The sequence below is a fragment of the Agrobacterium sp. LEGMi-208b genome, assembly GCF_059511785.1.
The window spans coordinates 1,621,394-1,677,097 of sequence record NZ_CM183445.1 but is presented as its reverse complement, the minus strand read 5'-3'; the positions used below and the strand labels follow the sequence as shown (position 1 = coordinate 1,677,097).

General features: G+C 59.4%; 55 protein-coding genes and 1 riboswitch (2 of these 56 only partly in view). Of the genes, 12 read left to right on the top strand and 43 right to left on the bottom strand.

The features are described 5' to 3' along the window. The 7 genes from AC5YUO_RS08295 to rplU form a co-directional block, all read right to left on the bottom strand. Positions 1 to 726: the 5' portion of a glutamate-5-semialdehyde dehydrogenase gene (locus AC5YUO_RS08295; protein WP_496152963.1), read on the bottom strand. 561 nt of this gene lie to the left of the window's left edge; only the first 726 of its 1,287 coding nucleotides appear in the window; its start codon is at positions 724 to 726; its stop codon lies off the left edge, out of view. Continuing rightward, the gene (gene proB / locus AC5YUO_RS08290; protein WP_496152962.1) at positions 719 to 1,888 is read right to left on the bottom strand and encodes a glutamate 5-kinase; all 1,170 of its coding nucleotides are present in this window, start codon (positions 1,886 to 1,888) and stop codon (positions 719 to 721) included. The genes AC5YUO_RS08295 and proB overlap by 8 nt, the downstream gene beginning before the upstream one ends. Next, the gene (obgE, locus tag AC5YUO_RS08285) at positions 1,885 to 2,955 is read right to left on the bottom strand and encodes a GTPase ObgE (RefSeq protein ID WP_035265258.1); all 1,071 of its coding nucleotides are present in this window, start codon (positions 2,953 to 2,955) and stop codon (positions 1,885 to 1,887) included. Before obgE ends, proB begins: the two co-directional genes overlap by 4 nt. Before the next feature lie 219 nt (positions 2,956 to 3,174). After that, entirely contained in the window at positions 3,175 to 3,765 is a 591-nt protein-coding gene (locus AC5YUO_RS08280) for a GNAT family N-acetyltransferase (protein ID WP_496152961.1), read from the bottom strand. After that, positions 3,762 to 4,394 (bottom strand): GNAT family N-acetyltransferase, encoded by a 633-nt coding sequence (locus AC5YUO_RS08275; protein WP_003505256.1) that lies wholly within the window; start codon positions 4,392 to 4,394, stop codon positions 3,762 to 3,764. Before AC5YUO_RS08275 ends, AC5YUO_RS08280 begins: the two co-directional genes overlap by 4 nt. A 128-nt stretch (positions 4,395 to 4,522) precedes the next feature. After that, on the bottom strand, positions 4,523 to 4,792 hold the full coding sequence (rpmA, locus tag AC5YUO_RS08270) for a 50S ribosomal protein L27 (RefSeq protein ID WP_003492686.1): 270 nt from the start codon (positions 4,790 to 4,792) through the stop codon (positions 4,523 to 4,525). A gap of 40 nt (positions 4,793 to 4,832) precedes the next feature. Beyond that, the gene (gene rplU, locus AC5YUO_RS08265; RefSeq protein WP_003492690.1) at positions 4,833 to 5,147 is read right to left on the bottom strand and encodes a 50S ribosomal protein L21; all 315 of its coding nucleotides are present in this window, start codon (positions 5,145 to 5,147) and stop codon (positions 4,833 to 4,835) included. A gap of 332 nt (positions 5,148 to 5,479) precedes the next feature. Between rplU and AC5YUO_RS08260 the strand changes: the two genes are divergently transcribed. Next, on the top strand, positions 5,480 to 5,920 hold the full coding sequence (locus tag AC5YUO_RS08260) for a metallopeptidase family protein (protein ID WP_003520258.1): 441 nt from the start codon (positions 5,480 to 5,482) through the stop codon (positions 5,918 to 5,920). Between the two features lie 19 nt (positions 5,921 to 5,939). On the opposite strand, the gene AC5YUO_RS08255 is transcribed toward AC5YUO_RS08260, so the two are convergent. Both AC5YUO_RS08255 and AC5YUO_RS08250 read right to left on the bottom strand, forming a co-directional pair. Then, the gene (locus AC5YUO_RS08255) at positions 5,940 to 6,146 is read right to left on the bottom strand and encodes a DUF1737 domain-containing protein (RefSeq protein WP_003492695.1); all 207 of its coding nucleotides are present in this window, start codon (positions 6,144 to 6,146) and stop codon (positions 5,940 to 5,942) included. Beyond that, entirely contained in the window at positions 6,143 to 7,054 is a 912-nt protein-coding gene (locus AC5YUO_RS08250; RefSeq protein WP_496154829.1) for an HpcH/HpaI aldolase/citrate lyase family protein, read from the bottom strand. The genes AC5YUO_RS08255 and AC5YUO_RS08250 overlap by 4 nt, the downstream gene beginning before the upstream one ends. A gap of 110 nt (positions 7,055 to 7,164) precedes the next feature. Between AC5YUO_RS08250 and AC5YUO_RS08245 the strand changes: the two genes are divergently transcribed. The 3 genes from AC5YUO_RS08245 to leuB all read left to right on the top strand — a co-directional run bounded on the left by AC5YUO_RS08245 (position 7,165) and on the right by leuB (position 9,499). Next, positions 7,165 to 7,395 (top strand): hypothetical protein, encoded by a 231-nt coding sequence (locus tag AC5YUO_RS08245; RefSeq protein ID WP_020809819.1) that lies wholly within the window; start codon positions 7,165 to 7,167, stop codon positions 7,393 to 7,395. 165 nt (positions 7,396 to 7,560) lie between these two features. Continuing rightward, complete coding sequence (leuD, locus tag AC5YUO_RS08240; protein ID WP_065114390.1) at positions 7,561 to 8,166, top strand: 3-isopropylmalate dehydratase small subunit; 606 nt, start codon at positions 7,561 to 7,563, stop codon at positions 8,164 to 8,166. Positions 8,167 to 8,386: 220 nt separating this feature from the next. Beyond that, on the top strand, positions 8,387 to 9,499 hold the full coding sequence (leuB, locus tag AC5YUO_RS08235) for a 3-isopropylmalate dehydrogenase (protein ID WP_496152960.1): 1,113 nt from the start codon (positions 8,387 to 8,389) through the stop codon (positions 9,497 to 9,499). Here the strand turns inward: leuB and AC5YUO_RS08230 are convergent. From AC5YUO_RS08230 to cobA, 3 genes are all read right to left on the bottom strand, one after another. Next, the gene (locus tag AC5YUO_RS08230) at positions 9,480 to 10,727 is read right to left on the bottom strand and encodes a cytochrome-c peroxidase (RefSeq protein WP_496152959.1); all 1,248 of its coding nucleotides are present in this window, start codon (positions 10,725 to 10,727) and stop codon (positions 9,480 to 9,482) included. The genes leuB and AC5YUO_RS08230 overlap by 20 nt on opposite strands. Before the next feature lie 221 nt (positions 10,728 to 10,948). Continuing rightward, complete coding sequence (locus AC5YUO_RS08225; protein WP_496152958.1) at positions 10,949 to 12,265, bottom strand: cobyrinic acid a,c-diamide synthase CobB; 1,317 nt, start codon at positions 12,263 to 12,265, stop codon at positions 10,949 to 10,951. Beyond that, positions 12,262 to 13,050: a uroporphyrinogen-III C-methyltransferase gene (cobA, locus tag AC5YUO_RS08220; protein WP_496152957.1), complete on the bottom strand. Its 789-nt coding sequence runs from the start codon at positions 13,048 to 13,050 to the stop codon at positions 12,262 to 12,264. The genes AC5YUO_RS08225 and cobA overlap by 4 nt, the downstream gene beginning before the upstream one ends. A gap of 57 nt (positions 13,051 to 13,107) precedes the next feature. On the opposite strand from cobA, the gene AC5YUO_RS08215 reads away from it, so the two are divergent. Beyond that, positions 13,108 to 14,238: a cobalt-precorrin-5B (C(1))-methyltransferase gene (locus tag AC5YUO_RS08215; protein WP_496152956.1), complete on the top strand. Its 1,131-nt coding sequence runs from the start codon at positions 13,108 to 13,110 to the stop codon at positions 14,236 to 14,238. Here AC5YUO_RS08215 and cobM read toward each other — a convergent pair. The 3 genes from cobM to cbiE are packed head-to-tail and all read right to left on the bottom strand — an operon-like array spanning position 14,193 to position 16,653. After that, positions 14,193 to 14,966 (bottom strand): precorrin-4 C(11)-methyltransferase, encoded by a 774-nt coding sequence (cobM, locus tag AC5YUO_RS08210; protein WP_496152955.1) that lies wholly within the window; start codon positions 14,964 to 14,966, stop codon positions 14,193 to 14,195. The two genes, AC5YUO_RS08215 and cobM, sit on opposite strands and share 46 nt — an antisense overlap. Beyond that, complete coding sequence (locus tag AC5YUO_RS08205; RefSeq protein WP_496152954.1) at positions 14,963 to 15,382, bottom strand: cobalamin biosynthesis protein; 420 nt, start codon at positions 15,380 to 15,382, stop codon at positions 14,963 to 14,965. The genes cobM and AC5YUO_RS08205 overlap by 4 nt, the downstream gene beginning before the upstream one ends. Further along, positions 15,376 to 16,653, bottom strand: a complete 1,278-nt coding sequence (cbiE, locus tag AC5YUO_RS08200; RefSeq protein WP_496152953.1) for a precorrin-6y C5,15-methyltransferase (decarboxylating) subunit CbiE — start codon at positions 16,651 to 16,653, stop codon at positions 15,376 to 15,378. The genes AC5YUO_RS08205 and cbiE overlap by 7 nt, the downstream gene beginning before the upstream one ends. On the opposite strand from cbiE, the gene AC5YUO_RS08195 reads away from it, so the two are divergent. Then, positions 16,652 to 17,434: a cobalt-precorrin-6A reductase gene (locus tag AC5YUO_RS08195; protein WP_496152952.1), complete on the top strand. Its 783-nt coding sequence runs from the start codon at positions 16,652 to 16,654 to the stop codon at positions 17,432 to 17,434. The genes cbiE and AC5YUO_RS08195 overlap by 2 nt on opposite strands. Here the strand turns inward: AC5YUO_RS08195 and AC5YUO_RS08190 are convergent. The 7 genes from AC5YUO_RS08190 to AC5YUO_RS08160 are packed head-to-tail and all read right to left on the bottom strand — an operon-like array spanning position 17,401 to position 25,719. Continuing rightward, the gene (locus tag AC5YUO_RS08190; protein ID WP_496152951.1) at positions 17,401 to 18,162 is read right to left on the bottom strand and encodes a precorrin-3B C(17)-methyltransferase; all 762 of its coding nucleotides are present in this window, start codon (positions 18,160 to 18,162) and stop codon (positions 17,401 to 17,403) included. The two genes, AC5YUO_RS08195 and AC5YUO_RS08190, sit on opposite strands and share 34 nt — an antisense overlap. Further along, on the bottom strand, positions 18,159 to 18,926 hold the full coding sequence (locus AC5YUO_RS08185; RefSeq protein WP_496152950.1) for a precorrin-2 C(20)-methyltransferase: 768 nt from the start codon (positions 18,924 to 18,926) through the stop codon (positions 18,159 to 18,161). Before AC5YUO_RS08185 ends, AC5YUO_RS08190 begins: the two co-directional genes overlap by 4 nt. After that, positions 18,923 to 19,555: a precorrin-8X methylmutase gene (locus tag AC5YUO_RS08180; protein WP_496152949.1), complete on the bottom strand. Its 633-nt coding sequence runs from the start codon at positions 19,553 to 19,555 to the stop codon at positions 18,923 to 18,925. The genes AC5YUO_RS08185 and AC5YUO_RS08180 overlap by 4 nt, the downstream gene beginning before the upstream one ends. After that, positions 19,552 to 20,907, bottom strand: coding sequence for a precorrin-3B synthase (gene cobG, locus AC5YUO_RS08175; RefSeq protein WP_496152948.1), 1,356 nt, complete (start codon positions 20,905 to 20,907; stop codon positions 19,552 to 19,554). Before cobG ends, AC5YUO_RS08180 begins: the two co-directional genes overlap by 4 nt. Beyond that, positions 20,907 to 24,257, bottom strand: a complete 3,351-nt coding sequence (gene cobN, locus AC5YUO_RS08170) for a cobaltochelatase subunit CobN (RefSeq protein ID WP_496152947.1) — start codon at positions 24,255 to 24,257, stop codon at positions 20,907 to 20,909. The genes cobG and cobN overlap by 1 nt, the downstream gene beginning before the upstream one ends. Positions 24,258 to 24,259: 2 nt before the next feature. Next, positions 24,260 to 25,297, bottom strand: coding sequence for a cobalamin biosynthesis protein CobW (cobW, locus tag AC5YUO_RS08165; RefSeq protein WP_496152946.1), 1,038 nt, complete (start codon positions 25,295 to 25,297; stop codon positions 24,260 to 24,262). After that, complete coding sequence (locus AC5YUO_RS08160) at positions 25,294 to 25,719, bottom strand: DUF1636 family protein (protein WP_496152945.1); 426 nt, start codon at positions 25,717 to 25,719, stop codon at positions 25,294 to 25,296. The genes cobW and AC5YUO_RS08160 overlap by 4 nt, the downstream gene beginning before the upstream one ends. 120 nt (positions 25,720 to 25,839) lie before the next feature. After that, positions 25,840 to 26,054: riboswitch (cobalamin riboswitch) on the bottom strand. Positions 26,055 to 26,189: 135 nt separating this feature from the next. Here AC5YUO_RS08160 and cobO point away from each other — a divergent pair. Next, positions 26,190 to 26,807, top strand: a complete 618-nt coding sequence (gene cobO, locus AC5YUO_RS08155; RefSeq protein WP_496152944.1) for a cob(I)yrinic acid a,c-diamide adenosyltransferase — start codon at positions 26,190 to 26,192, stop codon at positions 26,805 to 26,807. 1 nt (position 26,808) lies between these two features. Then, on the top strand, positions 26,809 to 28,266 hold the full coding sequence (locus AC5YUO_RS08150) for a cobyric acid synthase (RefSeq protein ID WP_496152943.1): 1,458 nt from the start codon (positions 26,809 to 26,811) through the stop codon (positions 28,264 to 28,266). On the opposite strand, the gene cbiB is transcribed toward AC5YUO_RS08150, so the two are convergent. Continuing rightward, a complete protein-coding gene (gene cbiB, locus AC5YUO_RS08145) occupies positions 28,253 to 29,218 on the bottom strand; it encodes an adenosylcobinamide-phosphate synthase CbiB (protein WP_496152942.1) in 966 nt (321 codons plus the stop codon). The two genes, AC5YUO_RS08150 and cbiB, sit on opposite strands and share 14 nt — an antisense overlap. Between cbiB and cobD the strand changes: the two genes are divergently transcribed. Further along, a complete protein-coding gene (gene cobD, locus AC5YUO_RS08140; RefSeq protein WP_496152941.1) occupies positions 29,217 to 30,263 on the top strand; it encodes a threonine-phosphate decarboxylase CobD in 1,047 nt (348 codons plus the stop codon). The two genes, cbiB and cobD, sit on opposite strands and share 2 nt — an antisense overlap. Here cobD and AC5YUO_RS08135 read toward each other — a convergent pair. From AC5YUO_RS08135 to AC5YUO_RS08095, 9 genes are all read right to left on the bottom strand, one after another. Continuing rightward, positions 30,245 to 31,522 (bottom strand): L-fuconate dehydratase, encoded by a 1,278-nt coding sequence (locus AC5YUO_RS08135; protein WP_496152940.1) that lies wholly within the window; start codon positions 31,520 to 31,522, stop codon positions 30,245 to 30,247. The genes cobD and AC5YUO_RS08135 overlap by 19 nt on opposite strands. A gap of 36 nt (positions 31,523 to 31,558) precedes the next feature. Then, complete coding sequence (locus tag AC5YUO_RS08130; RefSeq protein ID WP_496152939.1) at positions 31,559 to 31,888, bottom strand: L-rhamnose mutarotase; 330 nt, start codon at positions 31,886 to 31,888, stop codon at positions 31,559 to 31,561. Positions 31,889 to 31,899: 11 nt separating this feature from the next. Further along, on the bottom strand, positions 31,900 to 33,033 hold the full coding sequence (locus AC5YUO_RS08125) for a mannitol dehydrogenase family protein (protein WP_496152938.1): 1,134 nt from the start codon (positions 33,031 to 33,033) through the stop codon (positions 31,900 to 31,902). After that, positions 33,030 to 34,040 (bottom strand): zinc-binding alcohol dehydrogenase family protein, encoded by a 1,011-nt coding sequence (locus AC5YUO_RS08120; RefSeq protein ID WP_496152937.1) that lies wholly within the window; start codon positions 34,038 to 34,040, stop codon positions 33,030 to 33,032. The genes AC5YUO_RS08125 and AC5YUO_RS08120 overlap by 4 nt, the downstream gene beginning before the upstream one ends. A gap of 3 nt (positions 34,041 to 34,043) precedes the next feature. Then, positions 34,044 to 34,865, bottom strand: coding sequence for an amidohydrolase family protein (locus AC5YUO_RS08115; RefSeq protein ID WP_496152936.1), 822 nt, complete (start codon positions 34,863 to 34,865; stop codon positions 34,044 to 34,046). A 4-nt stretch (positions 34,866 to 34,869) separates the two neighbouring features. Continuing rightward, entirely contained in the window at positions 34,870 to 35,883 is a 1,014-nt protein-coding gene (locus AC5YUO_RS08110) for an aldo/keto reductase (RefSeq protein ID WP_496152935.1), read from the bottom strand. 65 nt (positions 35,884 to 35,948) lie between these two features. Further along, a complete protein-coding gene (locus AC5YUO_RS08105) occupies positions 35,949 to 36,890 on the bottom strand; it encodes an ABC transporter substrate-binding protein (RefSeq protein WP_404502016.1) in 942 nt (313 codons plus the stop codon). A 75-nt stretch (positions 36,891 to 36,965) separates the two neighbouring features. Beyond that, complete coding sequence (locus AC5YUO_RS08100) at positions 36,966 to 37,988, bottom strand: ABC transporter permease (protein WP_065114417.1); 1,023 nt, start codon at positions 37,986 to 37,988, stop codon at positions 36,966 to 36,968. Between the two features lie 8 nt (positions 37,989 to 37,996). Continuing rightward, a complete protein-coding gene (locus AC5YUO_RS08095; RefSeq protein WP_496152934.1) occupies positions 37,997 to 39,562 on the bottom strand; it encodes a sugar ABC transporter ATP-binding protein in 1,566 nt (521 codons plus the stop codon). Between the two features lie 255 nt (positions 39,563 to 39,817). On the opposite strand from AC5YUO_RS08095, the gene AC5YUO_RS08090 reads away from it, so the two are divergent. After that, positions 39,818 to 40,510: a FadR/GntR family transcriptional regulator gene (locus AC5YUO_RS08090; RefSeq protein WP_400817364.1), complete on the top strand. Its 693-nt coding sequence runs from the start codon at positions 39,818 to 39,820 to the stop codon at positions 40,508 to 40,510. Positions 40,511 to 40,554: 44 nt separating this feature from the next. Next, entirely contained in the window at positions 40,555 to 42,087 is a 1,533-nt protein-coding gene (locus AC5YUO_RS08085) for a UxaA family hydrolase (protein ID WP_400817362.1), read from the top strand. Positions 42,088 to 42,176: 89 nt separating this feature from the next. On the opposite strand, the gene purH is transcribed toward AC5YUO_RS08085, so the two are convergent. The 4 genes from purH to htpX form a co-directional block, all read right to left on the bottom strand. Further along, positions 42,177 to 43,793: a bifunctional phosphoribosylaminoimidazolecarboxamide formyltransferase/IMP cyclohydrolase gene (gene purH / locus AC5YUO_RS08080; protein WP_496152933.1), complete on the bottom strand. Its 1,617-nt coding sequence runs from the start codon at positions 43,791 to 43,793 to the stop codon at positions 42,177 to 42,179. Positions 43,794 to 43,942: 149 nt separating this feature from the next. Further along, entirely contained in the window at positions 43,943 to 45,610 is a 1,668-nt protein-coding gene (locus AC5YUO_RS08075; RefSeq protein ID WP_496154828.1) for a heparinase II/III family protein, read from the bottom strand. Between the two features lie 125 nt (positions 45,611 to 45,735). Next, positions 45,736 to 47,121 carry an RsmB/NOP family class I SAM-dependent RNA methyltransferase gene (locus AC5YUO_RS08070; protein ID WP_496152932.1) on the bottom strand — a complete coding sequence of 462 codons (1,386 nt, stop codon included), beginning with the start codon at positions 47,119 to 47,121 and terminating at the stop codon, positions 45,736 to 45,738. Further along, positions 47,118 to 48,083, bottom strand: a complete 966-nt coding sequence (gene htpX / locus AC5YUO_RS08065) for a zinc metalloprotease HtpX (protein WP_496152931.1) — start codon at positions 48,081 to 48,083, stop codon at positions 47,118 to 47,120. Before htpX ends, AC5YUO_RS08070 begins: the two co-directional genes overlap by 4 nt. Positions 48,084 to 48,199: 116 nt before the next feature. Here htpX and AC5YUO_RS08060 point away from each other — a divergent pair, with 116 nt between their 5' ends. Next, entirely contained in the window at positions 48,200 to 48,409 is a 210-nt protein-coding gene (locus AC5YUO_RS08060) for a DUF1674 domain-containing protein (protein ID WP_496152930.1), read from the top strand. Between the two features lie 61 nt (positions 48,410 to 48,470). Here AC5YUO_RS08060 and AC5YUO_RS08055 read toward each other — a convergent pair whose 3' ends face one another. The 7 genes from AC5YUO_RS08055 to hemJ form a co-directional block, all read right to left on the bottom strand. Then, positions 48,471 to 49,352: a ParB/RepB/Spo0J family partition protein gene (locus AC5YUO_RS08055; RefSeq protein ID WP_496152929.1), complete on the bottom strand. Its 882-nt coding sequence runs from the start codon at positions 49,350 to 49,352 to the stop codon at positions 48,471 to 48,473. Positions 49,353 to 49,382: 30 nt separating this feature from the next. Beyond that, positions 49,383 to 50,177, bottom strand: a complete 795-nt coding sequence (locus AC5YUO_RS08050; protein ID WP_496152928.1) for a ParA family protein — start codon at positions 50,175 to 50,177, stop codon at positions 49,383 to 49,385. Positions 50,178 to 50,196: 19 nt separating this feature from the next. Continuing rightward, positions 50,197 to 50,814 carry a 16S rRNA (guanine(527)-N(7))-methyltransferase RsmG gene (gene rsmG / locus AC5YUO_RS08045; protein WP_496152927.1) on the bottom strand — a complete coding sequence of 206 codons (618 nt, stop codon included), beginning with the start codon at positions 50,812 to 50,814 and terminating at the stop codon, positions 50,197 to 50,199. An 11-nt stretch (positions 50,815 to 50,825) separates the two neighbouring features. After that, positions 50,826 to 52,709 carry a tRNA uridine-5-carboxymethylaminomethyl(34) synthesis enzyme MnmG gene (mnmG, locus tag AC5YUO_RS08040; RefSeq protein ID WP_496152926.1) on the bottom strand — a complete coding sequence of 628 codons (1,884 nt, stop codon included), beginning with the start codon at positions 52,707 to 52,709 and terminating at the stop codon, positions 50,826 to 50,828. Positions 52,710 to 52,773: 64 nt separating this feature from the next. Next, on the bottom strand, positions 52,774 to 54,099 hold the full coding sequence (gene mnmE / locus AC5YUO_RS08035) for a tRNA uridine-5-carboxymethylaminomethyl(34) synthesis GTPase MnmE (RefSeq protein ID WP_496152925.1): 1,326 nt from the start codon (positions 54,097 to 54,099) through the stop codon (positions 52,774 to 52,776). A gap of 88 nt (positions 54,100 to 54,187) precedes the next feature. Continuing rightward, positions 54,188 to 55,453 carry a transcription termination factor Rho gene (gene rho / locus AC5YUO_RS08030; RefSeq protein WP_004444236.1) on the bottom strand — a complete coding sequence of 422 codons (1,266 nt, stop codon included), beginning with the start codon at positions 55,451 to 55,453 and terminating at the stop codon, positions 54,188 to 54,190. Positions 55,454 to 55,639: 186 nt separating this feature from the next. Then, positions 55,640 to 55,704, bottom strand: the final stretch of a protein-coding gene (gene hemJ, locus AC5YUO_RS08025; RefSeq protein WP_496152924.1) for a protoporphyrinogen oxidase HemJ. It continues 481 nt past the right edge of the window; the window shows 65 of its 546 coding nt (coding positions 482-546); its start codon lies beyond the right edge, outside the window — the gene reads right to left on this strand; it ends in the stop codon at positions 55,640 to 55,642.

Here is a 55,704-nt window from a genome sequence, read left to right as displayed (position 1 = left end):
GATATGGCAGATGCCCTCGAGATGCGCGAAGACCGGCACGCGGGCTTCCGACTGCACCCGCGCCACCAGGCTCTTGCCGCCGCGCGGCACGATCACGTCAACCGTGCCGTTCAAACCGCTGAGAAGCGCACCGACGGCGGCACGATCGGTCACCGGCACGAGTTGAATGGCATGCTCAGGGAGCCCGGCAATCTTCAGGCCTTCCACGAGGCAGGCATGGATAGCACGCGATGAATGTTGCGAATCCGAGCCGCCGCGCAGGATCACGGCATTGCCTGCCTTGAGGCACAAAGCGCCGGCATCCGCCGTCACATTCGGGCGGCTTTCGTAGATCACACCGATAACGCCGAGCGGCGTGCGCACGCGCTCGATTTTCAGCCCATTCGGGCGATCCCAAGCGGCGATGACTTCACCGACCGGATCGGGCAGCGCGGCAACCGAGCGGATGCCTTCGGCAATGCCGGCGATGCGCGCATCGTTGAGCGTCAGCCTGTCCACAAACGAAGCGGCAAGGCCGGCGCTTTCCGCAGCGGCCAGATCCTTGCGGTTGGCGGCGAGGATCGCATCCTTCGAGGCTTCGATGGCGGAGGCCATGGCAAGCAGCGCGCGGTTCTTCTGGTCTGTGCCCGCAATGGACAACGGTCGCGAAGCAGCTTTCGCCTGAGCGCCGATGGTCAACATCAGCGCGTCAATATCATGGCTCTGCTTCACGGCCTGTTCAGGCATGGACCTCATCCTTCTTTGCATTCTTAACTTTGACGGCAGCGCCCGTCATCACCAGATCGTCACGATGGATCATCGCCGCCCGCCCGACATAACCGAGGATCGCCTCGATCTCGTTCGACTTGTGACCGATGATAAGACGCGCTTCCTCCGCATCGTAACCCGCAAGGCCACGAGCGACTTCACGGCCTTCGGCGCCGATAATGGCGATCGCATCACCGCGTCCGAAATTGCCTTTCACCTGCCGCACGCCTGCGGGAAGCAGGCTTTTTCCGGCATAAAGCGCCTTTTCGGCCCCTGCATCCACATGGATTTCGCCGGCCGGCTGCAATTGCCCGGCAATCCAGGTCTTGCGCGCCGTCACCGGCGTTCCCGATGGGGCGAACCATGAGGAGCGCGCGCCGTTTTCAATAGCCTTCAAGGGATTAAGCGTCTTGCCGGAGGCGATGATCATGCCGCAGCCGGCAGCGGTCGCGATCTTGCCCGCGTCGATCTTGGTACGCATGCCGCCGCGAGAAAGCTCGGATGCCGCACCGCCTGCCATGGCCTCGATTTCGGGCGTAATATCGGCGATCGTCTCAAGGAATTTCGCGTCGGGATCGAGATGCGGCGGAGCTGTGTAAAGCCCGTCAATATCCGAAAGCAGCACCAGAAGATCGGCACCCGTCATGGTCGCCACACGTGCCGCCAGACGGTCATTGTCGCCATAGCGAATTTCGGTGGTCGCCACGGTATCATTTTCATTGATGATCGGGATAGCGCCGATCTTCAGCAGCTGGTTGATGGTGGCGCGCGCATTGAGATAACGGCGGCGCTCTTCGGTATCGGAGAGCGTCAGCAGAATCTGGCCGGCGACGATCTCATGCCGTGACAGGCTTTCCGACCATGCCCGCGCCAGCGCGATCTGGCCGACAGCCGCCGCCGCCTGGCTTTCCTCCAGCTTCAATGCACCGGAAGGCAAGCCGAGCACGGTGCGGCCAAGCGCGATGGCGCCCGAAGAGACGACTTGTACATCCGCGCCGTTTTTCTTGAGCGCGGCGATATCCTCGCAGATGGCGTCGAGCCAGTCTTTCTTGAGGCCGGTCTTCCGGTCCACCAGAAGCGCCGATCCGATCTTGATGACGATCCGGTGGTGGCTCGCCAGCGGCTTGCGCATCAGGCTCATAGACGGTCGTCCTCTTCCTCGGCCTCGCTGTCCTCATGCGGCATGGACCGGTCGGGCAGGGCGGTTTCACCGCCATTGCTCGCCGAGACGATGACATCGCGAAGGGCGCGCAGCGCTTCCGTCATACCGATATGCGCGGCAGCGGATAGCAGGAGCGGAGGACGGCCGCAGGCCTTTTCCAACTCCTTCGCCTTCTTTTTCAATTCTTTTTCATCCAGCACGTCGATCTGCGACAGCGCCACGATTTCCGGCTTGTCGGTCAAGCCGCCGCCATAGGCATCCAGTTCGGCTTTAACCGTCTTGTAGGCCTTGCCGACCTTTTCTTCCTGCGCGGAAACGAGGTGCAGCAGCACGCGGGTCCGCTCCACATGGCCGAGGAAACGGTCACCGATGCCCACGCCCTCATGCGCACCTTCGATCAGGCCGGGAATATCGGCCAGCACGAATTCACGGCCGTCAATGGTCGCAACGCCGAGGTTCGGATGCAGGGTGGTGAAGGGATAATTGGCGATCTTCGGCCGCGCGCGGGTCACCGTCGCAAGAAAGGTGGATTTGCCGGCATTGGGCAGACCAACGAGACCGGCATCGGCGATCAGTTTCAGGCGAAGCCAAACCGTCTTTTCCTCACCCGCAAGGCCCGGATTAGCGTGGGTGGGCGCCTGATTGGTGGACGACTTGAAATAGGCATTGCCGAAACCGCCATTGCCGCCGGCGGCGAGACGAAAGCGCTGGCCTTCCTTGGTGAGGTCGACGATCAGCGTCTCATTGTCTTCCTCGAAGATTTGCGTGCCGACCGGTACCTTCAGCACCACATCCGAACCCTTGGCACCGGTGCGAGTCTTGCCCATGCCGTGCTGTCCGATCGAGGCCTTGAAATGCTGCTGGAAACGGAAGTCGATAAGCGTGTTGAGACCGTTGACCACTTCGACCCAGACATCGCCGCCGCGTCCGCCATCACCGCCGTCAGGACCGCCGAATTCGATGAATTTTTCGCGCCGGAAGGACACAGCGCCCGCGCCGCCGTCACCGGACTTGATATAGACTTTTGCTTCATCGAGAAATTTCATCGGACTGCCGTTCTGTCGGTTTGCGGACGCAACAATCTTCCTGCTGCGTCGAACAAAAATATCGTCGTTTCGAATACAAGCGCTTCTCCACGAGGTCAAAGACTATCGTGCGGGAAGCCCATGCGCGAGACAAGGCCGGTTTGGGGTAAACCGGCCTTGTTTAGGGCATCGGGCCGAAAAGTGTATAGCGGTTTTCGGAAAACCCAATGCTCCTCAATGTCAGCGATGTGGCGGGATGAAATCCTCAGCCGTGATCACCGTATCGATATGCGCCACCATGGCGGCGCGCGCCGTGGCGTAGATCTGGTGGCAACCGGTTACCTGGAAACCGAGTTTCTCCTGCACCCGTAGCGAAGCGGGATTATCCGCAAACACGCCGGAATGAAGCATCACCCCCGGCATGCGGCGGAAGAACCGTTCCACCACACCGGCCACCGCCTCGGTCATGTAACCCTTGCCCCAGTAGAAGCGGTTCAGCCAGTAGCCGAGATGCCACTCGCCATGCCGCAACTCCACCGAGACGATGCCGATCAGGGTATCGTCACCACTGGTGATGGCGAAATCCCAGTCGGGCAGGGTACCGGAGGTACGCAAGACCAGCCATTCCAGCGCATCCTGCTTGTGGTAGGGTGCGGGAACGCGGGCCAGCATTCTGGTCACGGCGAAATCGCCAAGCGATTCCGCAATGCTGCCGGCATCGGAAAGGCGCTGCGGCCGCAGCACCAGACGCTTTGTCTCGATGACAGGGCAGGGGCCGGGCGGCGCCACTGTCGTGGCAGTTCGCCGTCGGGTCAGTTCGAGCGCACTCATCCCATGTCCCCCCAGCTCTTCAGCGAAACCCAGGTCTTGCGGTCCAGCCTGTACCATTCGACCGGCACCATGCCGCCGAGCGCCAGCGAACCGACCATGCCGGAACCCTGGAACTGGAAACCGCACTTCTGGATGACGCGGCGCGAGGCGATGTTGGTGACCCGGCAACGGGCATCGATCTGGTCGATTTCACGCGTGCGGAAGGCCATGTCGATCAGCGCATGCGCCGCTTCGGTCATGTAGCCGCGGTTCCAGTAGGGTTCCCCCAGCCAGTAACCGATCTCCAGCGTCTTTTCATCTTCCTGGGGTTCGAGCGCGCAGCAGCCTAAAAACTCGCCATTGTCCATGCGGGTAATCGCATAGACGCACTTGCCAATCTCGCCAGCTTTGGAGCGTCGCACAAAATCCGCGGCGTCTTTGGCCGTGTACGGGTGCGGCATACGCGACACCATGGTCGCGATATTGGCATTGTTGGCAAGATGGGCAAGGGCGTCGATGTCTTCTTCGTGAGGCTTGCGCAAAACCAGCCTCTGCGACAGTAAAACGGGGCAATCGCTCCTCGACCGATCGGGCCTCGGCCGCTCTTCGGGTGACCGTGATTGGTCAACCCTCAACAATTCAGCTTGCATGGTTCAGTCCCTCCTTGGGGTAAAAGAAACAGGGGAGATGGTAGTGCCCCATCTCCCCTGTTTCTTGACTGAACTTTGCATTTCAGCCGGGTCGATGGGACACCGGCTGCATATAAACGCTTACCGGCTTATTCTGCGGCTTCCGCTTTCGGGGCCACGGATACGAATACGCGGCCATTGGCCTTCGTGCGGAAGTTCACGTTACCTGCGGTCAGCGCAAAAATCGTGTGGTCCTTGCCGATGCCGACGTTGGCGCCCGGATGCCACTGCGTGCCACGCTGGCGCAGAATAATGTTGCCTGGAATGACGGCTTCGCCGCCGAACTTCTTTACGCCAAGGCGCTTGGATTCAGAATCGCGACCGTTACGCGAGGAACCGCCAGCTTTTTTGTGTGCCATTGGAGTTCTCCTTTAAACCTTGTTTCCCGTGTCGCGCCGATCAGGCAGCAACGATGTCCGTGATGCGGACGACAGTGTGATGCTGACGATGGCCGCGCGAACGCTTGGAGTTCTGACGACGACGCTTCTTGAAGGCGATAACCTTCTTGCCGCGATTGTGCTCGACAACTTCAGCCTTGACGATGGCGCCCTTGACGAAGGGTGCACCGAACTTGGCATCAGCGCCTTCGCCGACCACGAGAACTTCGGTGAATTCTACAGTTGCGCCTGCCTCTGCTTCCAGCTTTTCGATGGTCAGCACGGCGTCGGCCGCTACGCGGTACTGCTTACCGCCGGTCTTGATGACTGCGAACATTTTTTATCCTTTCATGTTCGTTCCGGCTCTGCCCGCCAAAGCAAGCTGGCCGTCTTTTTATCAGTCGGAATTTGGTAGAAACCCGTCGAGACAAAATGTCCCTTTGAATATCTGCCGGTGAAGCCGCCTTTTGAGGGGCGGAATAAACGGAAGGCGCACTACGCCATCAATTTGGGTGCCGATTACGCGAGACGCCCATTTATGTCAAGATGACGACGGCCTGAAAAGTAACTGTAACGCCAAGAATTTCATGCTTTTTCGGCGGGTGAAGCAGACGGGTCTCGAAATTTGCCCCGCAAGTGTTTATATGGGCCTTCCAACAAGGAGCAGAAATGGCCCGCATAGACCAGACCGACGATTGGCGGGACCGCCATGCGCCGACACTTTCCGCCTTCGAGTCGCTTGCGATCGAGGCATATGGCCACCTGCCGGAAGAATTTCGCGCATTGACGAAAGATCTCATCATCGAGATCGCCGATTTTCCAACCGATGACGTGTTCGAGGACATGGCGCTCGAAACACCTTTCGACCTTCTCGGTCTCTTCGAAGGGCGCGGCATCTCCGAACGTTTCACCATGGAAACGGGCGAGATGGTGAACCGCATCACGCTGTATCGCCGTCCCATTCTCGACTATTGGGCCGAGAATGAGGAAACGCTTGGTGATATCATCACCCATGTTCTCATCCATGAAATCGGCCACCATTTCGGCCTCTCGGATGACGACATGGAGCGGATCGAGGAAAGCGCCGACGAGGCCGCCGCCGATCGCTGATCGGGGCGGCTATCACCGCTCATTGCTCGCCGAGCTTCATGTCCGGATGGTATTCCTTGCCTTCCACCACCTTGGTCACGGCCTGCCCGCAATGCATGACGCCGCTTGCGGCATTGAAGGCATAGCTGGGTGAACCCGCAAGTTCCCAGCCCTTGTTCAGCGCTTCGGTGACCCGGTGACAGAATTTGGAGTCGTCCGGACCGGTTATGAAACGATAGACCTTCACGTTTTTTTCGCCTTTCTTTGCGCGATGATATCGGCCATGGCGACCAGCCTTTCGGCCTGGCCCACATGCAGCCGTTCGATCATCCGACCGTTCATGTTGATGACGTTCAATTCCACAGATTCCGGTTTTGCGAAAGCGGCAATGATCTCGCGGGCTTCCGCAACCGCCGCTTCATCCGGGGCGAAATGCCGGTTGGCCGGTTCGATCTGGGCAGGATGGATCAGCATCTTGCCATCAAATCCCATGGCGCGCGCCTGTTCGCATTCAGCTTCAAAAGCCTCGATATCGCGAAAATCATTCGAGACACTGTCGATGACATCAAGCCCATATGCCCGCGCCGCAAGAACCACCTGCATCATCCACGGCACGAGATAGGTGCGGCCGGGAAGGCGCGGAACCCGCGTTTCCTTGCGCAGATCGTTCAGCCCGATGACGAAAGCGGCAAGCCGGGCATTCGGCGTATGGGCCGCATCGGCAATCGAGGCGGCATTCAGGACGCCGAACGGCGTTTCGATCATCGCCCAGATTTTCAGGTGCTCGGGCGCATCAGTTTCTGCCAGAAGATCGGCCAACTCATGAATATCGGAAGGCTGCTCCACCTTCGGCAATAAAACCGCATCCGGCCGGCAGGAAAGCACAAGCTGGAGATCCGCTTTTCCATCCGGTGTCGAAAGCGGATTGATGCGGATGATCGTTTCCCGTCCGTCGAAAGACGGACCTGAGAACAGCTTTTCCAGATTGTCCCGCGCCTTGCCCCTCATATCGGGCGCAACCGAATCCTCGAGATCGAGGATCACGCCATCACAGTCGAGCGTCCCGATTTTTTCGAGTGCCCGGACATTGATCGCCGGAACTGACAGCAAGGAACGACGTGGTCTCACGGAAATATTTTCGGAAAAATTGACGATGCCGCACTTGTGTCAAGCTTTTGTGACATCTGCAAGCCGACAATCCACTGAATCCTCTTGCAAGCCGGAAGAAGAAGGCCCACATTCGTCTGGATAGAAAGGTTTGGATCATGCAAGGCATACGTTCGTTTTTCATCGCCGCATCTGGCATTGCAATTCTGGCGATCGTCGCTCTTTTCACCGCGTCGCTTACGGTGGCTTTCATCGGCGTGCTCGCGGTTCTCAGCGCTGCCCGACTGCTTTCCGCGCGTCTGAAGCCGGCCCCCATTCCGGTCAAGCCGCGTAACCAGCGCGACATGCGCGTCTGGAACGACGGCAAGGGCACGATTATCGATCTCTGAGGTCGTTTAATCCGGTCAGGATGCGACAACGTCCCACGAGGCGTACCGAAGAACGCGGGTTTGCGCTTCTAAAGCGCCGATTTTTGCAGTATTTCCCCGCAGAGAACATCCGGCAGGCTTTCGTCAGTGCCGGATTTTGTTCAAGGGAAACACGGGAAGCGACAGATGGAAAAATTCACCAAGCTGACGGGCGTCGCCGCGCCCATGCCGGTCGTAAATATCGATACCGATATGATCATTCCGAAAGATTATCTGAAGACCATCAAGCGCACCGGTCTCGGCAAAGGTCTTTTCGCCGAATCCCGTTATCTCGAAGACGGTTCGCCCAATCCCGATTTCGTGCTGAACAAGCCCGCCTACCAGAACGCCCAGATTCTCGTTGCCGGTGACAATTTCGGCTGCGGCTCGTCGCGCGAACATGCGCCATGGGCACTGCTCGATTTCGGCATCCGCTGCGTGATCTCCACCAGCTTCGCCGACATCTTTTACAATAACTGTTTCAAGAACGGCATCCTGCCTGTTGTCGTCAGCCCCGAGAATCTCGAAAAGCTGCTGGACGACGCGTCGCGCGGATCGAACGCCGTTCTCTCCATCGATCTGGAGCGCCAGGAAATCAGCGGTCCCGACGGCGGCACGATTACCTTCGAGATCGATGAATTCAAGCGTCATTGCATGCTGAACGGTCTCGACGATATCGGCCTGACGCTGGAACATTCCGGCGCCATCGACACGTTTGAAAAGGCGAACGCCTCGGTCCGTCCCTGGGCCTGACCCCATTTCCGCTCTTCAAAAAGCCGATCCCGTACCAAACCGTACCGGATCGGCTTTTGCTTTGCTTGAAAAGCCCTTGAGGCGGAGATAAGAAGCCCTCGATCCCGTCCGGCTGCGATACGACCAGGCATGTGCAGGACGGAACGAGTTAGACGCCGCGCTCGCCGCCATCGAAAACCCTTCATGATGTTTTCCGGCGCGCCGCCCAAGGAGGGTTCTCATGACAGTCCGTTCGCTTTTCCTGCTGCCCGGTGATGGTATCGGCCCTGAAGCCATGACCGAAGTCCGCAAGCTGATCGATTATATGAACAGCGCGACAGGTGCAGGCTTTACCGTTTCGGAAGGCCTCGTCGGCGGCTCCGCTTATGACGCTCATGGCGTGGCGATTTCCGATGCGGATATGGAAAAGGCGCTGGCCGCCGATGCGATCCTGTTCGGTGCCGTCGGCGGTCCGAAATGGGATGGCGTTCCCTATGAGCATCGGCCGGAAGCCGGTCTGCTGCGCCTGCGCAAGGATCTCGAACTTTTCGCCAATCTGCGCCCGGCCATCTGCTATCCGGCACTTGCCGCCGCTTCTTCGCTGAAGCCGGAACTGGTCGAAGGTCTCGATATCCTCATTGTCCGTGAACTGACGGGTGGCGTTTATTTCGGTGAACCGAAGCAGATCATCGATCTCGGCAACGGCCAGAAGCGCGGCATCGACACACAGATCTACGACACCTTCGAGATCGAGCGCATCGCCAGCGTCGCTTTTGAACTGGCCCGCACCCGCGACAACCGCGTCTGCTCGATGGAAAAGCGCAACGTGATGAAGTCGGGCGTGTTGTGGAATCAGGTTGTCACCGAAACCCATGCCGCCAAGTACAAAGACGTTCAGCTGGAACATATGCTGGCGGATGCCGGCGGCATGCAGCTCGTGCGCAAGCCCAAGCAGTTCGACGTCATCGTGACCGACAACCTCTTCGGCGACATGCTGTCCGACGTGGCCGCCATGCTGACAGGCTCGCTCGGCATGCTGCCGTCTGCCTCGCTCGGTGCACCTGACGCCAAGACCGGCAAGCGCAAGGCCATGTATGAGCCGGTGCACGGTTCGGCCCCTGATATCGCCGGCAAGGGCATTGCCAACCCGATCGCCATGATCGCGTCCTTCGCCATGTGCCTGCGCTACTCGTTCAACATGGTGGATGAAGCCACCAAGCTCGAGGCGGCAATCGCCAACGTATTGGACAAGGGCATCCGCACCGCCGACATCATGGCCGATGGTTGCCGCCAGGTCGGCACGTCTGAGATGGGTGACGCGGTTCTCGCCGAATTCAAGGCGCTTTCGGCGTAACGCTTGAAACGGGCTGGGCAGGTGGCACCGCCGTCTGCCCGTCCTCCTTTGGCAGAAGATGCTCGTAACGCCGGTCGGTCAGCGTCTTCAGAAATGCCACGATGGCATCCACCCGCTTGTCATCCAGCGCCGGCGCGGATGTCAGTTCCGTCATGGCAATATTCTCGGGCACCTCGGGCGCATCCCACGTCTTGCCCGTTTCCGGATTGATCTGACGGCTCGGCTTCTTGCTTTTGTATTTCACATAAAACAGCACCACCGTGCGCAAATCCCTGAATACGCCATTGTGCATGTAGGGACCGGTCACGGCGACATTGCGCAGCGTCGGCACCTTGAACTTGCCGCGCTGGGCGGCATCGCCAGCCACGGCGGGATTCTGCGCCAATCCGAGATCAACCGTACCTGGCTTGGAACCATTCACGGCCCTCACAGCCGTGTTGGCGGGAACACCGATGTTGAAATATTTGTGGTTGGTGAAGAGGCCGTCTTCCAGGCCCTTGGCGCCACGGATTTCATGGCATGTATTGCAATTGGTGAACTGCGTCGAAGAGATCAGAACGCGGCCCAACTCCTCCTGATCCGTCAGCTTTTCTTCGCCGCGCAGGAAGCGGTCATATCTGGAATCGAAGGTGGAAAATTCATCCGAACGCTCGAAGCTCGCAAGCGCCTTGGTCATCGCGGCATAGGCGGTTTCATCGCTCTGGAATACTTCCTTTCCAAACTGCGTGCCGAAGGCTGCAACATAATCCGGGTTCTCTTTGAGCCGTTTGACGACCGAAGCCTTGTCCGGCATGCCCATTTCGAGGGGATTGAGCGGCGGACCGCCAGCCTGATCCTCGAGCAGGGAGGCCCGGCCATCCCAGAATTGCCCGCCGACATACTCTGCCGCCGCATTCCTGCCGAAAGGCGGCGTGAAGCGGGCATAAGCTGCAGTCGGCGCGTTGCGGTCGCCCAGCGAAATCCCATCGTCGCCGAGCGATACGTCCCGCCCGACCTTGTCGCTCTCCCGCGCATCGGAAAAACCGGCGACCTGCATATGGCAAGTGGAACAGGCCATTGTGCGGTTCATCGAAAGATTGGGATCGTCGAACAGCGCTGCACCGAGCTTTTCCAGCGTCGCATAATCTTCACCACCGTGGGCCGCCGTAGCGTCGACGCCGGCGCCAAAAGGGGCCAGCAGAATGGATGCGGCGAGAGCAGCGGAGACAAAAAATCCGGGTTTCATCATCGATAGGCACGCTCGATATAAAATGCGCGGGAAAGGTTCGGGCCGGAAAATATGAAGCGGCTTTCGATCCCGCCGCGCTTCACCGGACATGGATCTTTGGAGACAACTCCGCTCTTCCATGCCCTTTAAAACGATCTATAGCACTTTCCCGTGATACAGGCCTACAAACTTTCGCAGCTTGGTCCACTTTGCCGCAGGCCCACAGAGAAAAACGGAAACGATCAATCGCCTCTGGCTATGGCATGAAAAAAGGTGCCCGAGACAAAACCTCTCCTGCCGCCCGATGGCCCGAGCGGACGACCTTGCCCGTCAGCAATTTGGGCGAAGGGCTCATCGCGGCCGGGATCGGTAACCCGGGCATAATGAAATTCATGGCCGCGCAGAACATCGCCCGCCGCGCCGAGCGGTCCGCTTGCCGCGATCGTCGCCTGCCGGTAGCCGAGATTCATCTTGCGCGTCGCAAAGCTGGTGGCATGCGACAGAAGCCCGGTCATTGCATGGGTCACCCCATCCGCATCTTCCAGCGCCTCGCCAAGCACCATGTAACCACCGCACTCGCCATGAACGGGCTTTGTCGAAGCAAAACTGGCGATGCCAGCCTTGAAATGGGCCGCGTCGGCAAGCTTTCCGGCAAAAAGCTCGGGATACCCGCCGGGCAGCCAGCAAATATCGCAGTTCCCGTCAGGTGCCTCATCCGCGAGCGGTGAGAACGGCACGATCTCGGCACCGGCCGCCTGCCAATGCTTCTTGAGGTGCGGATAAAGGAAAGTGAACGCCGCATCCTCCGCCAGCGCGATGCGCTGGCCGGGCGGTGCAATCGCCGCATTCGTCGAGCCGGAAGACACATCCACTGGCGCGGCGAGTAAAAGCAATGCGTCGAGGTCAATGGATTTTTCCATTGCGTCCGCCAGCCGTTCTATATGCGCATCGATCTCCGGGTGTTCGCTGGCCTGCACCAGCCCCAGATGCCGCTCCGGCAGGATAAGCGACGGATCACGCAACACGCAGCCGGCAACGGGGAGGCCGATTTTTTCGATGGCTTCCGTGCACAAGGTCCGGTGTCTTTCGCTGCCAGCCCGGTTCAGCACAGCTGCCGCCATGGTAACGGCAGGATCGTAATGGGCAAAACCATGGGCGATGGCGGCAGCCGTCTGCGACTGGCCGGATACATCCAGCACCAGCAGCACGGGAATGCCGAACAACCGCGCCAGATCCGCCGCCGAACCGGTCCGATTTTCCGCCACCGGAATACCGTCGAACAGGCCCATGGCGCTTTCGATCAGAACCAATTCCGCATCCTCGGTCTGCTGCAAAAACAGATGCCGCAGCAATTCCGGCCGCATGGCCCAGCTATCGAGATTAAGACCGGATGTGCCGGTGGCAAAGGCATGGAAACCGGGGTCGATATAATCCGGTCCCGTCTTGATGCCGCGCACCTTGATACCGCGTCGGGCAAAGGCCCGCAGCAGACCGATGGTCACGCTGGTCTTGCCGGACCCAGAGCGCGGCGCGCCGATGATGATTGCGCGCGCCGTCATGAGCCGGAAACTCCAAGACGCTCCCGCATCGAAACAATCTCGCCGATGACGATCAAAGCCGGCGCTTCGAAATTTTCCCTGATTGCATCGTCAGCTATGCTTTGCAATGTGCCTATGAAAATCCGCTCCTGCGCCGTCGTTGCCGACATGATGACGGCGACCGGCGTTTTTCCCGAACGCCCGCCTTGCATCAGAAGACCGGCAATCGTGCCGATATTCTTCAGCCCCATATAAACGACAATGGGTTCCTGCGTTTTCGCCAGCGCCAGCCAGTCCAGATCCTCTTCGGTGCCCGCTGCGTGACCGGTGGCGAGTGTCACGGCGCGGCTGATCCCGCGCATGGTGGCGGGAATTCGCGCTGAAGCGAGCGCGGTGAACGACGAGGTCATGCCCGGCAATATGCGAAACGGAACGCCGGCATGGACAAGCGCCTCGGCCTCTTCACCGCCACGCCCGAAAATAAAGGGATCACCGCCCTTCAGCCGCAGCACCTTTTTGCCTTGGCTGGCGAAATCGATCAGCGAAGCGGTAATATCATCCTGTGTCGCAGACGGCTTGCCGCCCCTTTTGCCCGCAAAAACAATCTCTGCCTGCGGAGCGAGAGCAACGACATCATCGCTCACCAGCGCATCACGCACGATGATATCGGCCTGAGACAGCGCGAGCGCCACTTCCAGCGTCAGATAACGCACATCGCCCGGCCCTGCGCCCGCGAGCCAGACATGACCGGCCTCGAAGACCGGACCTTTTGCGGCAATGCTGTTCAAAATCTGCGGTATCGACATTCTCTTGACTGCTTTTTAACGATGACGGAAAAAGCCGTCCCGGCTATAGAAATTCATATGGATACGGATGGAAAGACCCTTCGCCGCGGCTGGACCACGGGTACCTGCGCGGCGGCCGCCACGAAGGCGGCCTGCGCCGCCCTTCTGACCGGCGAGTTTCCTTACCCTGTCGAGGTCGAACTTCCAAGCGGCGCGAGGCCGGCATTTTCCCTCGCCACCGAGGAAAAAGGCGAAAACTTCGCCCGCGCCGGCGTCGTCAAGGATGCCGGAGACGATCCGGACGTTACCCACGGTGCGCTGATCGAAAGCACCATCAGACGGGGTCAACCGGGAAGCGGTATCACCTTCAAGGCCGGAAAGGGCGTTGGCACCATCACCCGGCCGGGCCTGCCCCTGCCGCCGGGAGAACCCGCCATCAATCCCGTACCGCGCAAGATGATCGAAACCGCCATTCGCGAGGTGGCCGGAGAAAGTGCCGATTTCGAAGTCGAGATTTCCGTCCGCGATGGCGAGAAGCTGGCGGAAAAAACCCTGAACGGCAGGCTCGGCATCGTCGGCGGCATTTCCATCCTCGGCACCACCGGCATCGTCATTCCCTTTTCCTGCTCCGCATGGATCCACTCCATCTGGCGTGGCATCGATGTGGCGCGCGCGACCGACTGCACCCATGTGCTGGGCGCCACCGGCAACACCTCTGAAAAAGCCGGGCAGGCGCTTTACGATCTGCCGGAAACCGCGCTGATCGACATGGGCGATTTCATCGGCGGCATGCTGAAATATCTGCGCAGCCACCCCGTCGAGCGGGTGACGATTGCCGGCGGTGTCGCCAAGATGACCAAGCTCGCCCAGGGCATGCTCGATGTGCACTCCAAGAAGGGGCTGGCCGATCTCGATGCGTTGGCGGCATTGGCGACGGAAGCCGGAGGAGATGAAAATCTCGCCATTGCCATCCGTCAGGCCAACATGGTCGCGCACGCCTTTGAGCTGGCCGAACGTGCGGGAATAGACCTCGGTGCGATCGTGGCGGAAAAAGCCTGGGTAACCGCAGCGGCGGCGCTGAAGACGCCCGCCATTGCGCTTGATATTCTGGTGTTCGATCGTCAGGGCGCGCTCAAGGGGCGCACCGCCTCCACGCCGTCGCATCAGCCTTTCGCATCTTCTTTCGGAGACCGGAACCGCCTTACATAGTCGGTGCTATAAAGCGCGCTTTCGCGAAAATCCGTGGATTGAAGTCCACGCCCGACGAAGATCAGGGCCGTCCGCTCTACCGGTTCGGCGGCGAGCTTGTCCTCAATATCGAACAGCGTGCCGCGAATGACCCGCTCATCCGCCCAGGAGGCGCGAACGACGATGGCAACCGGGCAGTCGGAGCCGTAAAGCGGCGTCAGCTCTTCCACCACCTTGCCGATGGCATGAATGGCGAGATGGATGGCAAGCGTCGCACCCGTTGCACCGAAAGCCTTCAGCGTCTCACCGTCAGGCATCTTCGATGCGCGCCCGGAAATACGGGTCAACACAAGGCTCTGCGCCACTTCCGGCACCGTCAGTTCCCGCTGCAAAGTGGCGGCTGCAGCGGCAAAGGAGGGCACGCCGGGCGTAACGGTATAATCGAGACCCAGCCGTTCCAGCCGGCGGATCTGCTCACCCATGGCGCTCCAGACGGAAAGGTCGCCGGAATGCAGTCGCGCCACATCCATGCCGGCCTTTGCTGCGGCCACGAATTCCGCCTCGATCTCATCCAGTGAAAGTGCTGCCGTATCGACGATACGCGCACCCGGCGGGCAATAGTCGATCAGCGCCTTCGGAACCAGCGACCCGGCATAAAGACACACCGGGCAGGCGGCGATAAGATCACGCCCGCGCACCGTAATGAGATCGGCGGCACCCGGACCGGCGCCGATGAAATGAACCGTCATTGTTGTTCTCCATGTTCGATGACGCAGCCGCTATCATGTGGGGCATCGTCAGTCGTTGCGATGGCCACCGTCACATCACCAACCACAAGACGCGGGGCGACCAGCCTTGCATTCTCTCCAGCAGCGGCCAGCGCCGCCGCTTCGCTCACACTTGGCGAGCCGGCATGATCAAGGCTTGCCTGTGAAAATGTCATTGTTTTAGAAGCAGCCGCATCGAGCCGCTCCTGCGGTACGATTTCCAGCGAAAGCGACAGGTTTTTCGCCGCCTCCGCAAGACCGGCTTCCTCAGCTTTGAGCGGTGCGGTCGCCAGAGAGTCTGCCGTCATGCCAAAAGCCTGCTCTGCGGCGCGCACGGCCAAAATAACCGCATCCGAACCGATGCCTTTGCGGCAGCCTATACCAGCCACGGTCACCATGGCTTGGCCCAGCTCCACTGCGTCACCGGCATCGCTGGACGCCAGCCCGACATGGAACCGACAGCAACCACCCGCGACACGTCCAGACGGATCATCGATCCGCCATGCCGCGCATGGGCGGCAAGCAGCACCGCCTCCATTTCCAGTGTTACCGCATTGGCAACCAGCCGCCCGCCCGGTTTCAGCGCGTGCATGGCGCCCTCAAGCACGCCCGCTTCACTGCCGCCACCACCGATGAAGATTGCATCCGGCTGGGGCAAGCCTTCGAAAGCCGCAGGCGCTGCGCCAATCATGACCTCAAGCGCCGGAACACCGAAAGCTTCGGCATTGCGGGCGATACGCTCCGCCCTTTCCGGGTGTTGCTCTATGGCGATGGCACGAAGCGAGGGATGGGACAGCATCCATTCGATACCAATCGAACCCGAACCGGCACCGATATCCCACAGCAACTCGCCCCGCCGTGGGGCAAGCGAAGAAAGTGTCACGGCGCGGAGTTCACGCTTGGTGATCTGCCCGTCATGTTCGAACAGGCTGTCATCCAGTCCCTGTGCAAAAGGCAGGATACGGGCGCCCTCGGCCGCGACGACGTCAATCGCCACCACATTCAACGGATCTATGTCTTCAAAGGCGAAATCAGCCGCCCTGACCTGCCGCCGCCTCTCCCGCTCTCCGCCCAGGGCTTCGAGCAAAACGAATTCCGACTGGCCGAAACCCAAATCGGACAACAACTCCGCGATCAAGGCCGGGGCGTGGGCGTCCGAGGTGAGCGCGATGATCCGCGCACCGGCGTGTAGATACGGCCGCAAGAGATCGATGGAACGCCCGTGCAGCGAAACGCATTCGACCGATTGCAGCGCCCAGCCAAGCCGTGCGGCGGCCAGCGAGAAAGCGGAGGGCGAGGGATAACAAACTGTCTCATCCGCCTCCACATGCCGCAAAAGCGTGACACCGACGCCATAAAAGAACGGATCGCCCGAAGCCAGCACACAAACCTGCCTGCCACGCAACGCCACGACATCGCTCACATCCGTATCGAACGGCACCGGCCAGCGCCGCGCTTCTCCACGAATCGCCGCAGCCGCCAGTTCCAGGTGGCGTTTACCACCGAAAACGATCTCAGCCGCCTCTATCGCCTGGATCGCGTTCCGGCCCAGCCCCTCGAGCCCATCCTCACCAATGCCCACGATGGAAAGCCATCGCTTTTCTTTCTTTTCGGTGGAAGCGCTCTTTTCAGTAGAAGCACTGACCGTTCCGGAATATTCAGACGTCATGACACGCTCCATACTCATCCTTGGCGGCACGGCGGATGCCCGCATTCTGGCCGGCAGGCTGGCGGAAGACTCCGGCTACCGAATTCTGCTCTCCATGGCCGGCCGCACGCTCTCTCCGGTCGAACAGCCGGTGCCCATGCGCAGTGGCGGTTTTGGTGGCGCGGTCGGGCTGGCGGATTTCATTCACACCGGGGGTTTCGATATTCTCGTGGATGCCACCCATCCCTATGCGGCGAAAATTTCCGCCAATGCCGTTGAGGCGGCAGGGCTTGCCAGAGTTCCGCTGGTCACACTTTCCCGTCCTGCCTGGCAGCGTCAACCGGGTGACAGATGGCATGAGGTCGACACCGTCGAACAGGCTGTCACCGCGCTCGGCAGTGAAGGCAGGCGCGTGTTTCTGGCTTTGGGACGGCAGGAACTTCTTCCTTTCGAAGCCGCGCCCCAGCACGACTATCTCATCCGCAGCGTCGACCCGGTGGAGCCGCCACTGCAGCTGCCTCAGACGCGCTACATGACCGCGCGCGGTCCTTTTGCGCTGGATGATGAAATCCGCATGCTGGAAGAAGATCGCATCGAGACATTGGTCTCGAAAAACTCCGGCGGCAGCGCCAGCTATGGCAAGATCGAAGCGGCGAGACGACTCGGCCTGCCGGTCATCATGATCGAGCGGCCGCGACAGCGAAACGATGCGCGCCTGAATGACGTGACGGTACCGGATATTGCAGCTGCGCTCACCGCCATTCGCCATCAGCTCTCTCTTCTTGAAAAACGCGGCGAATAGACCAGCGGTTCTTTGCCGGAACGTTCGATCAGACGGGTTTCAGCCGAACCGACGATGATGCAGGTAGCCATATCCGCCATGTCGCTCGATGCTTCCGAAAGAGGCACGACCCGGATACGTTCATCCGCCCGGCCTGCCGCGCGACCGAAGATCACCGGCACCGAACCGGGCAAATGCACCCGCAACAGATCAAAAGCGGTACCGAGCTGGTGCGGCCGTGCCTTGCTGACGGGATTATAGAAAGCCATCACAAAACCGGCTTCCGCCGCCGCGATCAGCCGTTTTTCAATGATGCCCCAGGGTTTGAGATTATCCGACAGCGAAATGGCGCAGAAATCATGGCCGAGCGGCGCGCCGGCCCTTGCGGCGACCGCCAGCATGGCTGTCACACCCGGTACGACGGAAAAATCAATATCGCGCCATTCGGAGGGGCCGCTTTCGATCGCCTCGCAAACCGCCGCCGCCATGGCGAAAACGCCGGGATCGCCGCCGGACACCACGCAGACCTTGCCGCCCGAAGCCGCAAGCCGCAGAGCCTGCTCGGCGCGGGAAATCTCTTCGCGATTATCGGAAGCATGGCGGCGCTGGTGCGGCCCAAGCGACAGGCGGTCGAGATAGGGAATATAACCGAAGAAATCCTCCGATGCCTCGACGGCGGCAAGCGCCTCCGGCGTCACCTGCGCCGCACTGCCCGGGCCGAGGCCGACAACAACGAGCCTGCCGGTCATGGCTTTTCACCTGCAGAGGGTCTGGTTTTCCAGCCCGGCACCAGAACCAGCGAAAAATAGGGCGCAGGCGATGCATCGCGTTCGATGAGCCGCACCGCATGGCTGTTGGCCATCGTGCCGCGCTCGACATAAAGCGCGTCTTCAAGCTTGCCAGCCCTTTCCAGCGCCCGGCGAATCTTTGGCAGGTTGCGCCCCACCTTCATGATCACCGCGCCGTCAGTTCCGGACAGACGCTCCGTCAAAACGTCTTCGCCAAGCGTACCGGGGAGAACGCTCAAAATATCGTCGCCCTGCACCAGCGGCAGGCCGGCCATGGACCAGCAGCCGGACATGGCCGTGATGCCCGCGACAACCTCCGCCGGATAGGACGGCGCAAGACGCAAATGCAGGTGCATATAGGAACCGTAAAACAGCGGATCGCCTTCCGACAGCACGACAACATTGCGCCCGGCCTCAAGATGCACAGCGATATCCTTCGCCGACTGATCGAAAAAGGCGGCGATGGCATCACGATAATCGTTGCCGTTTTTGTCGCTTTCGACGGTTACCGGATAGACCAACGGCATTTCCAGCGTGCCGGGGCGAATGAAGGCTTCGACGATACCGCGACCATTGCCACTGCCACCCTTCTTGCAGAAGAAGGCGAGCACATCGGCATTTTCAATCGCACGCACGGCTTTCAGCGTCAGAAGCTCGGGATCGCCGGGGCCGGTGCCGACGCCCACGAGTTTACCCTTCGGATGTTCGAAAAGAGCCGCGCTCACAGGCCAGCCCTCGCAACCGCGTTGATGGCGGCAGCCGTCATGGCCGAACCACCCATGCGTCCCTTGACGATGGCATAGGGAATGCGAAGCGAACTTGCCTCCAGCGCGTCTTTCGATTCCGCCGCACCGACAAAGCCGACGGGCATGCCGATGATGGCGGCCGGGCGCGGGGCGCCTTTTTCCAGCATCTCCAGAAGATAGAACAGGGCCGTCGGCGCATTGCCGATGGCGACCAGCGCTCCCTCCAGCCTCTCCGCCCAGAGATCGAGCGCGGCGGCAGAACGGGTATTACCGATCTTTTTCGCAATGTCAGGCGTTCGGGGATCGCGAAGGGTGCAGACCACATCATTATCAGCCGGAAGGCGGGCGCGCGTCACGCCATGGGCAACCATTTCCGCATCACAGAGAACAGGCTTGCCGGCTCGTAGAGCACCACGCGCAGCGGCAACAAAATCCGGCGAAAAGCGGAAATGACTGGCCGCCTCCACCTGCCCGCAGGCGTGGATCATACGAATGGCGATATCCGCCTGCTCTTCGGTAAAGGCGGATAAGTCCGCTTCTTCGCGAATGATGGCGAAGGAGCGCTCATAGATCGCATTGCCGTCGCGAATATAGTCATAGTCGGTCATCGGTCATCCTGTCGAAGCGCCGCACCGATCGCCTGTTTGCCCAGCCGGGCAAAAAGGGTGGCGGCGGTTTCCCCGGGCTTATGTTCTTTTTCGTAAAGACGGGCAAGCCGCGAAAGCGCCGTTCTCTGATGCTGGAAAGGTAAAATGCCGTCCGGCACGTCACCGGCGCGGCCCGAAATCGAAAAGGCCAGGCCGTCGGCGGTCCCGGACAAAGTGAGAAGCGACGGCGCGGGGTGCGCGCAGCCCTTGCCGCAGCCGGAAATATGCAGCGTGAAGGAGCCATCCAGCAACGGGGCGCATTGCTCAGAAGCAAAGGCAGCCAATTCATGGGTGGGAAGAAAAGCCGAAGCGCAGCCCGGCGCACCGGGACAGACGGCGATGCAAGAGCGTGCATCACTATCCGTCGTGATGAAACCGGACGCCCTTGCAGTATCAAGCAATGCCTCGCAGGCAGATGACGATCCGAAAAATAGCAGGCTATGATTTGGTGCTGGCCGCAAGGCCGTGATACCCAGCACACCAGCCCGTTCGCAGAGATCTGACAAATCGCAGGCCCGGATTTGCCCGAAAGCAGGCGCAATACCAAGGGCGAAGCCATCCTTTCCCGTCGTCATCAGCCCCCAAGGGGTCGAAGCCGCCGTGGCGACGTCCATGATCACCCGAACCAGCAGACGGTCGCCGCAAACTGCTTTTATCGTCGCGTGGTCCAGATCGCGGCCGCGAGCAAGCGATCCCTTGCCGGCCAGATGAACGAGCAGCGACAGAACGGCACCCGCCGCCGCGTCCGTCTCAACCAATCCCGCACTCAGCGCCCTGCTTTCCGGCCCACCCACGAGCAGCCGCCAGAAGGTCCGATCGTCCAGAGAGACTGCTTTCAGGCGAATATCGGCCAGCAAATCTCCCATGGAGACACGTCCACCGCCATCGATGACGACAGACATTTTGGCAGCAAGCTTTTCATGGAGAATGAGCCTTTCGGCCTCTTTGCGAATATCCTCGGCGAGAGAACGGCCGTCAGCAATTTCTGCGTCATCCCGACCGGCAAGAGGCGACGTCTCGACTGCCAGCCCCTCACGAAGCGGCAAATCCAGCGCGAGAACATCTTTTTCCAAGACGCAGGCATTTTCCAGCGTCAGGCCGCGAAATTGGAGGCTGCCGCGGGCGGTGATGTCGATCAATCCGTTGCCATGCCGCTCGGCAAGATGGCAAAGCGCCACCATGTCACGCGGGACGATATCAGCCTCGAAAGCGATCCGGGACAAAAAACCGTCTCCGGTACGCATGGGGGCAGACAGGGCCGGGCAAAGGCCGCGGCGGCCAAATGGCTGAACGGGCTCGGCAGCGGCCATCATCACGCCTCCACCCTTTCAGAAAGTGGCAGGATCAACATTTCCAGTTCCGCATCCACCGCATTGCGGCGGCTATGCCACAAGCCGCGACGGCGGGCGGATAAAAACCGTTCGGCCATCACCTGCGCCGCCTTCGGGTTTTCCCGCAGGATGAAATCGCGCACGTCCTCATTACCGAAATAGGCATCGTAAAGCGCCTCGATTAACGAGGGGGACACCGCATGGGTGGTTTCGGCAAAGCCGATCAGCCGATCCACCGTCTCGACGAATTCCGCCGCGCCGCGCGGACCGTGCCGCATCTGCCCGGCGATGAAGCGGGGATTGACGGCGCGCGCGCGCACCACCCGCGTCAGCGCCTGCGTCATCGACCTTGCACGCGGGCGCGCCGGATCTGTCGTATCCAGCGCGACAATATCGGCGACGCCGCCAAGCACAGCCTTCGCGGCGGAAAAACCGCCGATGAAGGCGACATCGGAAGAACCGTCCAGAAGGTCGCGGCCCGGATCGTCGCCGCTATGAACCAGAAGATCGGCGCGCCTGACCTGTTCCACAAAACCGGTATCTTCGAAAATCTCCAGCCCATCCCCACCGCCGAAAGCGTGGCTCGCCGCATCGAGATAGGCCTGGCCCAACTCCTCACGTTCCTCCCATTTACCGCTTGCAAGCTTTTCTTCGATACCGGCGCCATAAGTACCGGGCGCGGAGCCGAAAATGCGCGCCGGAATATACCCGAGCGTGGCGGCCTCTTCCGCCAGAGGGTTGTCGCCCGGCGCTTCCTCCCGCCGCGCAACGGCCTTGGCGGCGGCGTCAAGAAGCGCGATCAGCGCCGGAAACATATCGCGGAACAGGCCGGAAATGCGAAAGGTGACGTCGACACGGGGCCTCCCCAGGCTCGCCGGCGGCAGAACCTCGATGCCGGTGACGCGGCCTGTGGCGGGGTCGTGAATCGGTCTCGCCCCCATCAGATGCAGCGCCTGCGCCACATCCTCACCACCATTGCGCAGGCTGGCGCTGCCCCACAGATCGAAAACCAGATGTTTCGGCCAGTCGCCATGGGACTGCAGATGATGCCGCAGCACCTCTTCGCCCGCCATGCGCCCCAGCTCGAATGCCGTCGGTGTTGGCATGGTGCGCGGATCGGCGGCATAGAGATTGCGGCCGGTGGGCAGCACGTCGAGACGTCCGCGCGCAGGTGCGCCGGAAGGGCCTGGGACGATATGCCGACCATCGAGCGCAGCAACCAAGGCAGTCTTTTCCGCTTCGGCGCTTTCAAGCCGCAGAAGATCGGTCTCGCCCTCGGCACAGCGGCCAAAAACATGCTGACCGTCCTTGATGGCGAAATCCTTGAGGTCGCAGAGAAAGGCGTCAATGCGCGACAGCGCCGCATCGGCATCGTCCTTCGCATCCACGCCCGCCTCAGCCGCAAGCCCGGTCTCCCGCGCCTTTTCAACGATCAGTTTCGCCAGCCGGTCACGGCGGCGGCGATCCAGCCCATCCGCCTGCGCATATTCGTCGACCAGCTGTTCCAGCGCCGACTGCTCCGGCGAAAGCCCGGCATTCACCAGCACCGGCGGAACATGGCCAATGGTCACGGCCGCGATACGCCGCTTGGCGACCGCCGCCTCGCCCGGATTGGAAACGATGAATGGATAGACCACCGGCAGTGGGCCGGTGACGATTTCGGGAAAACAATCGCGGGAAAGTGCCACCGTCTTGCCGGGCAACCACTCCAGCGTTCCATGCGCCCCCACATGCACAATGGCATGCGCATCGGCGACCCGCTGCATCCACGCACCGAAGGCAACCAAAGCATGGCGAGGTGGCAGGGCAGGGTCGTGATAATCCACCCGGCGATCCTCGTTACGGCCCCGGTCCGGCGCGAGCGCCACGAACACTTCGCCGAAACGGGCGGCGCGGAACCGGAACGCACCATCAACGAGTGCGTCGTCATCCGTTGCCACACCCCATGTCGCGTTTACGGATGCGGCGGCAGCCGGCGGCAGGGCGGAAAAATGAGCGTCATAAGCGGGAAGATCAATTGCCGCTCCCTGCTGTTCGATACGCTCGAGCAAAGCCCATGCGGTTTCAGGAATATCCTCGACCGCATAGCCGGCCCCGGCCAGATCGCGCAGCATTTCGAGCACGCTTTGCGGCACATCGAGGCCGACGGCATAACCGGTTCGCCCGGGTGCCGCACCGGGATAATCCGGCATCAGAATGACGATGCGGCGATCTCGAGGAGGGGCATTCCGCAGCCGCAGGAAAGCGGCGATACGATTTGCCACCTGTGCGACGCGGTCAGGCTCTGGCACATTCAGGAGACTGACGCCGCCATCCATTCGCGTCTGTTTGAACGAGATCGCACCGGCGAGAATCCGGCCATCCAGCTCCGGCAGGACGACATGCATGGCAAGATCGGAGGGATTGAGGCCACGGGCATTTTCCGCCCAGCCATCGCGTCGCGTCGTCGCCATCACCACCTGAAACACCGGCACGCCGAGACGGTCGAACAGGGTTGCGCCGGCGTCATCCGTCTGGCTGGCAAAGGCTGTAGCGGTTATGATGGCGTCGGGCTTCAGATCGGGCAGCGCCGTTTCGAGGAACCGAACCGCCTCGCCATCCTTCAGGCCGCTGACAAAAATCGGCAAGGGCGCAAAGCCGCGCTGCGAGAGCGCCTCGAAAAGCGCCTCCACAGGCGCGGCATCCGCCGCCAGAAGCATGGAGCGGTAAAAGAGAATAGGCAGAACCGGCGCATCGGCGGGAAAACCCGCACAGGCTTCCAGCCGATCCACAACGCCCATACCGGGCCGGTAAAAACCGGCTTTCGGTAGCGGTTCGGCTTCGATATCCGGCCATGCCTCGCCCCTTGCAAGAGCGGCAAGACCAAAAGCAAGCCGGTCCATATTTTCCTGCCCGCCCTCGCGGAAGAAGGAGAGGACCGAGCCCAAAATCCGCCTATCGACGGTCGAGGCCGCTTCAAGCTTCTCGTCCCTTTCGCTGCACTCACCCGGCAAAAGCAGAAGCTTGATGCCGTGCTTACGCGCAAGAATGGAAAGCTGATCGACGCCGTACCGCCAGCGTTCCGCACCGCCGAGAATCCGGATAAGGATAACGCTGGCATGTTCCGCCGTCTTTTCGATCCAAAGATCGACCGACATGGGATGCCGAAGCTCGGACAGGTTGGCGGCTGACAGAGAGGGAAGTGCACCCTCTGTTTTCCGCCACGCCTGTTCCAGCCCCGCCAGATCGCTTGCCGAAAAGGACAGCATCACCACATCCGACCGGGGCTGGTTGAGATCAACCGGCTCTATCAGATCGTCCAGAGACGAGGACGTGGTGGCGAGGATGTGCATCGTCAGGCGGCCAGCATCTGTTCGATCTTTTCGCGGTTAAGACCCTTTTCGCCGATGACGACGAGGCGGCTGCGGCGCTCTTCACCCGCCGCCCAGGGCCGGTCGTAATAGTGGTTGACGCGGCTGCCGACAGCCTGCACCTGCAGGCGCATCGGCTTTGCGGAAACCTCGATGAAGCCCTTGATACGCAGGACATTTTCCGCAGCCGCCGTCTCGGCGATACGGGCTGCCAGCGCTTCCGGATCGGTCACGGCCGGCAGGTCGATGACGAAGCTGTCGAAATCATCGTGTTCATGGTCAAGTTCACCATCATGATGGGTGCGGCGGTTTTCGATATCCTCTTCCACCGCAAGGCCGAGACCGATCAGAACGGCGGGGTCGATGGCGCCATTCGAGGCCACAACGATCTTTGCCGCCCTCGGCAGATGTTCGAGAACATGCGCCTTGGCCTTGTCCAGACCGGCATCATCAAGAAGATCGGCCTTGGTCAACACGATAAGATCGGCGCAGGCGACCTGATCCTCGAAAACCTCTTCGACCGGGTCATCGTGATCGAGTGCCTCGTCATTGGCCCGCTGGGCGGCGAGCGCTTCCATGTCATGCGCCACTTGACCTTCGGCAAGGGCGGCGCCGTCCACCACCGCCACGACGGCATCCACCGTCACGCGGCTCTTGATCGCCGGCCACTGGAAGGCCTGCACCAGCGGCTTTGGCAGGGCAAGGCCCGAGGTCTCGATGAGGATATGCTCCACCTTGGGCTGGCGGCTTAGAATCTGTTCGATGGCGGGCTGGAAATCATCCGCCACCGTGCAGCAGATGCAGCCATTGGCCAGTTCGACGATGTTTTCTTCCGGGCAGCTCTCAATGCCGCAGCCTTTGAGAATTTCGCCATCGATACCGATATCGCCGAATTCGTTGACGATGATCGCCAGCCGCTTGCCATCCAGCTTTTCTAGAAGCCCGCGCAGCAGCGTGGTTTTTCCCGCCCCCAGAAAGCCGGTAACAATCGTGCAGGGAACGCGGTCCAGAAGGGTGCTCATGATTTCTCCTCGGTAAAATCGAATGGGGGAATGCGCGCCACCATGCCGCGCTTTAAGGGTTCAGGGCGGCCGCGCCAGGGCATCAGGCCATCGGGGGCGGCAGCCAGCAGCCGCGCGCCGGTCAGCAAATCTTCCGCATCACCGGGGGTCAGCCCGCCGAAAACATAGGACCAGCCGCTGGCACTGCGCAGTACGGCACTAAGCCCGCGCTTGCAATTGGCGAGGCAGTTGACGGAATGAACGGTGATACCCGTTTCCTCCGCCTTTGCGATGACGGCGTTGACAAGATGCGAACCGGGGCGCGGTTCGGCATTGGGATCGGCTTCATCGCGACAGCTCCTGCAAACGAAGACGATCACGCCGGACGCCGTTTCGTCCGGCGTGTTTCCGCCTGCAGATGAAGATGTCGCTGAAATATCCAAACCGTATCGTTTCCCGCGCCTTGCAAAAATATCTCGGGGTGCGGATATCGAAAACGGCATGCGGACAGGCGCAAACCGGATGTTCGATCTAACCGACTGACCGGAGCACCCCGCCCGACAGACGTTTTTCCTGAAACGGCAGGTCTCCTGGCTCGCGGCTTTACACCCTGACACCGCCTTCCCGAACCATCTTAAGGGTCCAGTGGCTTTACGGTGCGGGCTTACCGCTCACAGTTGCGGGGGCAGCCACGGAATGACCCGGTGATCGGGTTGGAACCGTGTTCCCTCTTAGCTTTTCCCGTTGCCGCGAAAAGACCGTCAGTTCGCTACCCTTAGGCTGAACGGGCGGAAGGGTCAATGCCGCGGCCCCGTGGCCGGCGCATTGCCGGGTGCGGCAAATTGGGTATAGTCGCCGCTCCGAACGGCGGGTGGCAGCGGATCCCGCGCCACTGGATGAAAAGGAAAATGCAATGATACGCGACATCAGCGACAGCGAAGCCGAACGCCACCGGCAGAAAATGGTCAACCGCAAGACGGTGCAGGATGCCGAAGTTGCGGCAAAGACCATCGAAAAAGGCCTGCTGATGATCAACACCGGTCCCGGCAAGGGCAAGTCCACGGCCGCTTTCGGCCTTGCCCTGCGCATGCTCGGCACCGGACGGCGGGTCGGCGTCGTGCAATTCATCAAGGGCGCATGGTCAACGGGCGAACAGCAGGCGCTGACTTTGTTCGGCGACAAGGTTGTCTGGCGCACCATGGGCGAGGGTTTCACCTGGGACACGCAGGATCTGAAGCGCGATGTTGCGGCGGCCACAAAGGCCTGGGAAGAAGCCAAGCTCCTGATGGCCGACGAGACTATCGGTCTCCTGATCCTCGACGAGCTGAACATCGCGCTGCGTTACGACTACCTGCCGCTGGAGGAGGTGGTCGAAACGCTTGTCCGCCGCAGGCCCGATCTGCATGTGGTCGTCACCGGCCGCAATGCCAAACAGCCGCTGATCGACGCCGCCGACATGGTGACGGAAATGACCCTCGTGAAGCATCACTTCAAGGCGGGCGTAAAGGCGCAGGCGGGGATAGAATTCTGACATGGCGGCACGGGTGCTGATGTTTCAGGGAACCGGCTCGGATGTCGGCAAGTCGCTGATGGTGGCCGGGCTTGCCCGCGCCTTCGTCAGGCGCGGCCTCTCCGTCATGCCGTTCAAACCGCAGAACATGTCGAATAATGCGGCCGTCACCGCCGATGGCGGGGAGATCGGCCGCGCACAGGCGCTGCAGGCGCGGGCGGCGGGCGTGCCGCTCTCCGTTCACATGAATCCGGTACTGCTGAAGCCGCAAAGCGAGACCGGCGCGCAGGTGGTCGTCCAGGGCAAGATCGCCGGCAATGCCAGGGCAGCTGATTATCAGCACATGAAGGCCGGGCTGATGCCGCGCGTGCTGGAAAGCTTCGACCGCCTGAAACAACAGGCCGATCTGGTTCTGGTGGAAGGGGCGGGCAGCGCATCCGAAATCAACCTGCGTGCCAATGACATCGCCAATATGGGTTTTGCCAGAGCCGCGGACGCGCCCGTCATCTTGATCGGCGATATCGACCGGGGCGGTGTCATCGCCAGCCTCGTCGGCACGAAAGCAGTGCTCGAAAACGATGACGCGGCGATGATCGAAGGTTTCATCGTCAACCGCTTTCGCGGTGATCCGACCCTGTTTTCGGACGGCATGCGGATAATTGCCGAAAAGACCGGCTGGAGCCCGATCGGGCTTCTGCCACATTTTGCCGACGCCGCAAAATTGCCGGCGGAAGATGCTCTCGGGCTTTCCGGCCCGGCTGAGCGAAAACCGGGCGCGAAGATCCGCATCGCCGTGCCGATCCTGCCGCATATTTCCAACTTCGATGATCTCGATCCGCTGGATATGGAACCGGATGTCGAACTGATCCGCGTGCGGCCGGGCGAAACCGTTCCTGCCGATTGCCGGCTGGTCCTGCTTTCCGGCTCGAAATCCACCATCGCCGATCTTGCCGTGCTGAGAAGTGCAGGCCTCGACATCGATATCAAGGCGCATGTGAGACGCGGCGGCTATATCCTGGGTCTCTGCGGCGGATACCAGATGCTTGGAAGAACCATTGCCGATCCTGACGGTATCGAAGGTCCGCCAGCGACGGTCGACGGGCTCGGCCTGCTGGATGTCGACACTATTCTGACGGGTGACAAGCGACTGGTTTCCGTTACAGGGAAAAGTTTCGACGGAATTGATTTATCCGGCTATGAAATGCATGTCGGCGAAACCGCTGCCGGACCCGACAACCTGCCTTTTTCGAAAATTGACGGGCATGAAGACGGCGCCATATCACCTGACGGCCGCATCTTCGGCACCTATATCCATGGCCTTTTTTCAGATGACCACCAACGCGGCGCGTGGCTTGAGCGGCTTGGCGGACACGGCACGGCACTGAACTACGATGCGCAGGTGGACACCGTTCTTGATCGCCTTGCGGCGCACATGGAACAGCACCTCGATCTCAACAGGCTACTTGCTATAGCGCGATAAGGATTGCCGGCAATCCGAACAGGCCGATCAACAGCAGGTCGGCAACCCGCGCCAGCCGCAGCGCCGTGCGAATATCCCCCGCAACCAGCGCCGCCCTTCCGCCTTCGCCCATGAAACGCGCGTCGATCATCTGCCCGCCATAGGAGCGAGGCCCGGCAAGCGCAAAGCCAAGCGCGCCGGCCAGTGCCGCCTCCGGCCAGCCGGCATTGGGGGAACGGTGATGGCGGGCATCGCGACGTATCGCGGCAACCGCCCCGCTGGACGATGCGCCCTTGACGAAAAACGCGGCGACCACGAAAAGACCGCCGCTGAGCCTCGAGGCTGGCAGATTGACCAGATCGTCCAGCCGGGCAGAGGCCCATCCGAAGGCCTCATGACGTTGCGAGCGATGGCCGATCATGCTGTCGGCCGTATTGATCGCCTTGTAGGCCGCCCCGCCCGGCAGGCCCATGAGTGCAAGCCAGAGGGCGGGGGCCACGATGCCGTCGGAAAAATTCTCCGCCAGACTTTCGATCGCCGCCCGGCAGATCGCCGCCTCATCCAGCTTTTGCGGATCGCGGCCGACGATCATCGATACCGCCTTTCGGCCACCTTCCACCCCTTCGCGCTCCAAAGCGGTGGCGACAGCCTCGACATGCTGCTCAAGACTTTTCTGGGCCGGAAGCGAAGCGCCCAGCACGGCAACCAGCAAAAGACCGAAGGGGAAGAGAAGCAGAGCGGATTGCGCAAACCACGCAACAAGCAGCGTCAGCCCGACAAAAACGGCCAGAGCGGCCACACCTGCCGCCTTGCGCTGTGAAAATGACGCGCTCTCCCGGTTCCATTTTTTATCCAGCAGCGCGATAAGCGAACCGATCCAGGTGACGGGATGGCCGATGCGTTTGAACAGCCAGTCCGGATAGCCGGTCAGGCGTTCGATTACGAGCGACAGGAAAGCGAGAGCAAAGAACATGGGCGAGACAGTATCAGAAAAGGCGAAGGCTGCGATCCGTCACGGCGGCAATCTCGGCAGGGCGCGGCTGATGTTTCCGGAAGCGCCTGAACCGTGGATCGACCTTTCGACCGGGATCAATTCGCACTCCTACCTGCATTCGCCCATTCCCGCCAGCGCATTCACCCGCCTGCCGGAACCGGATGCCGCCGAAGAATTGAAACATCTGGCGGCAACCCATTTCGGTGCACCCTCCGCCCGGCATGTGGCTCTTTCCCCCGGAACCCAGATGCTGATGCCATTGCTGGCTCAGATCGCTCTCGGCCGCAGGGCAAAAAGCGGCGCCGTGCTTTCGCCCGCCTATGCGGAACATGCCCGCACGGCGCGCATGGCCGGACTGGCTGTGACCGAAGTAGAAAACATCAATGAACTGTCGGCCCATGACTATGCTGTGGTCGTCAATCCCAATAATCCCGATGGCCGCATCGCCGATCGCGCCGCATTGTTGTCGCTGGCCGAAGCCATGCACCGGAAGGGCGGGCTGCTCGTGGTGGACGAAGCCTTCATCGAGACGGGACTTGCCGAAAGCCTCGCAAATGCCGCCGGTCAGGATGCGCTGGTGGTGCTGCGCTCCTTCGGCAAATTTTATGGCATGGCGGGGGTTCGGTTGGGTTTCGCGATTGCGCAGCCCGGTATCGCCGCTGAACTGGAGGCAAGGCTCGGCCCCTGGGCGGTTTCCGGCCCGGCGCTTTTTATCGCAACGCAGGCTCTGGCGGACGGGGAATGGCAATCGTCCATGCGTCTGCGTCTTGCCGAGGAGGCCCGGCGCATGAATGACATGCTGGAAAAGGCAGGGCTGGCGATTGCCGGCGGCACGTCGCTATTTACTCTGGTGCGGGATCCCCGCGCCGCAGACCTCTTCAGCCATCTTGGCCGACGCGGCATTCTGGTGCGCATTTTTGATGAAAGGCCGAACGACATGCGTTTAGGCCTTCCCGGGAGCGAAACGGAGTGGCGGCGCCTCGAAGAGGCGCTGTCATCCTTCGATTATTCCTCGAACGTATAGGTCTCGATCGACTCCGGCTTCATTTCGATGGAAAAGCCCGGCAGTTTCGGCGGCATGTAAGCGGCATTTCTGATATCGCAGGGCTCGATAAAGTGCTCATGCAGGTGGTCGACATATTCGATGACGCGACCTTCCTTGGTACCGGAAACCACCAGATAGTCGATCATCGACAAATGCTGCACATATTCACAAAGCCCGACGCCACCGGCATGCGGCCAGACCGGCAAATTGTATTTGGCGGCGATCAGCAGCACCGCCAGCACCTCGTTCAGACCGCCCATGCGGCAGCTGTCGATCTGCACCACGTCGATGGCGCCTTCGGCGATGAACTGCTTGAACATGATACGGTTCTGGCACATTTCACCGGTCGCCACCTTCACCGGGCCGATAGCCGCGCGGATCTTGCGATGGCCGGCGATATCGTCCGGGCTGGTAGGCTCCTCGATGAAGAAGGGCTTGGCGAAGGCGAGCTTCTTCACCCAGTCGATCGCTTGATCCACTTCCCATACCTGGTTGGCGTCGATCATCAGGTAACGGTCGGGGCCGATCACTTCGCGGGCGATGGTGAGACGGCGGATGTCGTCTTCCAGATCACGGCCGACCTTCATCTTAACATGGTTGAAACCGGCATCGATGGCCTCCTGGCAAAGACGGCGCAGCTTGGCGTCGTCATAACCGAGCCACCCGGCCGACGTCGTGTAGCATGCGTAGCCTTCGCTCTTCAGCGTCTCGATCCGCTCCTTCTTGCCGCTTTCGGCTTTCTTTAGGATCGCAAGCGCCTCGTCACGGGTCAGCACATCGGTCAGATAACGATAGTCGACGATATCGGCGATTTCTTCCGGGCTCATATCGGCAACAAGCTGCCAAACAGGCTTGCCCGCCTTCTTGGCCAGCAGATCCCATACGGCATTGACGACCGCGCCGGTGGCGAGATGCATCGCGCCCTTGTCCGGCCCGATCCAGCGCAGCTGGCTGTCGCTGGTCAGATGCCGCCAATATTTGCCGGGGTTCTCAGTGACGGTGGCAAGATCGGTGCCCACCACCAGATGGCGCATCGCCTCGATGGCCATGCAGCAAATGTCGTTGCCGCGCCCGATGGTGAAGGTCAGGCCATGGCCCTTCAGGCCCGGCTCGTCGGTGTCGAGAATAACGTAAGCCGCCGAATAATCCGGGTCGGGGTTCATCGCATCCGAACCGTCGAGGCTCTGGGATGTGGGAAAACGCAGGTCGAAAACACGCAGATCTGTAATTATGGTCATGGCCGGTCACTCGCGGTCAGTGTCAAAGGAAATCATTCAATCGTGGTGGAAGGTTTCTTCCATCGTGGCCCACCACTCGCCTTCCTTCCGGCTTTCGAGCGGTTGCTGGCAGGGAATGGTAAAAGACCACCATTCCTGGTTCTTGGGGCTCGCGGCCATCTTCGCCATATCGGCGCCGAAATCGCTGCCGTGATATTCCCAATAGCCGAAGAGCAGATTTTCCGGCTCGCGCAGGAATATCGTGTAATTGCGGATATTGCAGTCGCTGATGAGCGCCAGAACTTCCGGCCAGACGGCGGCATGCAACCTTTTATATTCTGCGATCATCTCGGGCTTGACGCCTATGACCATGCCCATGCGCTGCATGACGAACTCCATTATTGCTTGATGGTGGCAAGCGCCGCACGCAGCCGACGCTGCGGCAGGTTCAATCCCAGCCGTTCCGCAGCAGCGATGATCGGGATGAATCGGCGACGCTTCTTTTCATCGTGATTGCCGGCGATATCGGCCAGCCGATGCGCGAGAAACGGATTGCGCAAACGTTCGCGCAACACTCCGATATAGGCCTCAGCCTCATCTCCCATGCCTTCAGCCGCAAAGACCGGCAGAACCTCATCCCGCCAGAGCGTTTCCAGATCCGCAACCAGCGCATCATCGGCCATTGCCTGACGCACCGTCTCGTCCTTAGCACGCGCATCCTGCGACCAGCGTTCCGCCAGATAGGAATGGCCGAGATTGAGCAGGAAAAGCTTCAGCTTTTCATAGTGATCGAGATCGTCCGTCAGCACCACGGAAGGGTGAGTGCAGGGAAGGACAAGCCCGTCCTGCCTCTCTATCGCCCAAAGCGCGTAGGGTTCGGCCACGGCACCTACCGGATCGATAGGCTCGGAAACGATGCGATCCACCAGACTATTGGCGAAACGGCACTTCTCATTCAGATAAAAGGCAAAGCCCGCCGGCAATTGCCATTCATCGGCAAGCTGGCGAATGATCTGTTTCAGCTTTTCGCCGTTGCGCGGCACGAGCTCACAGGGGAAGATGGACACAGGTGCTTCCGGATTGCGCTGAAAACGCTCCAGCAGCAACACGCAGAGTTTTGCGGGAAAGCTTTTCGGTACGATCGTGAAATCGCCAGCAAGCCCGGCATTATCAGTCGAATCCAGCTCATAACCGCTATCGCCCGTATTGGATAGAATGACCTCGGCCTCGCAGGCAAGGCGGCGCACCTCGACCCAGTCGGTCGCAGCCGTCAATGCCCGCGCGACGGCCTTGCCTTGAATTTCCTCGTCCACCTCCTGCCCATCGCTGATACCGCGAATACGCACGGGGTAGGGTGCACCGCTGTTCAACGCCGCAACGCGCTTCAGGCTCTCCGCATTGCCCGTGGTCTGGACAATTGCAATGCGCCCGAGAGCCTCGCCTTTATCCAGCGCCTGCGAAACGAACAAGTCCGCATGTGCCAGAAGAAAGCGGCTGGTTCCGAATTGCAGAATAGGCGTATCGGGCGTCATGCGACCTCCACCATGCCCTTGATGACGCCGGCTTTCGGATCCGTCAGTCCGGCGAATTTGGAAGGCACATCGGCAAGTGTCATGCGGTGGGTAATCAGCGCTTCCGGTACCTTGCCTTCCCGCAGCGCCTGCAACACCCGTTCGAAATCCTCCGGCGTGGCATTGCGGCTGCCGAGCAGCGTCGTCTCACGCTTGTGGAACTCCGGATCGTTGAAGCTGATATCGCTGGCGACGATGGAGACCAGCACGTAGGAACCACCATGGCCGACGAAGGAGAAGCCACGCTCCATGGCTTTCGGGTTGCCGGTCGCATCGAAGACCGCATCGAAGAAATCGCAGTCGGTGATGTCGGAAAGACGGTCCCTGTCACCTTCGCCGAGTGCAACCGTATGCGCGACGCCAAGATGTTTCCTGCAGAAATCCAGCCGGTCGGTACGTCCGTCGATCATGGTCACTTCGCCGCCATCGAGAACCGCGAAAACGGCAACCGCCATGCCAATCGGGCCGGCGCCGACGATCAGAACCTTCTGCCCCTTTTCGACCGCTCCGCGACGCACCGCATGCGCGCCGATGGCCAGGAATTCGGTCATGGCCGCCTGATCGAGGCTCAACCCCTCCGCCTTCAGCACGAATTGTTGTGGCACGCTCAGATATTCGACCATACCGCCATCGCGGTGAACGCCGAGAACGCCGATGTTGCGGCAGCAATTGCTCTTGCCCTTCAAGCAGGCGCTGCATTTGCCGCAGGAGATATAGGGAATGACGGTGACTACGTCGCCAGCAGAAAGATGGCTGCCTTCCGGCGCGTCTTCCACAGTGCCGGAAAGTTCGTGACCCATGATGCGCGGATAGGAAAGATAGGGCTGGTTGCCGGTGAAGATATGCAGATCCGTGCCGCAGACGCCGATGCGGCGAATGCGCACCAGTACTTCACCTTCACCGCGCACAGGCTTGGGCAAGTCCTTGGCGGTGAGTTGACCGGGAGTGTCGCAGAAAATCGCCAGCATGCATCACCTGTCGGAAAGGGAATAAAAACGGATGGCGTTGCCGCCGAAAACGGCCTCATGGTCCTCTGCCGGCACGACATCGCGGCAAAAATCCAGCCATGCCTGATAATCGCCAGCCAGCCGCAACACCGGCCAGTCGCTGCCGAAAATCACGCGGTTTGCGCCGAACAGTTCCAGAATGGTTTCGGCATAAGGCCGTACCGCCTCCGGCCGTTGATCGCCGCGTTCGGTCAGAAGGCCGGAGAGCTTGCAATGGACATTGGGAAGAACCGCCAAAGCGGCCATGTCCCTGCGCCAGCCGCTGTAGTGACCGGTAGCAATCAGCGGCTTCGCACCATGATCGATGACAATAGGCAATTGCGGATGGCGGCGGGCAAAGGCGAGGAGATGCGGCAGATTGGGCGGCAAGACTAGCGCATCGAACACCAGTCCGTGCGTCGCCAGCGCTTCCACGGCGGCATCCAGCGCTGGATCGTCGATCCAGGCTACATCCTCCATGCCTTGCAGCATGGGGCGCACGCCCTTAAAGGCCGGGTGTTTTGCCCGGTGGCCAATTTCCACCACGGCACCGGCAGACTTCATATCCACCCAACCGACAACACCCTTGATGAAATCGGTCTTTTCCGAAAGCGCCAGCATGAAATCCGTGTCGGCCGCGGTCTCCATCGTCTGCACCAGCACCGTGCCGGAAACCCCCGCAGCAGCCAGCAACGGCAACAGGTCGGCCGGAAGAAAGTCCCGATAGATCGCAGCAAGCGATGGCGGCGGCCATTGCCCGGCGCGATCCTTCATCAGCCAGAAATGCTGGTGGGCGTCGATAATCATCGCCTCAAGCCTTTCCGCCGGGCACCGGCGCGCCTTCGGCGATCAGGCCACGCCTGTGCAGTTCGGACCAGAATTCATCCGGGATCGACTGCTCGAACCATTCGATATTGGCGGCAAGTTGTTGCGCGTTGCGCGCGCCTGACACGACCGTGACCGAAGCCGAATGGGCAAGCGGAAACTGCAGCGCGGCCGCCTGCAGCGAGACGCCCAGCTCCTCGCACACGCCCTGCAGCGCATCGACGCGGGTGAGGATATCGGCAGGTGCATCGGCATAATTGAACTTGCGGTTGCCGGCCAGAATGCCCGAATTAAATGCACCTGCTACAACGATGCCGACGCCGCTTTCAGCGCAGCGGTTCATGAAGGCGAGGCTCTGCTGCTCCAGAAGCGTATAACGACCGGCAAGCATGGCGACGTCGATATCGAAGACATCCATGGCATCGCTGACGATTTTCCACTCATTGACGCCAAGACCAACGGCGCCCGTCGATCCTTCCTCACGCAGCTTGCCAAGCGCCCTGAAACCGCCGCCGGTGGTCAGCTGCTCCCAATAGTGCCGGTGCTTTTCGCCATGGGTATAAGAGCCGATATCATGCACATAAAGAATATCCGGCTTCAGAATGCCAAGCCGCTGCTGGCTGGCCTCAAAGGAGCGCAGGATACCGTCATAGGAATAATCATAAACCGGGCGGAAGGGCAACGGTGCAATATAGGCGTCTTCCTCCGGGCCGACGGTTTCATCGGGAACCATCACACGGCCGACCTTGGTGCTGAGCGTATAGTCGCCCCGCTCATGCTCCGTCACCATGGTGCCGAGACGACGCTCCGACCGCGTATAGCCGTAAAAGGGTGCGGTATCGAAATAACGCATGCCGCTTTCCCATGCCTTGTCGAACGCACCTTTAGATTCCTCATAGGGCGTGACGCGGTAGAGATTGCCCATCTGGGCGCAACCAAGACCCATGACCGTGACGTCAACGGCGCGGCGCGGCAATTTACGTATATCGGAGACTTTCATCGCAGGGACTTTCCAGCTTGTCTTTGGAAGGACGCGCCGCCGCACAGCGGCGCGTCATCACGCAATCAGTAAAGAACGTTCTTGGCTTCCGGCTTGTCGATATTGTCCTTGGTGACAACAACGACGCCGGTATCGACGAACTTCTCGACCTTTTCCTTGTTGATGAGCTTGGAGATGGTCTCTACGCCCTTTTCACCCATCTGATAGGAACCCTGAACCACGATGCCGGCGAGCGTGCCGTCCTTGACAAAGCCCTGAAGGTCCTGATTGCCGTCGAAGCCGATGGCGACAACCTTGCCGGCCTTGCCGCTCTGGGCAAGCGCACGGCCGACGCCGATTGCCGTCGGCTCATTGGCGCCGAAAATGCCCTTGAGGTCGGAATTGGCGGCCAGAACGTCGGTGGTCTGGTTCAGCGCGGTCGCCATCTGCGACTGCGAATAGAACGGGCCGACGATCTTCAGGTTGGAGTTCATCTGGATGTAATCGGTGAAACCGCCAACGCGGCCGATTTCCGAACCGGCACCGGCTACATAGGACATGACGGCGATCTTGCCTTCCTTGCCCACCTTGTCGATCAGCGCCTGTGCGGCCAGTTCGCCGGCTTTCTTGTTATCGGTCGCGAGGAACGACTGGTAATACTGCTCCGAGCCGCTCGCCAGCTGCGAGTCGATCAGCACCACGGGAATACGGGCCTCCCAGGCCTTCTTGACGGCAGGCACCAGCGCGTCCGGATCGGAAGGGGCAAGAACGATACCCGCAACCTTACGATTGATGGCGTTTTCAACCATGTTGACCTGGTCGGCGATCGCGGATTCGGCTGCCGGACCCTGGAAGGTCATGGTGTTACCGGAAGAGTTCTTCATCGCCGCATCGGCGCCCTTCTGGACGTTCTGCCAGAAGGTGGAATTGACGGTCTTGACGATGACGGCGATTTCGCCGGCCTGCACGGTGGAAACGCTCCACAGCGCGATTGCGGATGTCAGAAGGGCAGTCGCAATTTTCTTCATTTCTTCCTCCGTGATGTCGGCATATCGGGCCTCCCCTTGCCGATCTTTTTGCGGAAAGGGTCCGCAGGCCCTTGATCAGCGGCGGTTGCGCAGCTGGTCGATCCAGACGGTGACCAGAATGACGAGGCCGATGATGATCTGTTGCGTGAAGGCGGAGACGCCGTTCATGTTGAGACCGTTGCGCAGGATGCCGATGACGAAGGCGCCGATGGCGGTGCCGGAAATCGTGCCCACCCCGCCGATCAGGGACGTACCGCCGATAACCGCGCTGGCAATCGCATCCAGCTCATACATCACACCCTCATTCGGCTGGGCGGTGACGAGGCGCGACATCAGCACGCAGCCCGTCAACCCGGCGAGCGTGCCGGACAGGATGTAGGTGAAATTGGTGACGCGGGCGACATTGACACCGGACAGGCGCGCGGCATCCGCATTGGAGCCGACGGCATAGATGTGACGGCCGAGGATCGAGCGGTTGAGCATGAAGGAGACCGCAAGCGCAATCACCACCATCAGGATAACGGGGTAGGGGATGCCGGGAAACACCACATTCGGAAAGCCGTCGTCACCGATATTGACGATGCGGAAAAGAGCGCCATTGCCGAGTTCGCCGAAGGATTCGCCGAGACCGGAGACAGCGCGCGCACCGGTGATCTGCAGCGCCACGCCACGGGCGATCAGCATCATGCCCAGGGTGGCAATGAAGGGCGGCAGCTTGAAACGGGTGACAAGCAGGCCGTTGATAAGGCCGCAGAGTGACCCCGTCAGAATGCCGAGCAACATCCCGACCGGCACGGGCATGCCGAGTTCTTTCACGGCAAGCGCGGCAACGACGCCGGCAAGCGCCAGAACCGAGCCGACGGAAAGATCGATGCCACCCGTAATAATGACACAGGTTGCGCCAATGCCGAGAAGCGCGATGGAGGTCACCTGCAGCGCGATCGTCATGCCATTATTGACGGTGAAGAAAGCGCTGCTGGTTGCGGAGAAGACCGCGACAAGGGCAAAGAGGCTACCGAGCGCCGCAAACTTCTGGATAATATCCTTCTGGCGGTCGCTGACAGCAAAGCTCTTCTTGGGTTCTGCAATATTGGCCATGTCGTTCCTCACTGCGCGGCCCGGCCGTAACCGGACGCATACCGCATGATTTCTTCCTGATTGGTCTTGGCGGTTTCGAGCACGCCCGTGATACGGCCCTGATGGAAAACGGCGATACGGTCCGTCAGCCCGAGAATTTCCGGCAGTTCCGAACTGATGAGAATGACACCGATGCCCTGCGCGGCCAGTTCGTCCATGATCTTGTAGATCGCGAATTTCGCGCCGACATCGATGCCGCGTGTCGGCTCATCGAAGAACAGCACGCGCGACTGCCGGAACAGCCATTTGCCGATGATGATTTTCTGCTGATTGCCGCCCGAAAGCAGCCGCACCGTCTGTTCGATCGAGGGGGTGCGGATATTCAGGAGATCGACGTAGCGCTTCGCAACATCATCATGCTTCTTGAAATCGATCAGGCCGAAGCGGTTGGAAACCTCGCCGAGATTGGCAAGCGTGGTATTGGCCGCAACCGACATCTTGATCGCAAGGCCATCGCTTTTGCGGTCCTCCGAGAGATAGGCAATGCCCTCCCGGATAGCGTCCTGCGGCGAACTGATGGAAAGTTCGCGCCCGTTGAAAACGATCTTGCCCGCATCAAGCGGATCGGCGCCGAAGATGGCCCGGGCGACTTCGGTGCGGCCGGCGCCCATCAGCCCGGCAAAACCGAGGATTTCACCGCGCCGCAGCGAAAAACCGACATCGTGGAACACGCCGCTGCGCGTCAGGCCTTCAACCGAGAAGATGATGTCATCCGTCGGACGGGACGTGCGTTCGGGGAACTTGTCTTCCAGCGAACGCCCGACCATGCGCGTGACGATGTCATCGACAGTGATCGAAGCGAAATCGTCGGTCGAAATATAACGTCCATCACGCAGAACCGTCACCCGGTCGACGATTTCGGCCATTTCATCCAGACGATGGGAAATATAGACAATGCCGACACCGGATGCCTTGAGATCACGGATAACCTTGAACAGGAGCCGCGTTTCCTGCTCGGTCAGCGAGGAGGTCGGCTCGTCCATGATGAGCACTTCGGCGTCAAGAGAGAGCGCCTTGGCGATTTCCACCATCTGACATTGCGCGACCGAGAGGCCACGCACGATCTGGTCGGGGTCGATATCGACACCCAGCCGGTCGAGACAGCACTTGGCGTCAAGCCGCAGTTTTTTGCGGTCGACGAGGAAACCGCGGCGCGGCTCGCGCGCAAGATAGATGTTTTCGGCGACGGAAAGATGCGGAACGAGGTTGAGTTCCTGGTGAATGATGGCGATGCCGGCGGCTTCGGATTCCAACGGCGATGCATATTGCACCTTCACACCCTTGTGCAGGATGGTGCCGTCGCTCGGCTGATAGACGCCGCTGATGATTTTCATCAGCGTCGATTTTCCCGCGCCATTCTCGCCGCAGACCGCATGCACTTCGCCGCTGCGCAGATCGAAATGCACATTCGACAGCGCCTTGACGCCCGGAAATTCCTTGCTGATGTTTTCGAGACGCAGAAGCACCAAACGCTCCGCGTGCGCCATCTCCCCAGGCGAAAATTCGCCCCGAATTGTCGATGCGCCCTGCGACATCAAAAAACCTCCACCCGCACTCCCCGCTCCACCGGGGGTCATGAACAGGCCAAATGGTTAGGCCGGTTTCGGATAATGGTCAAGCCAATTAGCTCAAAAAGTGGAGAAGCGCATTCAAGAGAAAGGTGAGCTGTCAAAGATATCTTGAAAATAATGACGTATTTTCAGTTATTTGAGTAAGTTCTTGCGTATTGCTGCGCTTGGCGTTACGGTAAGGCCAAATACCAGCATCACAAAGGCTTCAGCAAAAAACACATGAGTGGTCAGGCCAAAATAGCGGAACCGCGCCGGCTCTATCAGCAGATTGCGGACCAGATACGCGAACTCATCGATCTCGGTGAATTCCTGCCCGGCACACGGCTCCCCGCCGAGCGGGAACTGGCCCAGAAGCTCGGTGTATCGAGACCCTCGCTGCGCGAGGCGCTGATTGCACTTGAAATCGATAATACCGTCGAAATTCGCATGGGTTCCGGCGTCTATGTATCGGCCGAGGCGCTTCAGACGACCCATCACACCAAGTCGATGGGCGACAGCCCCTCCGAGCTGATGCAGGCGCGGGCCGCGCTGGAGGGCGCTACCATCGTTCTGGCGGCAAGCCGGATGACCGATGAAACAATCGCGACCCTCCGTCAGATACTTAATACCATGCAGAGGGAAATCGAGGCCGGTCGCAAACCTCTCGATCAGGATCGCCTGTTTCACGTCACCATAGCCGAACAGTCCGGCAACAGCGTCCTGGCGCGATTGGTGGCGAACCTGTTCGATGAGCGCCACAGCCCCATTTCGGCGCAGCTTCGCGTGAAATTCGAAGATCGCGACACCTGGACCTATGCGCTTCAGGAACACGAAGCGATTCTGGCAGCGCTGGAACTCAAGGACCCGCTGTTGGCGCAAGCGGCAATGCATACCCATCTCGAAGGCTCGAAAAGACGCTGGGTGGAAAGCTGATTTCAAAACATAGCAGGCGATATATATCGGGAGGAGGAAAACCCGTGAGTGAGAATTCCGAGGCAACCATTTTGCTGAACGCCAACGACAATGTCGCGGTGGCGCGCCGGTCTATTCCGGCCGGCGGCGCGACGGGCAGGGGCAATCTGGCGGCGCTGGAGCTTATCGGGCGTGGTCACAAGGTCGCCCTGAAGTTCATTAAATCCGGAGACGAGGTGCTGAAATACGGGCAGGTGATCGGCATTGCGACGCAGGACATCGAGCCTGGCCGGCATGTGCACCTGCACAACCTCGCCATGGTGCCCTCTGAACACGCGCATCAGTTCAGCGTGGATATCGAGGAAAAGGGCATGGTGCCGGAAGCCGCGCGCCGTACTTTCATGGGTTATGACCGTGGCCTCGGCGGCGTTGGCACACGCAACTATATCGGCGTCATCGCCTCGGTAAACTGTTCCGCCACCGTCTCGCGCTACATCGCCGATTATTTCAACAGGCAGGGCGGCCTTGACGGCTTCGACAATGTCGATGGCGTCGTGGCCCTGACCCATGGCGGCGGCTGTGCGCTGAATACCAAGTCGGAAGGTTACCGACTGCTGATCCGCACCATTCAGGGCTACGCCCGCCATCCGAATTTCGGCGGCATTCTGCTGATCGGCCTCGGCTGCGAAACCAACCAGATCGCCCCCATTCTCGAACATTACAAGATGGAAGAGGGTGAACGGCTGCGCACCATGACGATCCAGCAGCATGGCGGCACTCGCAAGACGATCGATGCGGCGATTGCCGAGATCAAGGCCATGCTGCCGATGGTCAATGCCGCCCGCCGCACTGAGCAGCCGCTCTCCAAGCTGAAGGTGGCCCTGGAATGCGGCGGTTCGGATGGTTATTCCGGCATCTCCGCCAATCCGGCTCTGGGCTATGCGTCTGATCTCATCGTCCGCAATGGCGGCACCACCGTCCTCTCGGAAACGCCGGAAATTTACGGTGCCGAGCATCTGTTGACGAAGCGTGCCGTCACCCCTGCAGTCGCCGAGAAGCTCTTGCAGCGCATCGACTGGTGGCGGGATTATACCGCCCGCAATGGCGACGAACTCAACAACAATCCGTCCCACGGCAACAAGCTCGGCGGCCTGACCACCATTCTGGAGAAATCGCTTGGCGCAGTCGCCAAGGGCGGCTCCATGCCGCTAAAGGCGGTTTATGAATTCGCAGAGACCGTGACGGAACAGGGTTTCGTCTTCATGGATACGCCCGGCTATGACCCGGTTGCCGTCACCGGCCAGGTTGCCGGCGGCTGTAACGTCATCTGTTTCACTACCGGCCGCGGTTCGGTTTCAGGTTTCAAGCCCGCACCCTGCATCAAGATCGCCACCAATTCCGAAATGTATGAACACATGAAGGAAGACATGGATATCAATTGTGGCGAGATCGTCACCGGCGCCGAAACCATCGAAGAATCCGGCAAACGAATTTTCGAGCATATTCTGGCCGTGGCTTCCGGCGACAAGACCGTCAGCGAGATTTACGACTACGGCGACAATGAATTCGTGCCTTGGCAGGTTGGAGCGGTGACCTGAACCTGCAGCCGCACCAAGATTGTCCCACGTGAAACAAAAGGCCCGGAAATCGCTTTCCGGGCCTTTGTTATTCCTGACTATTTCCGCGCTTAGTGGCGGAAGTGGCGCATGCCGGTAAAGACCATTGCGACATTATGCTCGTTTGCGGCATCGATCACTTCCTGATCGCGCATGGAGCCACCGGGCTGGATAACAGCGGTGGCACCTGCGGCAATCGCAGCGAGCAAGCCGTCGGCAAAGGGATAGAACGCTTCTGAAGCGACGGCGGAGCCGCGTGTCAGCGGTTCGGCAAGGCCGAGAGCCTTGGCAGCATCTTCCGCCTTCTGCGCCGCGATACGGGCCGAATCCACACGGCTCATCTGACCTGCGCCGATGCCCGCGGTCTGTCCGTCCTTGGCATAAATGACGGCATTGGACTTCACATGCTTGGCGATCTTGAAGGCGAACTTCATATCCTCAAGCTCCTGCGCCGTCGGTGCACGCTTCGTGACGACCTTGAGGTCCAGATCCTCGACCATGCCATTGTCACGGCTTTGCACAAGCAGGCCACCGGAAACGGTCTTCGCCGTAATGCCGGCCGCGCGCGGGTCGGGCAGGCCGCCAGCGGTCAAAAGGCGCAGGTTCGGCTTGCGAGCGATGATGGACTTGGCTTCTTCGGTCACATCAGGCGCGATGATGACTTCGGTGAAGAGCTTGACGATTTCTTCCGCCGTTTCAGCATCAAGCGTGCGGTTCAAGGCGATGACACCGCCGAAAGCGGAAACGGAATCACATGCCAGCGCCCGCCGATAGGCTTCGGCAAGTGTCGGGCCAGTCGCAACGCCACAGGGATTTGCGTGTTTGATGATGGCGACGGCCGGCGCATTTTCCGGCAGAAACTCCGCCACCAACTCATAAGCCGCATCCGTGTCATTGATGTTGTTATAGGAAAGCTGCTTGCCCTGAAGAAGCGTCGCCGTCGCGACGCCGGGGCGCTTTTCACCGGTCAGATAAAAACCGGCGCTCTGATGGGGGTTTTCGCCATAGCGCATCTTTTCCTTCAACGCGCCGCCGATGGCGCGGTAATCAGGCGTCTCGATCGCCAGCGCTTCGGCAAACCAGTTGGAAATGACAGCGTCATAAGCGGCGGTGCGGGCATAGGCCTTGGCAGCGAAACGCTGGCGCAGCGCATAAGATGTCTGGCCGTCATCAGCCTGCAGCGCTTCAACCAGGTCAGGGTAGTCGGAAGGATCGGTAACGACAGTGACATAGGCATGGTTCTTGGCAGAAGCGCGGATCATCGCCGGGCCGCCAATATCGATATTCTCGACCGTCGTCGGATAATCGCCGCCCTTGGCGCGGACTTCCTCGAAGGGATAAAGATTGATGACCGAGAGATCGATCGCCTCGATACCGTGCGCCTTCATTGCCTCGACATGCTCCGCATCGTCCCGGATCGCCAGAAGCCCGCCATGTACATTGGGATGCAGGGTCTTGACGCGGCCGTCCATGATCTCGGGAAAATTGGTCACGTCGGAGACATCCGTCACCGGCAGGCCCGCTTCGGCAATGGCTTTCGCTGTACCGCCGGTTGACAGGAGCTTGACGCCAAGCTTCGACAGAACCGTCGCCAGCTCGATAATGTCGGTCTTGTCGGACACGGAAAGAAGCGCCGTACGGATTTTGACCTTATCGGGGGCGGGAATTTTTTTGGACACAACAGCCATCAGGCAAACTCCGTTTAACGGGGAGGACAGGCTGGAATGGGATTGATCCAGCAATTGCCGCCGCGTTAACACAGCTTACCGGATTAATAAACAGCGGGGACGCCGAACGGTGAAAACTATGGTGGTTTTTGCCCCACGCCGGAAATCGTTTAAGCTTGGCGTTCGATCAGCCAGCGGATTTCCCGCGTATTCGCAAGATTGAAGGGGAGCTCGATCTGCTGCGACGGGCGCATACCGGATGCATCGGCCATGAAAACATCCTCGGTGACGAAGAGCTCCAATCCGGGTGCGGAAAACAGCCATACGGTTCCGTCCGCTGCCTCCAGATAGACCGACTCCTCATCCCGCTGGTGCAACTGAATGTGGGGATGAATGTGGAAACGCGAAACCGCCGTGACCGACTGCAATTGCGCTTTTACCACAGTCGCATCAGCCCGAAGCAGATCCCGGCCCTTTATCTTGGTGCCGGCCGCATTCAGTTCTATTTCCCGGTCGTGATAGCAGCCAAAATTCTGCAAATAACCATCATGGGACGCCCATAGGACGTCGTTGCCATTTGCGTCCGTTCCACGTCGGCTATCGACATGACTGACGCCCGATACCATGATCGGGCCAAGCAGCCTTGAGCGCGATAATCTGCAGGATGACGTGTCGGCAAGTGTGACGGTGGAATGCGCCGCCGTGGAACGGCTGGCCCGCTGATATTCCGGCGCCGCGTTTCGGGGAAAACCGGAATTGACGATGAAGCGGTTCTTGCCGCAGGACATTTCGAAAGACAGGCAACCGGAATGGGCATTGCGTGAAAGCTCCGCCGACCCGGGATACCCCGTATCAACGATGATGACCGTGTCGTCCGTCGCAAGCCGGTGGTAATTCACATCCGCCAGGACTTTGGAAGGCCGGCCGGCCGTTTCGTCATAGCGCAGCACGGAAACAAGTTCGTTAGCAAGCGTGGCCGTCGCGCCGTTGAACAGCGCGAGATCGCCACCCTGATGCCGGAAAAACCGGATCGCCGGAAACATGCGGTCTATCGCCGGCACCAGGCCGGAGGGCAGATCATGGCCGAGATTGATATAACTTTGCCGAAGCGGCAGAAGATCGAGCAGCAGGTCCAGCATGACGCGCGGATTGCGGGAGATATGTCCGCCATCGGGAAGAATCTGGCGTTCCATTTCCTGCGCCAGCTTCAACCCGTTCCGGCTGATCCGCGACAGACGCGCAGGCATGGCGATGGAAGCCATGGCAAGTGCGATCCTGATCCTCAGTCGCGCTTCACCATCCGGCGCGTGTTTGACGATCCGCTCGAGATAACGCACATGAAAGGCGAGGCTTTTCAGGAAGCGGCGATAAAAACCGGCGTCGGCCTCGTATAAAACCACTGGGGAGTGCGAGAGCCAAGCAATCAGCCTCTGCGCCGCGATTTCCGGCGACCAGGCGGTGCCCGTAACGCGCTTGCCATGCAACACCATCCATTCGGCGACGATGCGACGCGCGCGTTTGCAGGCCTCGCTCGATTTGTCGGAGCGAATATGCCGCAGCCAACTGAATGCGTGCAGCCGTTCTTCAAAAACCGCTGAGGGATAATCCACCTGAAACGGCGAAGCACCGCCGGTTTCAACGACCTTTCCAGCCAGCGCGATGCGACCGCGCAGCAATTCCTCGGCAAAATAGGGATCGATCGCCCTCAGATCGGTCGGCGCCGCCACCAGACCGTCGGGCACGCGGTTGGCAAATCGCGATATATGCAGGCGCAAAGGCGTGAGGCCGACACACAGATGACGATACGCCATCCGCGAAAGAAGACCGGCGGCATTCATGCTGCCTGCAAAGGACCCTAACAAGCTGTGTTTCCCGTTTCACATGTTTTGTTTTTATCAGTGAACCGCGACGACCGGAACGTTTTCGATAAATATCTAATGATTCGCGAGAGCTTGGCTTTTTTCTACTTCTTACGCAAGACACTGCTAAAAAACCCATCGACACCGCCGAACATGTCCGGCGTCGTGCGAAGATCGCCATCGGCGCTGATAGCCGCTTCCATTCCGGGCCAATCCTCGCGGCGCACGGCAACACGCTCCACATCTGGGTTTTCCGTAAGAACCGCGGCAATCATCGCTTCGCCTTCGGAAGGATCGAGCGAGCAATTGGAGAAGACCACGAGGCCACCGGGACCAATAAGGGTCAGCGCGTGCCGCAGCATCTGGCCCTGAAGAGCCGCCAGTTTGGCAATATCGGTCTCATCCTTGGTCCAGCAGACATCGGGATGTTTGCGAAGTGTCCCGGTGGAAGAACAGGGCGCATCGAGGAGAACCGCGTCAAAAAGCTGCTCCGGCTGGTACTTCAGCATATTGGCCTCCACCGTTTCGGCACGGAGGCCAAGCCGGTCGAGATTTTCCCGGAGACGACGCAGACGGTTGCCAGACTGATCCAGCGCCGTCACCCTGGCGCCCGCCAGCGCCAGCTGGGCAGTCTTGCCGCCCGGAGCGGCACAGAGATCGGCAACGCGCTTGCCGGCGATGTCACCCATAAGCCTGACGGGCATGCTGGCCGCGAGATCCTGCACCCACCATGCACCTTCAGCAAAGCCTTCGAGCGATGGAATCTGCCCCTCGAATTCACCCAGACGCACGCTGCCATTCGGCATGAGCGTGCCACCCAGTTTTTCCGCCCAAAGAGCGGGATCAGCTTTGATTGTCAGATCAATGGAGGACGGCGTCAGCTGCGCCTGTGAAATCCTTTGAGCAACCTCGTCCCCGTAAGCTGAAACAAGCCGGGCGTAGAACCAGTCCGGCAGCACGGGGACCTCGGCGACAGCCTTTTCGATCTCCGTTTTTTCACGGCCAAGCCTTCTGAGAACGGCATTCACCAGCTTGACGAAACGCCGGTTACGCGGATCGCGATGAGCCTGTTCCACGGCGAGATCGACAGCGGAATGATCCGGCACATCGAGATAAAGCATCTGCGCTACACCGACGACAAGAACGTGATGCAGCGATCGCGCGCCTTGCGGCAACGGCCCGTCAAGCAGCATCGACAGTGCCGTTTCAATCCGGGGGAGGTGGCGAAGCGCGCTGTTGACGATGGCTCTCACCAGCGCCCGGTCGGCAAGCGATAAAGCCCGATAGACGGGGTTGCCGTTTTCGCTATCGAGCATGCCATCCAGCGAGGTTTTCTTCTCCAGAACGGCCGCCAGAATGCGGGTCGCGGCAATGCGGGCGGCAAGGCCCGGCTTATCCTGGAAAGACGAAGGGCCGTCTTCACGGCCCCTCCCATTTGCCGGCCTCGGTTTTTTGGACCGCGCCGGCTTATTCTGAATATCGGATGTCAAGACCACGGCCCCTTGCGCTCGTTTTCATTGCCTCGTCCCCAGCCTGTTTTGGGAACCGAGCCTGATTTGCGCAGAGGTCTATCACCCGATGGCGGCGGCGTCGATCCTCGCGGGGAAAACTCCTGCGCCATGGCGTGCAGCGCCGCCACACGATTTTCCGTGTTCGGATGGGTGGAGAAGAGATTGTCCATACGCTCGCCGGAAAGCGGATTGATGATGAACATATGCGCCGTCGCCGGGTTACGCTCGGCATCGTCATTGTGAATGCGTTGCGCCATGCTCGAAATTTTCTGCAGGGCGGAGGCGAGCCAGAGCGGGTTGCCGCAGATTTCCGCACCGCGCCGGTCGGCGGAATATTCCCGCGTGCGGCTGATTGCCATCTGCACCAGCATCGCTGCCAGCGGCGCTACAATCATCGCAACCAGTACGCCAATAAAGCCCAGCGGGTTATTGTTATTCTCCCGGTTGCCGCCGAAGAAAAAGGCAAAATTACCGAGCATGGAGATGGCACCCGCCAGCGTGGCGGTGATTGTCATCGTTAGCGTATCCCGGTTCTGCACATGCGCGAGTTCATGCGCCATGACACCCGCCACTTCTTCCGGTGTCAGCCGCTCCAGCAGTCCAGTCGAAGCGGCAACAGCTGCGTTCTGTGGGTTTCGACCTGTCGCGAAGGCATTCGGCTGCGGGCTGTCATAAATATAGACCTTCGGCATTGGCAGGCCGGCATTCTGCGACAGATCGCGGATCATGTGAAAAAACTCAGGCGCATTCGCCTCATCGATCTCCCGCGCATGATAGGCGGAGAGGACCATCTTGTCAGAATTCCAGTAGGAGAAAAGATTCATGCCGGCCGCAATGAGCAGGGCAATCATCATGCCGCCCTTGCCGCCGATCAGAAAACCGACACCCATGAACAATGCGGTCATGAAGGCCAGAAGCATTGCCGTGCGCATCATGTTCATCCGTTAAATTCTCCTTGTCACTCACCGGGAATATTCCGGGGTTTATAAAGCCCGTCAGATTATATAATCTGGTAAGCGGCAAACGTATTTCAATATCCCGTCATAGGGAGGATTTCATGCAGAATGCGGATAATGACAACGCGACAGACGGAACGGAAAGCGTGAAGCGACTTTCGCCAGCGGCGGAACGGGCGTTGAAGGAAGCGGAAGAACGGCGCAAGCAACAGGCCGATCTTCAGTTGCCGCCGGAAACCGGCGGTCGCGGCGGTGCGGAACCCGTGCGTTTCGGTGATTACGAAATAAAAGGCCGGGCCATCGACTTTTGAGCGTCGCAAATAAAAATACCCGCCTTTGGCGGGTATTTTATACTTTTAAACAAATAGTTACTTATTTCTGCTCAAGAAGTCGGCATACCGCTTCGAGTTGTTCCAGCGTCCGATAACCGATGCGGATTTGCCCCGATCCACCCCTATGGCTGATTTTTACATCCAGTCCGAGAGCATCGGACAGGCTGCGCTCAAGCGCGATCGTATCGGAATCCTTCTCCGCAGCGGGTCGCTTCTCCGCAACATCCCCCTGCGATTTGATGTCGTTCTGCGCCAGACGCTCGGCATCGCGCACCGAAAGCCCCTTGGAGACGATTGTTTTCGCAAGCGTGGCCGGATCGGATGTGGAAACAAGCGCCCGCGCGTGACCTGCGGAAAGCGAACCATCCGCCAGCATATCACGCACCGGATCGGGAAGCTTCAGAAGCCGAAGACTGTTGGCAACGTGGCTTCGGCTCTTGCCGATGATTTCGCCGAGATCGTTCTGGGTATAACCGTGTTCGGCGATCAACTGTTCATATCCCATCGCTTCTTCAAGCGGATTGAGATCGGAGCGCTGCACGTTCTCGACAATGGCCAGTTCCAGCGCCGTGCGGTCATCGACATCGCGAACAATGACAGGGACATCGGTAAAGCCCGCCAGCTGCGCGGCACGCCAGCGCCTCTCACCCGCAATAATCTCGTAACGGTTGACTCCAACCGTTCGCACGACCACAGGCTGAACTATTCCATGCTGACGAATGGAGGCCGCAAGATCCTGAAGCTCATTTTCATCGAAATGGCGCCGCGGGTTTCTTTGGCTGCGAGCGATGAATTCGATCGGAATGGTACGATCGGCGTTAACAGCGCGCTGAGGTTCACCCACCGGCACCGGTTGATCCATTTCGCCAATCAATGCGGCAAGACCGCGCCCCAGCCGACGCTTGGAAAGATCATCACTCATAAGATATTACTCCATACATTCCGGCAAACGTCAGGCAGCTTTACGCAGACGCTCTCTCTGGATCACTTCGGACGCCAGCTGCAAATAGGCCTGACTGCCAGCGCATTTCAGATCGTAAAGAATTGCCGGTTTACCATAAGAAGGCGCTTCGGAAACACGCACATTGCGCGGAATGAGCGTATGGTAAACCTTTTCTCCGAGATGCGTGCGCACATCCGTAACCACCTGTTGCGCAAGATTGTTTCGCGCATCGAACATGGTGAGAACAATGCCCTGTATGTCCAGCTGCGGATTGACCGAACCACGGATCTGACTGACCGTATCCAACAGCTGGCTAAGGCCCTCCAGCGCAAAGAACTCGCATTGCAGCGGAACCAGAACAGAATGTGCCGCCGTCATGGCATTCATGGTCAAAAGATTAAAGGAAGGGGGGCAATCGACGAGAATATAGGAATAACCCCTAGCCTCCTGGGTTTCCATGGCCGCGCGCAACAGAAAAACGCGGTTTGAAACATTTGCGACCTGCATCTCGAAACCGAGCAGATCCATCGTGGAAGGCGCGATGTCGAGGTTAGGAACCGCCGTGGGAACAGCGACCTCTGCGATTCCATGATCTCCCACCAGAAGATCATAGGACGAAAGCTTGCGTTCCTTGCGGTCAATCCCAAGCCCGGTACTGGCATTACCCTGCGGATCCAGATCCACAATCAGCACGCGCTCACCAATAGCCGCCAGCGCGGTCGCCAGATTGATGGCGGTTGTTGTTTTACCAACGCCGCCCTTCTGGTTTGCAACTGCGATAATCCGGTTTTTTTCAAAAGTCATGCCGCACCTGGCCAGCTTGTCAGCGCCTCAGAGCGAGGTTACTGATTTCAAGAACAACAGAATCTGCCTCAATGGCACTCTGATGTTTTACCAGATCAAACTCCCAGCGGCCATGTGCTTTCTGCACTTCGGAATCATAATCCCGGCCTTTATTAAAATAGGCCTTGAGATTTGGATTATTTTGCGCCCATGGGTGAATATAATCAAAAAGCAGATCGAGCTCGGCGAGCGCACGCGCTGAAACAGCATCGCAATTTTCGATGATTTCCGGCGCCGTCTCGATCCTGACGGGGTGGACTGCACCTCTTGCACCGGTTTCCTTGAGGGCAATGCGTAAGAATGCCGCCTTTTTATTGTTGCTTTCGATCAGATCGACCCAGCCATCGCCAAGCTCCGCGAGAAAGATCGCGGTGACAACGCCGGGAAATCCACCGCCGCTGCCAAGATCGATCCATTTTCCTGGCTGGGGAGAGAGTTGGAATATTTGCGCGCTGTCGGCCACATGCCGGTTCCAAAGCTCGGCCAGAGTGGAAGGCGCTACCAGATTTGTGGTTCTATTCCACTTCTTGAAAAGCTCGACAAAATGTTCGAGCCTTTCCTGTGTTTCACGTGAAACACTCTGGCCGTTTATCTTCATAATCCGACTCGCTATTGGTGCATGCGTAATTTTTCACTTCGCGTTGCCGAATCTTTCCGCAGAAGCGCGAGCAGCAGCGATATCGCAGCCGGTGTCATGCCGTCAACACGAGCGGCTTGAGCAATGTTCTCAGGGCGAGCTTTTTCCAACTTTTGTTTAAGTTCATTGGAGAGACCGGAGAGACTTTTAAAATCAAAGTCGTCGGGGATTTTCCTATCTTCGTCCCGTTTGATATCGACGATATCAGCGCTCTGCCTCTGCATATAGACCGCATAACTTGCCTCGATCTGCAAGACTTCGGCAACTTTCCTGCCAAGGGTGGCCAATTCCGGCCAATGTTCAGTAAGGACTTCGAGAGTCATGTCTGGATAGGCCAGCAATTCATAAACGGACCGGCGTTGACCGTCCTGATTGAGTTTCAATCCTTGCTTGGCCGCCTGGGACGGGCTGATGGAAATCGCCTTCATCAACTCACGACCGCGATCCAGATCGGACAAGAAATTTGCGAAGCGCTCTCGCCGCTCACGACCGATAATACCAGCCATCTGGCCGAGCGGCGTAAGTCGCAGATCCGCATTGTCCACGCGCAGCGAAAGGCGATACTCCGCCCTCGAGGTAAACATGCGGTAGGGCTCGCTGACACCCTTCGATGTCAGGTCATCAATCATGACACCGATATAGGACTCGGTTCGGCTGAAATAGACCGGATCGGCATCGCCCGCATAAAGCGAAGCGTTCAACCCGGCAACGAGCCCCTGGGCGCCCGCTTCTTCATATCCCGTCGTGCCATTAATCTGCCCGGCTAGAAACAGTCCCGGAATCTTGCGGCATTCCAGCGACGGCTTTAGCTCACGCGGATCGACATAGTCATATTCGATGGCGTAACCCGGCTGCAGGATCGCAACCTGTTCAAGGCCGGGTATCGTTCGAATAAATTGCTCCTGAACGGAGGCGGGAAGGGACGTCGATATGCCATTTGGGTAGATGGTGTGATCGTCGAGACCTTCCGGTTCGAGAAATATCTGATGACCGTCCCGTTCACCAAAACGGGTGATCTTATCCTCAATGGACGGGCAATAACGCGGACCGACTCCTTCGATCTGGCCGGAATACATCGCCGACAGATGAATATTGTCCTGAATGATCTTATGGCCGGCTGGAGTGGTGCGCGTTACGCCACATTCGATTTGTGGATTTAGAATATGATCCGTCATGAAGGAAAAAGGGACAGGATCTTCATCAGCTGCCTGCCGATCCACGGCATTCCAATCAATCGTGCGTCCATCGAGCCGGGCAGGGGTGCCGGTCTTCAGGCGGCCCATAACGAGACCAAGCCGCGAAAGTGTCTCCGAGAGACCGAGAGAGGGCATTTCTCCCACGCGGCCGGCCGGAATCTTTTCGGAGCCGATATGAATGAGGCCACGCAGGAAGGTGCCACTCGTCAGCACGACGGCGCCACAGGGAATCCGGCTACCATTTTTCATGATAACGGCGGCAACCCGATCATTGGCCATTTCAATATCGAAAGCATCGCCCTCGATAATGATGAGATTCTCAATGGCAGCGATTTCGCGCTGCATGGCTTCGCGATAAAGCCGTCGGTCGGCCTGCGTGCGCGGCCCGCGAACAGCCGGACCCTTTTTGCGGTTGAGCATACGGAATTGAATACCTGCCGCATCGGCAACCCGGCCCATCAAGCCATCCAGCGCATCGATCTCACGAACCAGATGTCCCTTGCCGAGGCCGCCAATGGCGGGATTGCAGGACATGACACCAATCGTTTCGCGTTTATGCGTCACAAGAGCGGTTTTTGCACCGTGCCTTGCTGCGGCAGCGGCAGCTTCGCTGCCCGCATGACCACCGCCAATAACAATGACATCATATGACTGGTGCATATCCTTGCGCCCTGTGCTGTCCGCATCCACATCGCCGCCATCGACCGCCGATGTTTCACGTGAATCATTTTCCTATGCAAAATTCCGAGAAAATCACGCCAAGCAAATCTTCCACATCAACACGGCCGGTGATCCGCCCAAGCGATGTCGCGGCGAGCCTTAAATATTCCGACCTTATAGCAAGGTCCAGGGTCCCGGAATCGAGCGCATCACTAACATAGTTCAGCGTCTCTTCAAGTCGTTTTTTATGACGGGCACGGGCAGGAACCAAAGTCTGGCCGGCACCGACCCGTTTTTCTATCTCCTGCTTCAGCACGGAACGCAATTCGTTCAGGCCTGTCCCTTCCTTGGCTGAGATAGACAGATCAAATCCTTCCTCCGAAGCGAGAGGGTGAAGCGCTGTTTTTGTCCTGACCCGCAAATGGCGCTGGTTTTCGAATGATTCGAGAGATTGTTTCGGAAACGAATCCTTATCTTGCAACAGCAGGATAATATCCGCCGTCTCTGCTGTCAGGACCGCGCGCCGTACGCCTTCCAGTTCCACGACATCCTGTGTTTCCCGAATTCCCGCCGTATCGAATATTCGGACCAGATATCCGTCCAGATTGATATCGACGCTCAAAACATCTCTCGTCGTGCCGGCAATATCGGTAACGATCGCCACGTCGCGACCGCTTAGGGCATTCAGAAGAGTGGACTTGCCTGCGTTCGGTTCACCAACAAGCGCAACCTTGAACCCGTCACGAATAATCTCACCACTGCCGCCCTGCAGATGAGCGCGGATTTCCTCCCTCAATTGCGTCATCGCATCCCAAACCTGGGCTGCCACGGAATCGGGAACATCTTCCTCGTCGGCAAAGTCCAGTTCGGCTTCGATGAGAGCGCGAGCCCGTGTCAGGCGACTGGCCCAGCCATCATAGAGTGCCGACAATTTGCCGGTACTTTGTTCTACTGCCAGCCGCCGCTGCATTTCCGTTTCGGCCTGCAACAGATCGGCGAGACCCTCGACCTCCAGGAGGTCCATCTTGCCATTCTCGAAGGCTCTACGGGAAAATTCGCCAGCGTCAGCGGGTCTCACTCCTTCGAGATTTTCAAGTTCGATAAAAATCGAAGCCACGACGGCGCGACTGCCATGGCTATGAATTTCGACGCAATGCTCGCCTGTGAAGGAATTCGGAGCGGGAAAGACAATCACCAGCGCCTGGTCGATGATCTCATCATTTCGATTCCGAATCGAGCAGAGCGTGGCCTTTCGTGGTGGCGGAAGCTCCCGGCCCGTCAGCATCTGCAGGGCATCAAAAGCTTTGGAGCCACTGATCCTGAGAACAGCCACGCCCGCCGGCAAGGCACCACTGGAAAGCGCATAGATCGTATCGGCGGAAGCTCGCATCACTACCTCGGTCTAAAACAGTCAAGCCGCATCCGAATAAACGGACACGGCTTTAAAGCTTTCAAGATGAATCCGGCTAAAGTTCAGATCAGGTATTCATCGATTCGAAGAAATCCGAATTGTTCTTGGTCTGCTTCAGCTTGTCGATCAGGAACTCGATGGCATCCATCGTCCCCATCGGTGCCAGAATACGGCGAAGAACGAAAATCTTCTGCAGATCCTGACGCGGCACCAGCAGATCTTCCTTACGCGTACCGGATTTAAGAATATCCAGCGCCGGGAAGATGCGCTTGTCGGCCACCTTGCGGTCGAGCACGATTTCCGAGTTACCCGTACCCTTGAACTCTTCAAAGATGACTTCATCCATGCGGCTGCCGGTATCGATAAGCGCCGTGGCGATGATCGTCAGCGAACCGCCTTCTTCGATATTACGCGCTGCGCCGAAGAAACGCTTCGGGCGTTGCAGGGCGTTGGCATCCACGCCACCGGTCAGAACCTTGCCGGAGGAGGGAACGACCGTGTTATAGGCACGGCCAAGGCGCGTGATGGAATCGAGCAGAATGACAACGTCGCGGCCATGTTCGACCAGGCGCTTCGCCTTTTCGATGACCATTTCAGCGACCTGCACGTGACGGACGGCCGGTTCGTCGAAGGTGGAGGATACGACCTCGCCCTTCACGGAACGCTGCATGTCGGTCACTTCCTCCGGACGCTCATCGATCAGAAGAACGATCAGGTAACATTCCGGATGGTTTGCCGTGATGGAATGGGCGATGTTCTGCAGGAGAACCGTTTTACCGGTGCGCGGCGGTGCCACGATCAATCCACGCTGGCCTTTGCCGAGCGGCGCGACGAGATCGATGACGCGCGACGACAAATCCTTGGACGTCGGAACATCCAGTTCCATCTTGAAGCGCTCATTCGGGTAAAGCGGCGTCAGATTGTCGAAGTGAACCTTGTGACGGATCTTTTCCGGATCGTCGAAATTGATCGTATTGACCTTGAGAAGCGCGAAATAACGTTCGCCTTCCTTGGGGCCGCGGATCGGGCCTTCAACTGTATCGCCGGTCTTCAGCGAGAAGCGGCGGATCTGCGAGGGCGAGATATAAATATCGTCCGGACCGGGCAGATAGTTTGCATTTGCGGATCGCAGGAACCCGAAACCGTCCTGCAGGACTTCAACGACGCCTTCGCCGATGATTTCAATGTCCTGGCTCGCGAGAACCTTGAGGATTGCGAACATGAGCTCCTGCTTGCGCATTGTGCTCGCATTTTCAACTTCCAGGGATTCGGCAAAAGTCAGCAAGTCGGTAGGCGATTTGCTCTTAAGTTCCTGAAGCTTCATTTCAGCCATGAAGAGAAGACCGTTTGATAATGTAATGTCGGGGGAGGGCGTGTTCGCGAATCAGATGCTGTGGGAAATACCGCAGATGACTGAATAATTCACATGCCACGAAGATGAGTGGCCCGAAAATAGCGATTGAACACGGCCGCTGCAAGAGGAAAGCACGAATTCCGCGAAATTTATCGTCGCACCGTCTTAACCGAAGGGTTTCACAACCACAAGTATGACGATGAGGATCATCAACAGCGTCGGAACCTCGT

Excerpts from the sequence above, each read along its gene's own strand:
- obgE (WP_035265258.1), bottom strand. The coding sequence starts at position 2,955 with ATGAAATTTCTCGATGAAGCAAAAGTCTATATCAAGTCCGGTGACGGC.
- AC5YUO_RS08195 (WP_496152952.1), top strand. The coding sequence starts at position 16,652 with ATGACACGCTCCATACTCATCCTTGGCGGCACGGCGGATGCCCGCATT.
- AC5YUO_RS08230 (WP_496152959.1), bottom strand. The coding sequence starts at position 10,727 with ATGATGAAACCCGGATTTTTTGTCTCCGCTGCTCTCGCCGCATCCATT.
- cobG (WP_496152948.1), bottom strand. The coding sequence starts at position 20,907 with ATGATGGCCGCTGCCGAGCCCGTTCAGCCATTTGGCCGCCGCGGCCTT.
- AC5YUO_RS08280 (WP_496152961.1), bottom strand. The coding sequence starts at position 3,765 with ATGAGTGCGCTCGAACTGACCCGACGGCGAACTGCCACGACAGTGGCG.
- AC5YUO_RS08055 (WP_496152929.1), bottom strand. The coding sequence starts at position 49,352 with ATGAGTGATGATCTTTCCAAGCGTCGGCTGGGGCGCGGTCTTGCCGCA.
- AC5YUO_RS08260 (WP_003520258.1), top strand. The coding sequence starts at position 5,480 with ATGGCCCGCATAGACCAGACCGACGATTGGCGGGACCGCCATGCGCCG.
- AC5YUO_RS08125 (WP_496152938.1), bottom strand. The coding sequence starts at position 33,033 with ATGACGCCCGATACGCCTATTCTGCAATTCGGAACCAGCCGCTTTCTT.
- AC5YUO_RS08275 (WP_003505256.1), bottom strand. The coding sequence starts at position 4,394 with ATGCAAGCTGAATTGTTGAGGGTTGACCAATCACGGTCACCCGAAGAG.
- AC5YUO_RS08095 (WP_496152934.1), bottom strand. The coding sequence starts at position 39,562 with ATGTCGCAGGGCGCATCGACAATTCGGGGCGAATTTTCGCCTGGGGAG.
- AC5YUO_RS08245 (WP_020809819.1), top strand. The coding sequence starts at position 7,165 with ATGCAAGGCATACGTTCGTTTTTCATCGCCGCATCTGGCATTGCAATT.
- cobN (WP_496152947.1), bottom strand. The coding sequence starts at position 24,257 with ATGCACATCCTCGCCACCACGTCCTCGTCTCTGGACGATCTGATAGAG.
- AC5YUO_RS08060 (WP_496152930.1), top strand. The coding sequence starts at position 48,200 with ATGCAGAATGCGGATAATGACAACGCGACAGACGGAACGGAAAGCGTG.
- AC5YUO_RS08150 (WP_496152943.1), top strand. The coding sequence starts at position 26,809 with ATGGCGGCACGGGTGCTGATGTTTCAGGGAACCGGCTCGGATGTCGGC.
- leuB (WP_496152960.1), top strand. The coding sequence starts at position 8,387 with ATGACAGTCCGTTCGCTTTTCCTGCTGCCCGGTGATGGTATCGGCCCT.
- AC5YUO_RS08135 (WP_496152940.1), bottom strand. The coding sequence starts at position 31,522 with ATGACCATAATTACAGATCTGCGTGTTTTCGACCTGCGTTTTCCCACA.
- rho (WP_004444236.1), bottom strand. The coding sequence starts at position 55,453 with ATGGCTGAAATGAAGCTTCAGGAACTTAAGAGCAAATCGCCTACCGAC.
- cbiB (WP_496152942.1), bottom strand. The coding sequence starts at position 29,218 with ATGTTCTTTGCTCTCGCTTTCCTGTCGCTCGTAATCGAACGCCTGACC.
- cobA (WP_496152957.1), bottom strand. The coding sequence starts at position 13,050 with ATGTCGATACCGCAGATTTTGAACAGCATTGCCGCAAAAGGTCCGGTC.
- AC5YUO_RS08050 (WP_496152928.1), bottom strand. The coding sequence starts at position 50,177 with ATGACTTTTGAAAAAAACCGGATTATCGCAGTTGCAAACCAGAAGGGC.
- AC5YUO_RS08105 (WP_404502016.1), bottom strand. The coding sequence starts at position 36,890 with ATGAAGAAAATTGCGACTGCCCTTCTGACATCCGCAATCGCGCTGTGG.
- cobW (WP_496152946.1), bottom strand. The coding sequence starts at position 25,297 with ATGAGCACCCTTCTGGACCGCGTTCCCTGCACGATTGTTACCGGCTTT.
- mnmG (WP_496152926.1), bottom strand. The coding sequence starts at position 52,709 with ATGCACCAGTCATATGATGTCATTGTTATTGGCGGTGGTCATGCGGGC.
- AC5YUO_RS08100 (WP_065114417.1), bottom strand. The coding sequence starts at position 37,988 with ATGGCCAATATTGCAGAACCCAAGAAGAGCTTTGCTGTCAGCGACCGC.
- AC5YUO_RS08090 (WP_400817364.1), top strand. The coding sequence starts at position 39,818 with ATGAGTGGTCAGGCCAAAATAGCGGAACCGCGCCGGCTCTATCAGCAG.
- cobD (WP_496152941.1), top strand. The coding sequence starts at position 29,217 with ATGGGCGAGACAGTATCAGAAAAGGCGAAGGCTGCGATCCGTCACGGC.
- AC5YUO_RS08225 (WP_496152958.1), bottom strand. The coding sequence starts at position 12,265 with ATGACGGCGCGCGCAATCATCATCGGCGCGCCGCGCTCTGGGTCCGGC.
- rpmA (WP_003492686.1), bottom strand. The coding sequence starts at position 4,792 with ATGGCACACAAAAAAGCTGGCGGTTCCTCGCGTAACGGTCGCGATTCT.
- cobM (WP_496152955.1), bottom strand. The coding sequence starts at position 14,966 with ATGACGGTTCATTTCATCGGCGCCGGTCCGGGTGCCGCCGATCTCATT.
- AC5YUO_RS08180 (WP_496152949.1), bottom strand. The coding sequence starts at position 19,555 with ATGACCGACTATGACTATATTCGCGACGGCAATGCGATCTATGAGCGC.
- AC5YUO_RS08190 (WP_496152951.1), bottom strand. The coding sequence starts at position 18,162 with ATGACCGGCAGGCTCGTTGTTGTCGGCCTCGGCCCGGGCAGTGCGGCG.
- leuD (WP_065114390.1), top strand. The coding sequence starts at position 7,561 with ATGGAAAAATTCACCAAGCTGACGGGCGTCGCCGCGCCCATGCCGGTC.
- mnmE (WP_496152925.1), bottom strand. The coding sequence starts at position 54,099 with ATGCGAGCTTCCGCCGATACGATCTATGCGCTTTCCAGTGGTGCCTTG.
- AC5YUO_RS08130 (WP_496152939.1), bottom strand. The coding sequence starts at position 31,888 with ATGCAGCGCATGGGCATGGTCATAGGCGTCAAGCCCGAGATGATCGCA.
- AC5YUO_RS08215 (WP_496152956.1), top strand. The coding sequence starts at position 13,108 with ATGGATACGGATGGAAAGACCCTTCGCCGCGGCTGGACCACGGGTACC.
- AC5YUO_RS08205 (WP_496152954.1), bottom strand. The coding sequence starts at position 15,382 with ATGGTGACCGTGGCTGGTATAGGCTGCCGCAAAGGCATCGGTTCGGAT.
- AC5YUO_RS08110 (WP_496152935.1), bottom strand. The coding sequence starts at position 35,883 with ATGAAAGTCTCCGATATACGTAAATTGCCGCGCCGCGCCGTTGACGTC.
- proB (WP_496152962.1), bottom strand. The coding sequence starts at position 1,888 with ATGAGCCTGATGCGCAAGCCGCTGGCGAGCCACCACCGGATCGTCATC.
- purH (WP_496152933.1), bottom strand. The coding sequence starts at position 43,793 with ATGGCTGTTGTGTCCAAAAAAATTCCCGCCCCCGATAAGGTCAAAATC.
- rplU (WP_003492690.1), bottom strand. The coding sequence starts at position 5,147 with ATGTTCGCAGTCATCAAGACCGGCGGTAAGCAGTACCGCGTAGCGGCC.
- rsmG (WP_496152927.1), bottom strand. The coding sequence starts at position 50,814 with ATGAAGATAAACGGCCAGAGTGTTTCACGTGAAACACAGGAAAGGCTC.
- AC5YUO_RS08115 (WP_496152936.1), bottom strand. The coding sequence starts at position 34,865 with ATGATTATCGACGCCCACCAGCATTTCTGGCTGATGAAGGATCGCGCC.
- AC5YUO_RS08075 (WP_496154828.1), bottom strand. The coding sequence starts at position 45,610 with ATGAATGCCGCCGGTCTTCTTTCGCGGATGGCGTATCGTCATCTGTGT.
- AC5YUO_RS08120 (WP_496152937.1), bottom strand. The coding sequence starts at position 34,040 with ATGCTGGCGATTTTCTGCGACACTCCCGGTCAACTCACCGCCAAGGAC.
- cobO (WP_496152944.1), top strand. The coding sequence starts at position 26,190 with ATGATACGCGACATCAGCGACAGCGAAGCCGAACGCCACCGGCAGAAA.
- cbiE (WP_496152953.1), bottom strand. The coding sequence starts at position 16,653 with ATGACGTCTGAATATTCCGGAACGGTCAGTGCTTCTACTGAAAAGAGC.
- htpX (WP_496152931.1), bottom strand. The coding sequence starts at position 48,083 with ATGAACATGATGCGCACGGCAATGCTTCTGGCCTTCATGACCGCATTG.